This window comes from Streptomyces thermocarboxydovorans, assembly GCF_039524635.1.
Classification (GTDB): domain Bacteria; phylum Actinomycetota; class Actinomycetes; order Streptomycetales; family Streptomycetaceae; genus Streptomyces; species Streptomyces thermocarboxydovorans.
This window is the reverse complement of record NZ_BAAAGU010000041.1, coordinates 1-57,671: the sequence shown is the minus strand read 5'-3', so window position 1 is coordinate 57,671 and position 57,671 is coordinate 1. Positions and strand designations below refer to the sequence as shown.

Annotated in this window: 44 protein-coding genes, 2 tRNA genes and 2 pseudogenes (1 of these 48 running past the window's edge); 10 read left to right on the top strand and 38 right to left on the bottom strand. The window is 71.6% G+C overall.

Going from position 1 to position 57,671, the window contains the following annotated elements; all coding sequences use genetic code 11:
* Both dnaJ and hrcA read right to left on the bottom strand, forming a co-directional pair.
* Positions 1-605, bottom strand: partial view of a molecular chaperone DnaJ gene (gene dnaJ / locus ABD198_RS19840; RefSeq protein ID WP_344003512.1) — the 5' portion only. 532 nt of this gene lie to the left of the window's left edge; only the first 605 of its 1,137 coding nucleotides appear in the window; its start codon is at positions 603-605; the stop codon falls past the left edge of the window.
* The gene (gene hrcA, locus ABD198_RS19835) at positions 605-1,621 is read right to left on the bottom strand and encodes a heat-inducible transcriptional repressor HrcA (RefSeq protein ID WP_344003510.1); all 1,017 of its coding nucleotides are present in this window, start codon (positions 1,619-1,621) and stop codon (positions 605-607) included. The genes dnaJ and hrcA overlap by 1 nt, the downstream gene beginning before the upstream one ends.
* A gap of 137 nt (positions 1,622-1,758) precedes the next feature.
* Here hrcA and ABD198_RS19830 point away from each other — a divergent pair, with 137 nt between their 5' ends.
* Together ABD198_RS19830 and ABD198_RS19825 are read left to right on the top strand one after the other, a co-directional pair.
* Positions 1,759-2,481, top strand: coding sequence for an MBL fold metallo-hydrolase (locus tag ABD198_RS19830; RefSeq protein WP_344003506.1), 723 nt, complete (start codon positions 1,759-1,761; stop codon positions 2,479-2,481).
* Between the two features lie 37 nt (positions 2,482-2,518).
* Positions 2,519-3,322: a DUF3097 domain-containing protein gene (locus tag ABD198_RS19825; protein ID WP_344003502.1), complete on the top strand. Its 804-nt coding sequence runs from the start codon at positions 2,519-2,521 to the stop codon at positions 3,320-3,322.
* A 34-nt stretch (positions 3,323-3,356) separates the two neighbouring features.
* Here ABD198_RS19825 and hemW read toward each other — a convergent pair whose 3' ends face one another.
* From hemW to lepA, 4 genes are all read right to left on the bottom strand, one after another.
* On the bottom strand, positions 3,357-4,589 hold the full coding sequence (gene hemW, locus ABD198_RS19820) for a radical SAM family heme chaperone HemW (RefSeq protein WP_344003500.1): 1,233 nt from the start codon (positions 4,587-4,589) through the stop codon (positions 3,357-3,359).
* 116 nt (positions 4,590-4,705) lie between these two features.
* Positions 4,706-6,784 carry a SpoIIE family protein phosphatase gene (locus tag ABD198_RS19815; RefSeq protein WP_344003553.1) on the bottom strand — a complete coding sequence of 693 codons (2,079 nt, stop codon included), beginning with the start codon at positions 6,782-6,784 and terminating at the stop codon, positions 4,706-4,708.
* A 299-nt stretch (positions 6,785-7,083) separates the two neighbouring features.
* Positions 7,084-8,958 carry an AMP-dependent synthetase/ligase gene (locus ABD198_RS19810; protein ID WP_344003498.1) on the bottom strand — a complete coding sequence of 625 codons (1,875 nt, stop codon included), beginning with the start codon at positions 8,956-8,958 and terminating at the stop codon, positions 7,084-7,086.
* Positions 8,959-9,213: 255 nt separating this feature from the next.
* Positions 9,214-11,082 (bottom strand): translation elongation factor 4, encoded by a 1,869-nt coding sequence (gene lepA / locus ABD198_RS19805; RefSeq protein ID WP_344003496.1) that lies wholly within the window; start codon positions 11,080-11,082, stop codon positions 9,214-9,216.
* A gap of 213 nt (positions 11,083-11,295) precedes the next feature.
* On the opposite strand from lepA, the gene rpsT reads away from it, so the two are divergent.
* Entirely contained in the window at positions 11,296-11,562 is a 267-nt protein-coding gene (rpsT, locus tag ABD198_RS19800) for a 30S ribosomal protein S20 (protein ID WP_167996440.1), read from the top strand.
* Positions 11,563-11,814: 252 nt separating this feature from the next.
* Here rpsT and ABD198_RS19795 read toward each other — a convergent pair whose 3' ends face one another.
* The 4 genes and pseudogenes from ABD198_RS19795 to ABD198_RS19780 all read right to left on the bottom strand — a co-directional run.
* The gene (locus ABD198_RS19795; RefSeq protein WP_344003492.1) at positions 11,815-12,210 is read right to left on the bottom strand and encodes a nuclear transport factor 2 family protein; all 396 of its coding nucleotides are present in this window, start codon (positions 12,208-12,210) and stop codon (positions 11,815-11,817) included.
* 128 nt (positions 12,211-12,338) lie between these two features.
* Positions 12,339-13,328 carry a DNA polymerase III subunit delta gene (holA, locus tag ABD198_RS19790; protein ID WP_344003490.1) on the bottom strand — a complete coding sequence of 330 codons (990 nt, stop codon included), beginning with the start codon at positions 13,326-13,328 and terminating at the stop codon, positions 12,339-12,341.
* 209 nt (positions 13,329-13,537) lie between these two features.
* The gene (locus tag ABD198_RS19785; RefSeq protein ID WP_344003488.1) at positions 13,538-13,792 is read right to left on the bottom strand and encodes a hypothetical protein; all 255 of its coding nucleotides are present in this window, start codon (positions 13,790-13,792) and stop codon (positions 13,538-13,540) included.
* Between the two features lie 57 nt (positions 13,793-13,849).
* Positions 13,850-14,380: pseudogene (locus tag ABD198_RS19780) on the bottom strand (arylamine N-acetyltransferase); the annotation flags it as partial.
* On the opposite strand from ABD198_RS19780, the pseudogene ABD198_RS19775 reads away from it, so the two are divergent.
* A pseudogene (locus tag ABD198_RS19775) lies at positions 14,362-14,790 on the top strand (flavoprotein); the annotation flags it as partial. The pseudogenes ABD198_RS19780 and ABD198_RS19775 overlap by 19 nt on opposite strands.
* Positions 14,791-15,001: 211 nt before the next feature.
* Here ABD198_RS19775 and ABD198_RS19770 read toward each other — a convergent pair.
* The 5 genes from ABD198_RS19770 to leuS form a co-directional block, all read right to left on the bottom strand.
* Complete coding sequence (locus ABD198_RS19770) at positions 15,002-17,566, bottom strand: ComEC/Rec2 family competence protein (protein ID WP_344003486.1); 2,565 nt, start codon at positions 17,564-17,566, stop codon at positions 15,002-15,004.
* The gene (locus ABD198_RS19765; protein WP_425580513.1) at positions 17,563-18,354 is read right to left on the bottom strand and encodes a ComEA family DNA-binding protein; all 792 of its coding nucleotides are present in this window, start codon (positions 18,352-18,354) and stop codon (positions 17,563-17,565) included. Before ABD198_RS19765 ends, ABD198_RS19770 begins: the two co-directional genes overlap by 4 nt.
* Before the next feature lie 460 nt (positions 18,355-18,814).
* Positions 18,815-19,660 carry a DegV family protein gene (locus ABD198_RS19760; protein WP_344003482.1) on the bottom strand — a complete coding sequence of 282 codons (846 nt, stop codon included), beginning with the start codon at positions 19,658-19,660 and terminating at the stop codon, positions 18,815-18,817.
* Between the two features lie 72 nt (positions 19,661-19,732).
* Positions 19,733-20,563: a hypothetical protein gene (locus ABD198_RS19755; protein WP_344003479.1), complete on the bottom strand. Its 831-nt coding sequence runs from the start codon at positions 20,561-20,563 to the stop codon at positions 19,733-19,735.
* A 235-nt stretch (positions 20,564-20,798) separates the two neighbouring features.
* Positions 20,799-23,678, bottom strand: a complete 2,880-nt coding sequence (gene leuS, locus ABD198_RS19750) for a leucine--tRNA ligase (protein WP_344003476.1) — start codon at positions 23,676-23,678, stop codon at positions 20,799-20,801.
* 500 nt (positions 23,679-24,178) lie between these two features.
* Between leuS and ABD198_RS19745 the strand changes: the two genes are divergently transcribed.
* Both ABD198_RS19745 and ABD198_RS19740 read left to right on the top strand, forming a co-directional pair.
* Positions 24,179-25,516 (top strand): ferric reductase-like transmembrane domain-containing protein, encoded by a 1,338-nt coding sequence (locus ABD198_RS19745; protein ID WP_344003473.1) that lies wholly within the window; start codon positions 24,179-24,181, stop codon positions 25,514-25,516.
* On the top strand, positions 25,513-27,126 hold the full coding sequence (locus ABD198_RS19740; protein WP_344003470.1) for an NADH-ubiquinone oxidoreductase-F iron-sulfur binding region domain-containing protein: 1,614 nt from the start codon (positions 25,513-25,515) through the stop codon (positions 27,124-27,126). The genes ABD198_RS19745 and ABD198_RS19740 overlap by 4 nt, the downstream gene beginning before the upstream one ends.
* Positions 27,127-27,271: 145 nt before the next feature.
* On the opposite strand, the gene ABD198_RS19735 is transcribed toward ABD198_RS19740, so the two are convergent.
* The 10 genes from ABD198_RS19735 to ABD198_RS19690 form a co-directional block, all read right to left on the bottom strand.
* Positions 27,272-27,344, bottom strand: a tRNA-Ala gene (locus ABD198_RS19735).
* Between the two features lie 166 nt (positions 27,345-27,510).
* Positions 27,511-27,744 (bottom strand): hypothetical protein, encoded by a 234-nt coding sequence (locus ABD198_RS19730; protein ID WP_006136074.1) that lies wholly within the window; start codon positions 27,742-27,744, stop codon positions 27,511-27,513.
* A gap of 3 nt (positions 27,745-27,747) precedes the next feature.
* On the bottom strand, positions 27,748-27,921 hold the full coding sequence (locus tag ABD198_RS19725; RefSeq protein WP_344003467.1) for a hypothetical protein: 174 nt from the start codon (positions 27,919-27,921) through the stop codon (positions 27,748-27,750).
* A gap of 206 nt (positions 27,922-28,127) precedes the next feature.
* Positions 28,128-28,200: transfer RNA gene (locus ABD198_RS19720), tRNA-Ala, on the bottom strand.
* Positions 28,201-28,329: 129 nt separating this feature from the next.
* Positions 28,330-28,998: a histidine phosphatase family protein gene (locus ABD198_RS19715; RefSeq protein ID WP_344003464.1), complete on the bottom strand. Its 669-nt coding sequence runs from the start codon at positions 28,996-28,998 to the stop codon at positions 28,330-28,332.
* Positions 28,995-29,441 carry a ribosome silencing factor gene (rsfS, locus tag ABD198_RS19710; protein ID WP_167996428.1) on the bottom strand — a complete coding sequence of 149 codons (447 nt, stop codon included), beginning with the start codon at positions 29,439-29,441 and terminating at the stop codon, positions 28,995-28,997. The genes ABD198_RS19715 and rsfS overlap by 4 nt, the downstream gene beginning before the upstream one ends.
* 178 nt (positions 29,442-29,619) lie before the next feature.
* On the bottom strand, positions 29,620-31,407 hold the full coding sequence (locus ABD198_RS19705) for an LCP family protein (protein WP_344003461.1): 1,788 nt from the start codon (positions 31,405-31,407) through the stop codon (positions 29,620-29,622).
* A gap of 16 nt (positions 31,408-31,423) precedes the next feature.
* Positions 31,424-32,062, bottom strand: coding sequence for a nicotinate-nucleotide adenylyltransferase (nadD, locus tag ABD198_RS19700; RefSeq protein WP_167996426.1), 639 nt, complete (start codon positions 32,060-32,062; stop codon positions 31,424-31,426).
* Between the two features lie 68 nt (positions 32,063-32,130).
* Positions 32,131-32,292: a hypothetical protein gene (locus ABD198_RS19695; protein ID WP_344003456.1), complete on the bottom strand. Its 162-nt coding sequence runs from the start codon at positions 32,290-32,292 to the stop codon at positions 32,131-32,133.
* A gap of 111 nt (positions 32,293-32,403) precedes the next feature.
* Positions 32,404-32,535: a hypothetical protein gene (locus ABD198_RS19690; protein WP_277350730.1), complete on the bottom strand. Its 132-nt coding sequence runs from the start codon at positions 32,533-32,535 to the stop codon at positions 32,404-32,406.
* Between the two features lie 88 nt (positions 32,536-32,623).
* On the opposite strand from ABD198_RS19690, the gene ABD198_RS19685 reads away from it, so the two are divergent.
* Positions 32,624-33,712 carry a M48 family metallopeptidase gene (locus ABD198_RS19685; RefSeq protein ID WP_344003440.1) on the top strand — a complete coding sequence of 363 codons (1,089 nt, stop codon included), beginning with the start codon at positions 32,624-32,626 and terminating at the stop codon, positions 33,710-33,712.
* A gap of 27 nt (positions 33,713-33,739) precedes the next feature.
* Here ABD198_RS19685 and ABD198_RS19680 read toward each other — a convergent pair whose 3' ends face one another.
* The 5 genes from ABD198_RS19680 to proB all read right to left on the bottom strand — a co-directional run bounded on the left by ABD198_RS19680 (position 33,740) and on the right by proB (position 38,807).
* Positions 33,740-34,813: an SCO2583 family membrane protein gene (locus ABD198_RS19680; RefSeq protein ID WP_344003437.1), complete on the bottom strand. Its 1,074-nt coding sequence runs from the start codon at positions 34,811-34,813 to the stop codon at positions 33,740-33,742.
* A 122-nt stretch (positions 34,814-34,935) separates the two neighbouring features.
* Complete coding sequence (locus ABD198_RS19675) at positions 34,936-35,499, bottom strand: SCO2584 family spore wall biosynthesis protein (RefSeq protein ID WP_486388893.1); 564 nt, start codon at positions 35,497-35,499, stop codon at positions 34,936-34,938.
* Positions 35,500-35,581: 82 nt separating this feature from the next.
* Positions 35,582-36,868 carry a glutamate-5-semialdehyde dehydrogenase gene (locus tag ABD198_RS19670; RefSeq protein ID WP_344003431.1) on the bottom strand — a complete coding sequence of 429 codons (1,287 nt, stop codon included), beginning with the start codon at positions 36,866-36,868 and terminating at the stop codon, positions 35,582-35,584.
* Between the two features lie 137 nt (positions 36,869-37,005).
* Entirely contained in the window at positions 37,006-37,470 is a 465-nt protein-coding gene (locus tag ABD198_RS19665) for a hypothetical protein (RefSeq protein ID WP_344003428.1), read from the bottom strand.
* 143 nt (positions 37,471-37,613) lie between these two features.
* Positions 37,614-38,807 carry a glutamate 5-kinase gene (gene proB / locus ABD198_RS19660; protein ID WP_344003425.1) on the bottom strand — a complete coding sequence of 398 codons (1,194 nt, stop codon included), beginning with the start codon at positions 38,805-38,807 and terminating at the stop codon, positions 37,614-37,616.
* A gap of 300 nt (positions 38,808-39,107) precedes the next feature.
* Here proB and ABD198_RS19655 point away from each other — a divergent pair, with 300 nt between their 5' ends.
* Positions 39,108-41,120: a hypothetical protein gene (locus ABD198_RS19655; RefSeq protein ID WP_344003551.1), complete on the top strand. Its 2,013-nt coding sequence runs from the start codon at positions 39,108-39,110 to the stop codon at positions 41,118-41,120.
* A 168-nt stretch (positions 41,121-41,288) separates the two neighbouring features.
* Here ABD198_RS19655 and ABD198_RS19650 read toward each other — a convergent pair whose 3' ends face one another.
* The 3 genes from ABD198_RS19650 to galE form a co-directional block, all read right to left on the bottom strand.
* Entirely contained in the window at positions 41,289-43,391 is a 2,103-nt protein-coding gene (locus tag ABD198_RS19650) for a hypothetical protein (protein WP_344003422.1), read from the bottom strand.
* A 52-nt stretch (positions 43,392-43,443) separates the two neighbouring features.
* On the bottom strand, positions 43,444-44,937 hold the full coding sequence (locus ABD198_RS19645; RefSeq protein ID WP_344003419.1) for a D-ribitol-5-phosphate cytidylyltransferase: 1,494 nt from the start codon (positions 44,935-44,937) through the stop codon (positions 43,444-43,446).
* A gap of 675 nt (positions 44,938-45,612) precedes the next feature.
* A complete protein-coding gene (gene galE, locus ABD198_RS19640; protein WP_344003548.1) occupies positions 45,613-46,584 on the bottom strand; it encodes a UDP-glucose 4-epimerase GalE in 972 nt (323 codons plus the stop codon).
* A gap of 331 nt (positions 46,585-46,915) precedes the next feature.
* On the opposite strand from galE, the gene ABD198_RS19635 reads away from it, so the two are divergent.
* Together ABD198_RS19635 and ABD198_RS19630 are read left to right on the top strand one after the other, a co-directional pair.
* A complete protein-coding gene (locus ABD198_RS19635; RefSeq protein WP_344003416.1) occupies positions 46,916-49,147 on the top strand; it encodes a bifunctional glycosyltransferase/CDP-glycerol:glycerophosphate glycerophosphotransferase in 2,232 nt (743 codons plus the stop codon).
* 25 nt (positions 49,148-49,172) lie between these two features.
* A complete protein-coding gene (locus ABD198_RS19630; RefSeq protein ID WP_344003413.1) occupies positions 49,173-52,736 on the top strand; it encodes a bifunctional glycosyltransferase/CDP-glycerol:glycerophosphate glycerophosphotransferase in 3,564 nt (1,187 codons plus the stop codon).
* Between the two features lie 85 nt (positions 52,737-52,821).
* Here the strand turns inward: ABD198_RS19630 and ABD198_RS19625 are convergent, their stop codons facing one another.
* From ABD198_RS19625 to ABD198_RS19605, 5 genes are all read right to left on the bottom strand, one after another.
* A complete protein-coding gene (locus ABD198_RS19625; RefSeq protein ID WP_344003410.1) occupies positions 52,822-54,009 on the bottom strand; it encodes a glycosyltransferase family 2 protein in 1,188 nt (395 codons plus the stop codon).
* 360 nt (positions 54,010-54,369) lie between these two features.
* On the bottom strand, positions 54,370-55,806 hold the full coding sequence (gene obgE, locus ABD198_RS19620) for a GTPase ObgE (RefSeq protein WP_344003407.1): 1,437 nt from the start codon (positions 55,804-55,806) through the stop codon (positions 54,370-54,372).
* Between the two features lie 184 nt (positions 55,807-55,990).
* Positions 55,991-56,245, bottom strand: coding sequence for a 50S ribosomal protein L27 (gene rpmA, locus ABD198_RS19615; RefSeq protein ID WP_073938528.1), 255 nt, complete (start codon positions 56,243-56,245; stop codon positions 55,991-55,993).
* Positions 56,246-56,259: 14 nt separating this feature from the next.
* Entirely contained in the window at positions 56,260-56,580 is a 321-nt protein-coding gene (gene rplU, locus ABD198_RS19610) for a 50S ribosomal protein L21 (RefSeq protein ID WP_167996413.1), read from the bottom strand.
* A gap of 170 nt (positions 56,581-56,750) precedes the next feature.
* The coding region (locus tag ABD198_RS19605) for an iron-containing alcohol dehydrogenase family protein (protein WP_344003402.1) at positions 56,751-57,671 on the bottom strand (921 nt) is incomplete at its 5' end.

Genomic DNA, 57,671 nt, shown 5'->3' with positions numbered 1-57,671 from the left:
TCCGGGCACGGCGTCGGGACGATCGTGCCGAAGCCCTGGCACTGCGGGCAGGGGCGCGAGGTCATGACCTGGCCGAGGAAGGACCGGGTGACCTGGGAGACCTCACCGCGGCCGCGGCACATGTCGCAGGTCTGCGCGCTGGTGCCCGGCGCGGCGCCCTCGCCGTTGCACGTGGTGCACACGACGGCCGTGTCCACCTGGATGTCCTTGGTCGTGCCGAACGCGGCCTCGTCCAGCTCGACGTCGATGCGGATCATCGCGTCCTGGCCCCGGCGGGTGCGCGAGCGCGGCCCGCGCTGCGACGCCGTGCCGAAGAACGCGTCCATGATGTCGGAGAAGTTCCCGAAGCCACCGGCGCCGAAGCCGCCCGCGCCGCCGCCGGCGGACTGCGAGAGCGGGTCGCCGCCGAGGTCGTAGACCTGCTTCTTCTGCGGGTCCGACAGCACCTCGTAGGCGGCGTTGATCTCCTTGAACCGCTCCTGGGTCTTCGGGTCGGGGTTGACGTCCGGGTGCAGCTCGCGTGCGAGCCGCCGGAAGGCCTTCTTGATCTCTTCCTGCGACGCGTCGCGGCGCACGCCGAGTACGGCGTAGTAGTCCGTGGCCACTACGACTCCGCCAGGATCTGTCCGACGTACCGTGCCACTGCGCGTACCGCTCCCATCGTTCCGGGGTAGTCCATGCGGGTCGGTCCGACCACGCCGAGCTTGGCAACCGCCTCGCCGCCCGAACCGTAGCCCACCGACACGACGGACGTGGAGTTGAGTCCTTCATGGGCGTTCTCATGACCGATGCGGACGGTCACGCCCGGATCCTTGGCCTCGCCGAGCAGCTTCAGGAGCACCACCTGCTCCTCCAGCGCCTCCAGGACGGGCCGGATCGTGAGGGGGAAGTCGTGGGCGAAGCGGGTGAGATTGGCGGTGCCGCCGATCATCAGCCGCTCCTCGTTCTCCTCGACGAGCGTCTCCAGCAGGGTGGACAGCACCGTGGAGACGGTGCCGCGGTCCTCGACCTCGAACGCCTCGGGGAGGTCCTCGACGAGGCTCGGCACATCGGTGAAGCGGCGGCCGGCGACCCGGCTGTTGAGCCGGGCGCGCAGGTCCGCCAGCGACGTCTCGCCGAAGGGCGCCGGGCAGTCGATCACGCGCTGCTCCACCCGTCCGGTGTCCGTGATCAGGACGAGCATCACCCGGGCCGGCGCGAGCGACAGCAGCTCCACGTGACGCACGGTGGACCGGGTCAGCGACGGGTACTGCACGATGGCGACCTGCCGGGTGAGCTGGGCCAGCAGCCGGACGGTGCGCGCCACCACGTCGTCGAGGTCGACGGCGCCCTCGAGGAAGTTCTGGATGGCCCGCCGCTCGGGCGGGCTCATCGGCTTGACGCCGGCGAGCTTGTCGACGAACAGCCGGTAGCCCTTGTCGGTCGGGATGCGCCCCGCGCTGGTGTGCGGCTGGGCGATGTATCCCTCTTCCTCCAGAGCCGCCATGTCGTTGCGCACGGTGGCCGGGGAGACGCCGAGATTGTGTCGCTCGGTGAGCGCCTTGGAGCCGACGGGCTCCTCGGTACCGACGTAGTCCTGGACGATGGCGCGCAACACCTGGAGCCTGCGTTCACTGAGCACGGCGCACCTCCAGAAGCCTTCCGCCCGGTCATGTCTCTGGCACTCTTCGCACGCGAGTGCCAGACTTCCCCGGCCCAGTGTACGGCCGGGAGGTATACCCCGGGCAAGGCCGGGCGCGCCCCGCTAGCGTCGCCGATATGACCGTGACTTGGGAAGAGTCGGGCTGGGAGCGGGTGGCGGCCGGGGTGGGGCGGTGCCGGCTGCCGGTGTGGGACTGCACGGCGGGCCTCGTGGTCGGCGCGGACGGGGTGCTGCTGATCGACGCGGGCTCGCGTCTGGCCGAGGGCGTGCGGTTGCGCACCGAGGCACAGGCGCTCGCCGGTCACCGTGTGACGCATCTCGCGCTCACCCACCCCCACTTCGACCACGTCCTCGGCGCAGCCGCCTTCGCGGGCGCGGAGGTCTACGGCGCGGTCGGCCTGGACGCGGCCCTGGAGCACGGCCGCGGCGAGCTGCGCGCGGACGCGGTGCGCCACGGGCTGGACCCGCGGGCGGCGGAGGAGGCCGTGGACGCGCTGATCCGCCCCCGGCACCTGGTGAGCGGCGAGTGGACCCTGGACCTGGGCGGCGGCCGGCAGGTGCTGCTGGCGAACGTGGGCCCCGGCCACACCGCCCACGATCTGGTGGTCCTGGTGCCCGGCGAGCCCGAAGTGGTCTTCTGCGGCGACCTGGTGGAGGAGTCGGGCGAGCCCCAGGCCGGGCCCGACGCCGCGCCGTCCCACTGGCCGGCCGCGCTGGACCGCCTGCTTCAGCTGGGCGGCGAGGACGCGGCGTACGTCCCCGGTCACGGGGCGGTGGTGGACGCGGCCTTCGTACGGGCCCAACGCGAGGCGCTGGCGGCGAGGTTCGGCGTGTCGTGATGATCACGGCGCCCCGGCTCCTCGTATCGTCATCAGAATGCGCCAGTACTCCGCCGATCTGACCCCTCCGTGGAAGAAGCCGCAGCCGGTCCCCGAGGTGCCCGCCGACCCCGGCCTGGTGGTCGAGGAGCCCGCCACCGGCTTCTGCGGCGCGGTGATCCGCTGCGAGGCCGGCACCGTGACCCTGGAGGACCGCTTCGGCAGGCACCGGGTCTTCCCGCTCCAGCCGCGCGGCTTCCTCCTGGAGGGCCGCGTGGTCACGCTGGTCAAGCCCTCCGCCGCCGCGGCGCCGGTGCGCCCCACCCGCACCGCCTCCGGCTCGGTGGCCGTCCCCGGCGCGCGGGCGCGCGTGGCCCGCGCCGGGCGCATCTATGTCGAGGGCCGTCACGACGCCGAACTGGTCGAGCAGGTCTGGGGCGACGACCTGCGCATCGAGGGCGTGGTCGTGGAGTACCTGGAGGGCGTGGACGACCTCCCCTCGGTCGTCGCGGAGTTCTCCCCCGGCCCGGACGCCAAGCTGGGCGTCCTGGTGGACCACCTGGTGCCGGGCTCGAAGGAGTGGCGCATCGCGGAGTCGGTGACCAGTGAGCACGCCCTGGTGGTCGGCCACCCGTACATCGACATCTGGGAGGCGGTGAAGCCGTCGGCCCTGGGCATCGAGGCGTGGCCGCGCGTCGCGCGGGGCGAGGACTGGAAGACGGGCGTGTGCCGTGCACTGGGCTGGCCGGAGAACACCGGGGCGGCCTGGCAGCACATCCTGTCCCGGGTGCGCTCCTACAAGGACCTGGAGCCGGCGCTGCTGGGCAGGGTCGAGGAGCTGATCGACTTCGTGACGACGTAGGCGTCGGCGGGGCCGGTCCCCTTGAGCCGCCCGCTCAGTCCACCAGGTCCCGCACCACCGCGTCGGCCAGCAGCCGCCCCCGCAGGGTGAGCACGGCCCGCCCCTCCTGGTACGGCTGCTCCTGCAGCAGCCCCTCGGACAGGGCCCTGCGGGCCGCCGCGAGGCCCTGCTCGCGCAGCAGGGACAGCGGCGCGCCCTCCCGGAGCCTCAGCTCCAGCAGGATGCGCTCCACCCGCCGGTCCTCCTCCGTGAGCACCTCGCGCCCCGCTCCCGGCGACCGGCCCTCGGCCAGCGCCGCCGCGTAGGCCCCCGGATGCTTCACGTTCCACCACCGCACGCCCCCCACGTGCGAGTGCGCTCCCGGCCCGGCGCCCCACCAGTCGGCGCCCCGCCAGTACAGCTCGTTGTGCAGGCACCGGCCCGCTTCCGACGTGGCCCAGTTCGACACCTCGTACCACTCGAACCCGGCCCCCGAGAGCACCTCCTCGGCGATCAGGTACCGGTCCGCGTGCACGTCGTCGTCCGTCATCGGCACCTCGCCCCGCCGGATGCGCCGCGCCAGCCGGGTGCCCTCCTCCACGATCAGGGCGTACGCGGAGACATGGTCGGGTCCGGCGCCGAGTGCCGCGTCCAGCGAGGCCCGCCAGTCGTCGTCGCTCTCCCCCGGCGTGCCGTAGATCAGGTCCAGGTTGACGTGCTCGAAGCCGGCCGCCCGGGCCTCGGCGACGCACGCCTCGGGCCGCCCCGGCGTGTGCGTGCGGTCCAGCACCTTCAGCACATGCTGCCGGGCGCTCTGCATGCCGAAGGAGATCCGGTTGAAGCCGCCCTCGCGGAGCGTGGCGAGATACGCCGGGTCCACCGACTCGGGGTTGGCCTCCGTGGTGACCTCGGCGTCCTCGGCCAGCCCGAACTCGTCCCGGATCACACCGAGCATCCGTACGAGATCACCGGCGGCCAGCAGAGTGGGGGTGCCTCCGCCGACGAACACCGTGCACACCGGCCGCGGGTCGTCCCCGAGCACCTTGCGGGCCAGCCGGATCTCCTCGGCGAGCGTGTCGGCGTAGTTGTCCCGGGAGGCCAGGACGCCGCCGCTGCCGCGCAGCTCGGTCGCGGTGTAGGTGTTGAAGTCGCAGTAGCCGCAGCGGGTCGCGCAGTACGGGACGTGCAGATAGAAGCCGAGGGGGCGGTCGGCGGCGCCGGCGAGCGCGGAGGCGGGGAGCGCACCGTCGGCGGGGACGGGCTCGCCATCGGGGAGTGCGGAAGGCATGTGCTCCATTGTCCCGCACCGGGCCCGCACTCCCCTGTCCCGCGCCCCCTGTCCCGTCTGTCCCGCGCCGGGCCGGCACTCCGCCTCGCCTCACCCTCGTCTCATTCCCTCTCGTCTCACTCCGCCTGGAGGACCAGCAGGGCGAGGTCGTCCGTGGGCGGCCTGGCCCCGAACTCGTGCACCAGCCGGGTGATCCGTTCCGCTATCAGCTCGGCGTCCAGGCCCGCGCAGCTCGCCAGCGCGGTGGCGAGTCCGTCGCCGTCGTCGAACTGGCGGGAGCCGGAGCGCCGCTCGGTGACGCCGTCGGTGACGCAGAGCAGGCTGTCGCCGGGGCGCAGCTCGAAGCTGTCGCTGGTGTAGGCGGCGTCCTCGACGACCCCGAGCAGGGTCTGCGGCTGGGCGACGGTGTGCACGGTGCCGTCGGGGGCGAGCAGCAGCGGCAGGGGGTGCCCGGCGGAGGCGAGGGTGCAGCGGACGCCGCCCTCGAAGGGCACCAGCTCGCCGTACAGCAGGGACAGGAAGCGGGTCTGGGGCCCGTCGCCGGGGGCGGTGGGCCGGGCCCCGGCCGCCACCAGCGCGCGGGCGGCCGCGTCGGCCGCCTCGGTGGCGTCGTCGAGGAGGAGCTGGTTGAGGCGGTCGAGGACGTCGGCGACCCGGTAGCCCTCGCGGGCGAGCAGCCGCAGCCAGGGCCGGGCCAGCCCGATCACCACGGCCGCCTCCGGGCCCTTGCCCTGGACGTCCCCGAGGGCGAAGCACCAGCGGCCCTGCCCGGCCGGGAACAGGTCGTAGAAGTCCCCGCTGGGCCCGCCCTTGTCGCAGGGCTCGTAGACGAGGGCGGAGCGGACTCCGGGGATCTCGGCGACGGCGCCGGGCAGCAGCCCGCGCTGGAGCACGGCGCTGATGGTGGCCTGCCGGGCGTACTGCCGTGCGGCCCCGATGGCGAGCGCCACCCGGCGGCTGAGGTCCTCCACCAGCCCGGTGATCTCGTCCGGGAACCGCGCGATCCCGGCCCGCCCGATCACCAGGGTGCCCAGCGGCCGCCCTCCCGCCACCAGCCGGTAGGCCAGGGCGACTCCGGGCGCGCCGGAGCCGTCGCCCGCGTCCGGTGCGTCCGGCGCGTCCGCCGCCTCGAGCGCCTTCTCGGGCCACGGGTACGGACGCGGACCGGTGTCCGGGGGGTCCGAGGGCTCCGGGGGGTTCTGCTGGAGGGCGTCGCGCAGTTCCTCGATGCGGTGCTCGCTGGCGTGCCAGACGCGGGCGAGGCGGGCGCCGCCGCTCCAGGCGGTGCTGCTCCAGCCGCCGTGTCCGCCGGCCTCGTCCTCCAGCCAGACCGCGCACCAGTCCGCAAGGCGCGGCACGATCAGCTGCCCGGTGAGCGCGGCGACCAGGTCCTCGTCGAGCTGCCCGGCGAGCAGATCGGAGGCCTCGGCGAGGAAGGACAGCGCGCCCCGCCCGAGCCAGGCCCCGTCCCGCCGGGCCCTCCCCTCCAGCCAGTCGTCCCCGAAGAGCACACCCTTGGAGGCCCCGGCCCAGTCCTCCGCCCCTTCCGCGTCCGGCGCCTCCAGCCGCTCCCCCGTGCCTCCCGCACCCTCCTGCACCGCACCGGAGTCCCACTCGGGCCCGACGGCGGGCAGCCCGCCCCCGCCCGGCGCGGACGCGAGGAGATGGGCCGCCTCTCCGGTGTACGTCCCGCTCTCCTCGGCCGGGGTGCGTCCCCCGGCGGGGAGGCGGGCCCAGACCGTCTTGACGACCGGACGGTAGGTGATCCCCCAGGCGTCGGAGAGCACGGCCACCAGGCGCAGCCCGCGGCCGACCTCGCCCGGCTCCTGCGCCGCCGCGAGCGCCGGTGCGCCCTCGCGCGGGGCGCGGGCGGGGTGCCGGTCGGTGACCTCGACCACCAGTGCGCCGGTGTCGCCCTCCAGCCGGCAGGTCAGCTCGACATCCGTGCCGGCGTGCACCACGGCGTTGGTGACGAGCTCGCTGGCGACCAGGGTGGCGTCCTCGGCGGCCCGCGCCGTCAGGTGTTCGGTCCCGGGCAGGCGCCGCTCGGTCCACTCGGCGAGCGCGGCCCGTACAAGTGCGCGCGCGGAGCCCGGCGCGAGGGAGCTTCCGGACAGGGTGGCGTGCGCCCGCGCGCACTCCGGTACCTCGGCAGCACGCGAGGCGGTCTCCCGTTGCGTCGGAATGGCCCCCATGGGCAGCTCCCCGGGCAGGTCGTACGAATGCACCTCGATCACTGCCGACAGGGTGACAGACCGGCCCCGCCCATAAGCACCGAGTTACCGAAGTGGCCCGCCAACCGTGGGAACCCCACCCCTCAAGCGCTCAAGAACCGCCCCACAACCGGTCGAATTCGTGCACCCGTGCACATGCGGAAACCGCCCCCGCCACGGGCACCCCCCAGCGCCCACGCGCGCCCGGTCGGGCCGCGGAAACACCACGGCCCCGGAGGGACGTCACCAGGACGTCGGTCTCCGGGGCCGGACGGGCGGGGTCAGGCCTCGCGGGTGCCCTCGTACATCTCCTCGATGAGGTGCTTGTACTCGCGCTCCACCACCGGGCGCTTGAGCTTCAGGCTCGGGGTGATCTCGCCGTGCTCGACGTCCAGGTCGCGCGGCAGGAGGCGGAACTTCTTGATGGTCTGCCAGCGCTGCAGGTTCTGGTTGAGCTTGTCGACGTAGCCCTGGACCATCTCGACGGTGGCCGGGGCGGCCACGATCTCCGCGTAGGACTTGCCGCCCAGGCCGTTCTCCGCGGCCCAGCCCTGGAGGGCGACCTCGTCGAGGGCGATCAGGGCGGTGCAGTAGTTCCGGTCGGCGCCGTGCACCAGGATGTTGGAGACGTAGGGGCAGACCGCCTTGAACTGGCCCTCGACCTCGGCCGGGGCGACGTACTTGCCGCCGGAGGTCTTGATGAGGTCCTTCTTGCGGTCGGTGATGCGCAGATAGCCGTCGGGCGACAGCTCACCGATGTCGCCGGTGTGCAGCCAGCCGTCGGGCTCCAGCACCTCGGCGGTCTTGTCGGGCAGGTTGTGGTAGCCCTCCATGATGCCGGGGCCGCGCAGGAGGATCTCGCCGTCGTCCGCGATGCGCACCTCGGTGCCGGGCAGCGGCTTGCCGACCGTGCCGGTGCGGTAGGCCTCGCCGGGGTTGACGAAGGAGGCGGCGGAGGACTCGGTGAGGCCGTAGCCCTCCAGGATGTGGATGCCGGCGCCGGAGAAGAAGTAGCCGATCTCCGGGGCGAGGGCCGCCGAGCCGGAGACGCAGGCGCGCAGCCGGCCGCCGAAGGCCTCGCGGATCTTGGCGTAGACGAGCTTGTCGGCGAGGGCGTGCTTGATCTTCAGCCCGGTGGGCGCGGAGGCCGTGCCGGTGCGGCGGAAGTTGTCCTGCGTGATCTGCGCGTACTCGCGGGCCACCCCGGCGGCCCACTGGAAGATCTTGTACTTGGCGGGGCCGCCGGCCTTCGCCTTGGCGGCGACGCCGTTGTAGACCTTCTCGAAGATGCGCGGCACGGCCGCCATGTAGGTCGGCTGGACCACCGGGAGGTTCTCGACGATCTTGTCGACCCGGCCGTCGACGGCGGTGACGTGGCCGACCTCGATCTGGCCCGAGGTGAGCACCTTGCCGAAGACGTGCGCGAGCGGCAGCCACAGGTACTGGACGTCGTCGCTGTGGACCAGGCCGGTCGCGGCGATCGCCTTGGCCATGTAGGCCCAGTTGTCGTGCGGCAGGCGCACGCCCTTGGGGCGGCCGGTGGTGCCGGAGGTGTAGATCAGGGTGGCGAGCTGGTCCTTGGTGATCGCGGAGACCCGCTCCTTGATCAGCTCGGCGCCCTTCTCCAGCCGGGCCGCGCCGCGGGTCTCCAGATCGGCGAGGGTGATCACCCAGTCGTCGGTCTGCACGCCGGCCGGGTCGATGACCACGACCCGGGTCAGCTCGGGCAGCTCGGCCCGCTTCTCGACCGCCTTGGCGACCTGCTCGGCGTTCTCCGCGATGAGCACCTTGCTGCCGGAGTCGGCCAGGATGTACGCGGACTCGTCGGCGTTGGTCTGCGGGTAGATCGTGGTGGTGGCGGCGCCCGCACAGAGGATGCCGAGGTCGGCGAGGATCCATTCGACCCGGGTGGCCGAGGCCAGCGCGACGCGCTCCTCGGGACGCACACCGAGCTCGATCAGACCCGCCGCGATGGCGTTCACCCGCTGGGCGGCCTGGGCCCAGGTCAGGGACTTCCACTCGTCCGGCCCCTGGCCGGAGGCCGGCGGGACGGGGTAGCGGTATGCCTCGGCGTCCGGTGTGGCCGCCACGCGCTCCAGGAAGAGGGCCGCCACGGACGGCGGACGGTTCTCGATCAAAGTCTGTACGTCGCTCACGACATCCTCCGGGGCCCGCGACAGTGCGGCTGGCTCATTGCGGCTATTGCGGCTGATTACACTCGCGATTCGTTGTTTAACTCGCGAGTAACTACGAGCAGGGACAGAGTAAAGGCCGACCGGCCCCCGCGTAAGGGTTTGCGGCCTGTCGCTTCGCACAGAGAGCTACCCCGCGGACGCGAAGGGGTCCGCCCCACTTTCGTGCGGCGGACCCCTTTTCGCCCGCTTCGTACGTGACCCTCGGTTCGCTTCCGGTTACTTCTTGCCCTTGCCTGTGCCCGCGCTGTCGTCGCTGGACAGAACAGCGATGAAGGCCTCCTGCGGAACCTCCACGGAACCCACCATCTTCATCCGCTTCTTGCCTTCCTTCTGCTTCTCCAGCAGCTTCCGCTTACGGGAGATGTCACCGCCGTAGCACTTGGCGAGAACGTCCTTGCGGATGGCGCGAATGGTCTCCCGGGCGATGACCCGCGAGCCGATGGCGGCCTGCACCGGCACCTCGAAGTTCTGCCGCGGGATCAGCTCCTTGAGCTTGGCGACCAGCCGCACGCCGTACGCGTATGCCTGGTCCTTGTGGGTGATCGCCGAGAAGGCGTCCACCTTGTCGCCGTGCAGCAGGATGTCGACCTTGACCAGGGAGCTGCTCTGCTCGCCGGTGGGCTCGTAGTCGAGGGAGGCGTAGCCGCGCGTCTTGGACTTCAGCTGGTCGAAGAAGTCGAAGACGATCTCCGCCAGCGGCAGGGTGTAGCGGATCTCGACCCGGTCCTCGGAGAGGTAGTCCATGCCGAGCAGCGTGCCGCGGCGGGCCTGGCACAGCTCCATGATCGCGCCGATGAACTCCGAGGGCGCCAGGATGGTGGCGCGCACCACCGGCTCGTACACCTCGTGGATCTTGCCCTCGGGGAACTCGCTCGGGTTGGTGACGGTGTGCTCGGTGCCGTCCTCCATGATCACGCGGTAGACCACGTTGGGCGCGGTGGCGATCAGCTCCAGGCCGAACTCGCGCTCCAGCCGCTCCCGGATCACGTCCAGGTGCAGCAGGCCGAGGAAGCCGACGCGGAAGCCGAAGCCGAGCGCGGCGGAGGTCTCCGGCTCGTAGACCAGGGCGGCGTCGTTGAGCTGGAGCTTGTCCAGCGCCTCGCGCAGCTCCGGGTAGTCCGAGCCGTCCAGCGGATACAGACCGGAGAACACCATCGGCTTGGGGTCCTTGTAGCCGCCCAGCGGCTCCTCGGCACCCTTCTGCTGGGTGGTGACGGTGTCGCCGACCTTGGACTGGCGGACGTCCTTCACACCGGTGATCAGATAGCCCACCTCGCCGACGCCGAGGCCGTCGGCCGGCAGCATCTCGGGGGAGTTGGTGCCGATCTCCAGCAGCTCGTGGGTGGCGCCGGTGGACATCATCCGGATCCGCTCGCGCTTGTTGAGCTGGCCGTCGACGACCCGGACGTACGTCACCACACCGCGGTAGGAGTCGTACACCGAGTCGAAGATCATCGCGCGGGCCGGGGCGTCCTTGACGCCCACCGGGGCGGGGATCTCCTCGACCACCTTGTCCAGCAGTGCCTCGACGCCGAAGCCGGTCTTCGCGGAGACCTTCAGCACGTCGTCGGGCTCGCAGCCGACCAGGTTGGCGAGCTCCTCGGCGAACTTCTCGGGCTGCGCGGCCGGCAGGTCGATCTTGTTCAGCACCGGGATGATCGTGAGGTCGTTCTCCATCGCCAGGTACAGGTTGGCGAGGGTCTGCGCCTCGATGCCCTGGGCGGCGTCGACGAGGAGGATGGTCCCCTCGCACGCGGCGAGCGACCTGGACACCTCATAGGTGAAGTCGACGTGCCCCGGGGTGTCGATCATGTTGAGGATGTGCGTGTTGCCCTTGTCGTGGGTCGGTGCCCACGGCAACCGCACGGCCTGGGACTTGATCGTGATGCCGCGCTCGCGCTCGATGTCCATGCGGTCGAGGTACTGAGCGCGCATCTGCCGCTGCTCGACCACCCCGGTCAGCTGGAGCATCCGGTCGGCGAGCGTGGACTTGCCGTGGTCGATGTGCGCGATGATGCAGAAGTTGCGGATCAGAGCCGGGTCGGTACGGCTCGGTTCGGGCACATGGTTAGGGGTCGCGGGCACGCAGGGTCCTGTCTCTTGAGGCGCCTTATGCCTCGGGTCGGATCGATACGTAGTCTCCATGGTCCCACGGGTGGGGAGCGGCGACCGGTTTGGGCCGGGCAAAGAGCCGCTGGTAGTCTAGGGCGCTGTGTCTCATGCCCTCTCGCGCGAGACACTCCCGAAGGCTCAGGTACCACCTGAGGCAACTCAGAACAACTCTGAAAAGGCTCATTCGTGGCGAACATCAAGTCCCAGATCAAGCGGAACAAGACCAACGAGAAGGCCCGGCTGCGCAACAAGGCCGTCAAGTCCTCTCTGAAGACCGCGATCCGCAAGACTCGCGAGGCCGTTGCCGCGGGTGACGTCGAGAAGGCCGTCGAGTACCAGCGCGCTGCCGCGCGTCAGCTCGACAAGGCTGCCTCCAAGGGCGTCATTCACAAGAACCAGGCCGCCAACAAGAAGTCGGCCCTGGCTCAGAAGGTCGCGGCCCTCAAGGGCTGACCGGCTCCCGAAGCCGGTCGATCTGCTGATCTGATCGCCGGAAGGACCCGGGCGGGCCCTCTCTCATCCGCCCCCGACCGGCACACCGAGTTCGTACGCGGCCTGCGTTCGCCACGCGGGTACGAGCTCATCAGCTGTGAACGAGGACCCCGTCCGCTCACCCCTCCCCAGGGTGACGGACGGGGTCCTCGGTGTTCCGGGGGTCTGGTGTTTGGGGGGTCATACAGGCCAGAGGCCCGTAGGTGCGGCCTCTCAGGCCCAGAAGTCGTTCGCCGCGTCGAGGTCGGCGACGCACTCGTCGAGGTCGGTGATCTTGTCGCCGACGATCCGGAAGACGATGCCGCCGTCCTCGTCCAGGTGCTTGCCCTGCCGGTCGCCCATCGCGTGGTGCACGGACATCACGTGCCCCCGGCCGTCCACGAAGATCTGGCCCAGCTCGACACGGAAGGTCCCTCCGGTCTCCTCGCCGAGCCGGCGGTACATGTCGAGGATCGCGTCCCGTCCCTTGTAGTCACCCGAGATGATCCCGGTGCCGGGAACATGGTGGGTGGCGTCCGACGACAACAGGTCGCGCAAGGCGTCCAGGTCCCCCTCGATAAACGCTCCGTATCCCTTGCGTACGAGCATTGCGTGCGGATGTTCAGCCATGGCGCTCGCCACCTTCCCGTATACCGGCGACCCGAGGCTGACACTCTCGATTCTCCTCCTCCGGGGAGGGGAGGCGACTCGATCACCCGGTGCGGACGGCTCCCGCCGGTGCGCCCGTTGACGCGCCCTTACGCCCGGCCCCTCGACCGCGCCGCGCGGGCGATCGTGACGACCGCCTTCTCCAGCGCGTACTCCGGGTCGTCGCTGCCGCCCTTCACCCCCGCGTCCGCCTCGGCGACCGCGCGCAGCGCCACGGCCACCCCGTCCGGCGTCCAGCCCCGCATCTGCTGCCGCACCCGGTCGATCTTCCACGGCGGCATGCCCAGCTCGCGGGCCAGATCGCCGGGCCTGCCGCCGCGCGCCGACTGCAGCTTCCCGATGGCCCGCACGCCCTGCGCCAGCGCGCTGGTGATCAGCACCGGCGCGACCCCGGTCGCCAGCGACCAGCGCAACGCCTCCAGCGCCTCGGCGGCCCGCCCCTCGACCGCCCGGTCGGCGACCGTGAAGCTCGACGCCTCGGCGCGGCCGGTGTAGTACCGGCCGACGATCGCCTCGTCGATGGTGCCCTCGACGTCCGCGACAAGCTGGGACACCGCCGAGGCCAGCTCCCGCAGATCACTGCCCACGGCGTCGACCAGCGCCTGGCACGCCTCCGGTGTGGCCGACCGGCCCGCGGCACGGAACTCGCCGCGCACGAACGCCAGCCGGTCCGCCGGCTTGGTCATCTTGGGGCAGGCCACCTCGCGGGCGCCCGCCTTGCGCGCGGCGTCCAGCAGGCCCTTGCCCTTGGCCCCGCCCGCGTGCAGCAGCACCAGCGTGATCTCCTCGGCGGGCGAGGCGAGATACGCCTTGACGTCCTTCACGGTGTCCGCGGACAGGTCCTGCGCGTTGCGCACCACCACGACCTTGCGCTCCGCGAAGAGCGAGGGACTGGTCAGCTCGGCGAGGGTGCCCGGCTGGAGCTGGTCCGGGGTCAGGTCACGGACGTCCGTGTCGGCGTCGGAGGCCTTCGCCGCGGCGACGACCTCCTGCACGGCACGGTCGAGCAGCAGCTCCTCCTGACCGACGGCGAGCGTCACCGGAGCGAGGGGATCGTCTTGAGCAGCTTTCCTGGCCATCGCGACAAGGATGACACGGGGCACTGACAGGGCGGGGCGGCACGGGTTGCCGTCGCGGCGGACGCGGGCCGTCGTCCCGGCGGACGCAAGCCGCCGTCCCGGCGGACGCAAGCCGCCGTCCCGGCGGACGCGGGCCGTCGTCCCGGCGGACACGGGGTGTGCGTCTCCGGGGAGGGCGGGTTGGAGACCGACCGGCGGCCGGCCGGTGGCTACGGCTCCTCGCGCCAGCCGTCCCACTCCGCCGCGAAGCGGTCCAGCTCCCCGGGGTCGAGGCGTTCGTCCTCGTCCCGCAGGGGCACCAGCCACTGGGCGTCCTCCGCGTCGTCCTCGCCGGCCAGGGCGTCGCGGACGATCCGCACCTTCTCGTTCACTGCGAACCTCTCGGCCAGCGCCTCGACGGCCTCCTCCGCGGCGTCCCGGTCCGGCAGCACCAGTACATGTCGCACCTCACTCACGACACCCATTCTCGGGTCCGCCGCGAGGGGCCCGGTCCGCACGTCCCGGTCACCCGGGATGCCGCCTCACGGCTCGCGCACCTCCCGCACCTCGCGCACCTCCCGCACCGCGGGCACCCGGTCGAGCCGGATGCCGAAACGGTCCCGGTAGGCGGTCAGCACCTCCTCGTCCGTGTCCAGTTGCCGCTCCTCGCGCTCGCCGTCACCCGCGCCGGTCAGGACGAGCTTGCGGCCGCTGAGGGTGACCCGGCCGCCGTCCTCGGTGACCCGTGAGCAGACCAGGGACTGCCGGAAGTGGGAGCGGGGCGAGGTGCTGTGCCACCAGGCCCCGGTCACGAAGTCACCGAGCACCCTCGGGCGGCGCTCCAGCCGGTACGCCGGCTTGCCGTTGCGCAGCACGTCCAGGTCCCCCGTCCGGTCGGGGTCGGTTCCGCCCCGCACCCCGGCCGCGTCGGGCCCGGCCTCGGCGATCCGGAACGTGCCGCCGGGGTCCTCCTGATCGCCCCGCTCCGCCAGGGCCAGCGGGTAGTGGCTGTGGGCGCCGAAGCCCACGTCGGTCAGCCAGTCGCCGCCGTCCACCGACCGCCGCCCGATGGCTCGCCCCGCAGCAGACCGAGCTTGAACTGCTCACCGGTCACCCAGTCCGCTCCGACTACAAGATGCCGGGCGAGCCCGACGTCTGGCCGAAGGCAGACGTCATCGCCGTCGCGCCCGCCACCTTCAACACAATGAACGCCTGGGCCCTGGGCATCACCCGCGACTTCATCGTCGGGGTGGTGGCCGAGGGCATCGGCAAGGGCATCCCGCTCGTGACGATGCCGTGTGTCAATGCGGCCTACGCGCAGCACCGGCAGTTCGAGCGGAGCGTGACAGAGTTGCGCGACATGGGCGTGCACGTCCTCTACGGCGAGAGCGGATTCGTGCCGAACCAGCCGGGCCAGGGCCGACCGAAGGAGTACCCGTGGCACGCGGTGCTCGATGCCGTGGAGGATGCCGTCGCCAAGTAGTAGTCAGGCGCGCACCCGGACGGAGCGCCGCGAGAAGTGCACCTCAGCAGCGGGCGGTAGCCACTGTGAAGGGTCCTGGTCCGCCTTGCTCCTGTTCGAGGGCCCGGCGCTGTGGCCGGGCCCGGGGATGCTGTGGTGGTGGCAGGGTGGGGCGTTGAGACCTACCCCGACAGTCCAGTGCGTGCAGCTTGGTGCGTTCAGTTCGGTGCCTTCAGTCCTCGGCGACTCGCAGCGCGCCGGGTGTGCCGGTGACCGCCAGTGCTCCGTGCCGGTCGGTGCGGAGCACCATCGCTCCATGGGCGCGCAGGGCAGCGACCGTGGTGGGTGCGGGGTGGCCGTAGGAGTTGTCCGCGCCGACGCTGATCAGGGCCAGCCGGGGGGCGGCTCGGCGCAGCAGGCCGGGGTCCTGGTAGGCCGAGCCGTGGTGGGCGACTTTCAGGACGTCCACGTTGGCGAGTGCCGCGCCCGCCGGTGAGCGGGCCAGGGCCCGCTGGGCCGGGGGTTCCAGGTCGCCGAGCAGGAGGAGGCGCAGGCCGGCCGTGCGGACGAGTATGGCCACGCTGGCGTCGTTCGGGCCCAGGGGTTCAGGGGGAGCGGTTCCGGGCGGGGGCGGCCACACCACCTCCCAGGTCAGCTCTCCCGTGCGCCGCTGCTCCCCGGCGGCCGCACGGGTCAGCGGGACGCCCCGGGCGGCCGCCAGTCTGCGGACCGATGCCGCCTGCTCTTCGGGCTCTTGGAGTCCCGTGGTCTCGATGGCGCCCACGGAACGTCCGCGCAGCACTCCGCTCAGGCCTGTCACATGGTCGGCGTGGAAGTGGGTGAGGACGACGAGCGGGATGGTGGTGATGCCGAGGGAGTGCAGACAGCGGTCGATCGGCTCGGGGTCGGGGCCGGTGTCCACGACCACGCCGGTGCCCTCGCCCGCCGCCAGCACCAGCGCGTCGCCCTGGCCCACGTCGCACATCACCATCCGCCAGCCCGGCGGGGGCCAGCCGGTGACGGCGCGGGTCAGCGGGGGCGGGCGCAGCACCACGAGCACCAGCAGCAGGGCGCACGCCCCGCACCACCAGGGGTGCCGCAGCAGCCGCCGTCCGGCGAGCAGCGCGGCCAGGGTGAGCGCGCCGAGCAGGGCCGCGCCGGTCCAGCTGCCGGGCCAGTCCACGCCCGCGCCGGGCAGGGCGGCGCCGGTGCGGGCGATCTGCGCGATCCACTCCGTGGGCCAACTCGCGCACCAGGCGAGCGCCTTGGCGACCGGCATCGCCCACGGGGCGGTGGCCAGCGCGCCGAAGCCCAGCACGGTGGCCGGTGCGAGGGCGAACTCCGCGAGGAGATTGCACGGCACCGCGACCAGGCTCACCCGGGCGGAGAGCACGACGACCACCGGAGCGCACAGGGCCTGTGCCGCACCGGCCGCGGCCAGGGCCTCCGCGAGCCGGGGCGGGACCCCGTGCCGTTGCAGCGCCGTGCTCCAGCGGGGTGCGAGCGTGAGCAGCGCGCCGGTGGCCAGCACGGACAGCAGGAAGCCGTAACTGCGGGCCAGCCAGGGGTCGTAGAGCACCAGCAGCAGGACGGCCGTCGCCAGCGCCGGGATCAGGGATCTGCGGCGGCCGGTGGCGAGCGCGAGCAGGGCGACGGATCCGCAGGCCGCCGCCCGCAGCACGCTGGGGTCGGGCCGGCACACCACGACGAAGGCGAGGGAGAGCACGGCTCCCATGAGTGCGGTCGCCCGGAGCGGGATGCCGAGCCGGGGTGCCAGGCCGCGGCGCTCCGCGCGCTGGGCCATGCCGGGAGGGCCGAGGAGCAGGGCGAGCAGGATGGTGAAGTTGGCGCCGGAGACGGCGAGCGTGTGCGTCAGGTCGGTCTCCCGGAACGCCTCGTCCAGCTCGGGCGTGATCCGTGAGGTGTCGCCGACGACCAGCCCCGGCAGCAGTGCCCGCGCGTCGGCGGAGAGCCCGTCGGTCGCCTCGCGCAGACCGGCGCGGAGCCGTTCCGCGAAGCGCTGCACTGCCGACGGTTCGCCCACGATGCCCGGTCCGCCCAGGCCCTTGACGCGCAGGACGGCGGCGAACCGGTCCCCGCCCACGAGCGCGGGAGCGAGCCGCCCCTCAACGGCCACACGGGTGGAGGGGAGCAGTCCCAGCCAGGCCGAACGGGCGTCACGTGACCGGGGAGCCGTGGGGGTTGGTGTCGTCGGGGGGCTGGTCCGGGTCGTGCCGGTCTTTCCCGAGCGGGGGTCGACGATCAGCAGGACCGGGGTCCGGGTCAGCTGCTCGGGTCCGCCGTCCGCTCGCCGGACCCGGCGCACCTCGCCCTCGATCAGCACCACCGGCGGAGCCAGGTGGGCGCCGCTGACGCGGGGGCGGCTGAGCCGGGGGTCGGAGGTGACCTCGACCTCGGCCGTGACGGTCACGAACTCCCGTGCCAGCGCCGGTACCGGGCCCCGGCGCAGATCCGCCCCGTGGAGGCCGGCCGATGCCGCCGCCGCGGCGATGCACACCAGCAGGGCCGAGGCGGAGACGCGTGTCCGTGCGCGGCGGCTGCTCCTCCGGAGGGCGAGCAGCACGCCTGCCGCGAGCAGGGCGACGACCACCATCCCCGCGCCCACACCCGAGGGGGCGGGCAGGATCACGGCCGCCGTCGCCCAGGCCGCCAGTGCCGGTGGCACCAGCCGGAGATCCGCCGGCCCCTCCTGGCGTGGCCGGGCGGCTCCCAGCGGATGCCCGGAGCGGGCGTGCACCAGTGACCGAGTGCCGGGGGTGTCCCGTACGCCGCTCATGGCCGTACGAGATCCCGCAGCTCCGCGAAGCGGCGGTCGCCGATGCCGTTCACCTCGCGCAGTTCGTCCACCGAGCGGAAACCGCCGTTGCGGGTGCGGTACTCGATGATGTGCTGGGCCAGCACCGGGCCGACGCCCGGCAGGGTGTCGAGCTGCTCCGGTGTGGCGGTGTTCAGGGAGATCGGAGCGGTGGGGCCGGCAGCTCCTGCCGCGCCTGCGGTCCCGGTCCCGCCTCCGGCCGTCGTGCCGGCCCCGCCTGCCGCGGGCCCCGGTGCAGGGCCTCCGACGACGACCTGCTCCCCGTCCACCAGGAAGCGGGCCCGGTTGAGTCCGTCGGTCTTCGTTCCGGGGCGCACTCCGCCCGCCGCTCGCAGGGCGTCCTCGACGCGGGAGCCGGCCGGCAGACGATGGACGCCCGGGTCACGCACCTTGCCGCTGACGTCCACGACGATCTCCGCGGCGGCGGAGGCCGGGACCTTCGTCGCAGCAGTCGGGGTCGGCTCGGGAACGCTCGGTGCCGCGGCCGCCCGTACCACCTCCGGGGGCTCCACGGGCTGGGTCCGTCCCGTCCAGAAGTGCTGGACGGCGAAGCCCACCGCGACCACCAGCACCACCGACAGGGCGATCAGGCTCCGGCGCTCCATCCCGCACCGCGACTGGATCCAGAGCGGTAACCGCTCCCGGAGGGCGAGACCCCAGCGCTCCCGGCGGCTGGGCAGATCAGGCGTGGGGCCGGGGGCCTCCTCCGAGTTCGTCTGCTCGTCGTCCGTCGCGGCAGGCGGCGTCACTGGCGCCACTGGCACGTCCGGCGCATCCGGCCCGCCCGGCGCCACCGAGGATTCCGGCGGATCCTCGCGCCAAGCCCAGCTCGGCACCCGCCGCCCGCCCCGCGACCCGAACAACGCCTCCGCGCGGCGCCGGAGTTCGTCCGCCGAGGCGTCACGGTCCCGGTGCCGGTGCCCGCGACCGTGACGGGGCCGCCGGTGACGGACACGGCCGTCGGAGGCGGGGCCGCGGCCCGGTCCGCTGCTTGCAGTGGCTGTGCGTGAACGTGATCGAAGTGCCATGCGACGAGGATCGGGGGCCTCGCCGTAACCGCGATGATCTTGCTCGATTTCCGTGGACTACCCGCAGGTTGTGGACAACTCCGTCACCCGTACGTGTCAGCCACGGGCGTCATCCGCCCGCTCGCCGAGCCCACCCGCCCCGGCGCAACCGAACCCACCCGCCACCGAGCCCGCCCGCCGGCTACCGCGCCGAGACCACAACCCCCAGCAACCCGGGCCCGGTGTGCGCCCCGATCACCGCCCCCACCTCGCTGACATGCAGATCCGCCAGCCCCGGGATCCGCTCCCGCAGCCGCTCCGCGAGCGCCGAGGCCCGCTCCGGCGCCGCCAGATGGTGCACGGCGATGTCGACCTCCGCGCCGCCCGCCCGCTCGGCCGCGATCTCCTCCAGCCGGGCGATCGCCTTCGACGCCGTGCGCACCTTCTCCAGCGGCTCGATCCGCCCGTCCGCCAGCTGCAGCAGCGGTTTCACGGCGAGGGCGGAGCCCAGCAGGGCCTGCGCCGCCCCGATCCGGCCGCCGCGGCGCAGATAGTCCAGGGTGTCGACGTAGAAGTAGGCGGAGGTGCCCGCCGCGCGCTTCTCGGCGGCCGTGACGGCCTCGTCCACCGTGCCGCCCGCCTCCGCGGTCTGCGCCGCGGCCAGCGCGCAGAAGCCGAGCGCCATGGCGATCATGCCGGTGTCCACGACCCGCACCGGCACCGGTGCCTGCCTGGCGGCGACAACCGCCGCGTCGTGGGTGCCGGAGAGCTCGGCGGACAGGTGCAGGGAGACGATGCCGGTGGCGCCGGCCTCGGCGACCCTGCGGTACGTCTCGGCGAAGACCTCGGGGCCGGGCCGTGAGGTGGTGACCGGGCGCCGCTTCTGCAGCGCCTGGGCCAGGGACCGGGTGGAGATCTCGGTGCCCTCCTCCAGCGCGCGGTCGCCGAGGACCACGGTCAGGGGTACCGAGGTGATGCCGTGCCGCTCCATCGTCCGGGCCGGGAGGTAGGCCGTTGAATCCGTGACGATCGCGACATGGCGGGACATGAGCTGGAGGTTACCTGGCGCGCCGCCCGCACGGCAGCCCGGCCCCGTGGGCGGGGTGCTGCGGTGTCCGGATCATGTGGTGCTCTCGGGGCGGCGCTTCTTCTCCCAGGGGTAGGTGGGGCGCGGTGCGGAGGGTGCGATGGCGGGCCGCTGCCGCTCGGGCTCCGGCTCCTGCGCCTTGGCCGGTTCCTCGGGCCAGGTCTGACCGGCTGTCGGGGACTGTGCGGGCGCCTCGGGCCACGGCGCGGCGGCGGGCCGCGAGCCGGCGGCCGACCGGCCCGTCCCGCTCCCGGAAGCCACCTGCCCGCTCCCGGAGGCGGTCTGCCCTCCCGCCGGCTGCCCGCCCGCGGGCGGCTCCTCGGTGGTCCAGTGCCGCAGGGCCCCGGCCTCCATGCCGATCTGCGTGCTCAGCGATTCCAGGTCGTCCTCGGCGAAGCGGCGGGCGCGGTCGCGGGCGGCCCAGCGCAGGGAATCCGCCGACTGTGTGATGCGCTCGGTGCGCTCGCGCAGGCCGGGCAGCCGCTCGGCGAGGGTGGCCCGGTCCGGCTCGCCCTCGAGCCGGCGCAGCTCCGCGTCCAGCTCGTGGCCGTGGGCGCTGAGGCGCTCGAAGAGGGCCAGGGACTCCTTGATCGACTCGTCCTCGGCGGCGGCCGCCTGGAGCGTGTCCTGGGTGGCCCGCATGGAGGTGCGCAGCTTGAGCCGGAGTTGGGCGACCTCACCCGCGGCACCGGGCGCGACCAGGGACTTGACCTTCAGGGTGTGGTCCTCGACCGTGCGGCGGGCCTGGGTGATGTGGCGGTCGGCACTGCGCTTGGCGGCGCCGACGACCTTCACCGTGGCGTAGGCGCCGAGCACCATCAGGAGCACGAAAAGCAGGACGACGACTGCGAACACTGCCTCCACGGGGCTCCTCCTGAGGGCCGTAGCACCTGTACCGGCACACTCCGCGCCGCTCTTCCACGGTAAACGCAACGAGCAGGCCCGGAGTTCCGGCGGAACCCCGAACCTGCCCGCAGACGACGCCCCGGCTACCCGTAGGGGACGCCCGGATCGCCACAAGGGAGATCAGGCTCCCCGCAGGAGATGCCCCGGCTCCCCACAAGGGGGACCAGTCCCCCGCAGGACCCCGGGGCAATGATCAAGCCGGAACGATGTTCACCAGCTTCGGCGCCCGCACGATCACCTTGCGGATGCCCGCCCCGCCCAGCGCCGCGACGACCTTCTCGTCGGCCAGGGCGGCCTGCTCCAGCTCCTGCTCGGAGATGTCCGGCGACACCTCCAGGCGGGCCTTGACCTTGCCCTTGACCTGCACGACGCAGGTGACGGTCTCGTCGACGACGTACGCCGGGTCGGCCACCGGGAAGTCCTGGTAGACCACGGACTCCTTGTGGCCCAGCCGGTGCCACAGCTCCTCGGCGATGTGCGGGGCCAGCGGCGCGATCATCTTCACCAGCGGCTCGGCGACCGAGCGCGGCACCGGCCGGCCCGCCTTGGTCAGGTGGTTGTTCAGCTCGGTGATCTTGGCGATGGCGGTGTTGAAGCGCAGGTTCTCCAGGTCCTGGCGCACCCCGTCGATCGCCTTGTGCAGGGCGCGCAGCGTGTCCTCGTCGGGCTCGGCGTCGACCACGGTGACCTCGCCGGTGGCCTCGTCGACGATGTTGCGCCACAGGCGCTGCAGCAGCCGGAACTGGCCGACCACCGCACGCGTGTCCCAGGGCCGGGAGACGTCCAGCGGGCCCATCGCCATCTCGTACAGGCGCAGGGTGTCGGCGCCGTACTCGGCGCAGATCTCGTCCGGGGTGACGGCGTTCTTCAGGGACTTGCCCATCTTGCCCAGCAGGCGGGTGACCTTCTCGCCCTGGTAGTAGTAGGCGCCGTCGCGCTCCTCCACCTCGGCGGCCGGCACCGCGATGCCGCGGCTGTCGCGGTAGACGTAGGCCTGGATCATGCCCTGGTTGAACAGCTTGTGGAACGGCTCGGCCGAGGAGATGTGCCCCAGGTCGTACAGCACCTTGGACCAGAAGCGCGCGTACAGCAGGTGCAGCACGGCGTGCTCGGCGCCGCCCACGTACAGGTCGACACCGCCGTGCGGCATGCCCTCGCGCGGGCCCATCCAGTAGCGCTCGATCTCCGGGTCGACCAGCTTCTCGCTGTTGTGCGGGTCCAGGTAGCGCAGCTCGTACCAGCAGGAACCGGCCCAGTTGGGCATGGTGTTGGTCTCCCGCCGGAAGCGGCGGGGCCCCTTGCCGTCGCCCAGGTCCAGGGTGACGTTGACCCACTCCTCGTTGCGCGACAGCGGCGTCTCGGGCTGGGTGTCGGCGTCGTCCGGGTCGAAGGTGCGCGGCGAGTAGTCGTCGACCTCGGGCAGCTCCAGCGGCAGCATCGACTCGGGCAGGGCGTGGGCGATGCCGTCCTCGTCGTAGACGATCGGGAAGGGCTCGCCCCAGTAGCGCTGGCGGCTGAACAGCCAGTCGCGCAGCCGGTAGTTGACGGTGCCCTCGCCGTAGCCCCTGCTCTCCAGCCACTCGGTGATGCGGGCCTTGGCCTCGGTGACGTTCAGGCCGTCCAGGGAGATGTCCTCGCCGGAGGAGTTCACGATCTTGGCGTCGTGGGAGACGAAGGCGTCGTCCCAGGTGGCCGGGTCGGTGCCGCGGCCGTCGGTGGGCTCGACCACGCAGCGGACGGGCAGCTCGAAGGCGCGGGCGAACTCGAAGTCGCGGGAGTCGTGGCCGGGGACGGCCATGATGGCGCCGGTGCCGTAGCCCATCAGGACGTAGTCGGCGATGAAGACGGGCACCTGCTCGCCGTTGACCGGGTTGGTGGCGTAGGCGCCGATGAAGACGCCGGTCTTGTCCTTGGCCTCGGCCTGCCGCTCGACGTCGGACTTGGCGGCGGCCTGGGCGCGGTAGGCGGCGACGGCCTCGGCGGGGCTGGCGTGGCCGCCGGTCCACACCTCGTGGGTGCCCTCGGGCCACTCCTGCGGGGTGAACTTCTCCACCAGCGGGTGCTCGGGCGCCAGCACCATGTAGGTGGCGCCGAACAGGGTGTCGGGGCGGGTGGTGAAGACGGTGATGCGCTCGCCGTCGATCGGGAAGTCGACGCGGGCGCCCTCGGAGCGGCCGATCCAGTTGCGCTGCTGCAGCTTGATGGCCTCGGGCCAGTCCAGCGCCTCCAGGTCCTCCAGCAGGCGGTCCGCGTAGGCGGTGATCCGCATGTTCCACTGGCGCAGGTTGGCCTTGAAGACGGGGAAGTTGCCGCGCTCGGAGCGGCCCTCGGCGGTGACCTCCTCGTTGGCCAGCACGGTGCCCAGGCCGGGGCACCAGTTGACCGGCGCGTCGGAGGCGTAGGCCAGGCGGAACTCGCCCAGCACGTCGGCGCGCTCGGCCTCGCTCAGCTCGCTCCAGGGGCGGGTGTGCCCCGGTACCTCGCGCTCACCGGACTCGAACTGGGCGATCAGCTCGGCGATCGGGCGGGCCTTCCGGGCCTTCTCGTCGTACCAGGAGTTGAAGATCTGCAGGAAGATCCACTGGGTCCACTTGTAGTAGTCCGGGTCGATCGTGGCGAACGACCGGCGCTTGTCGTGGCCCAGGCCCAGCCGGCGCAGCTGGGTCTTCATGTTCTCGATGTTGGCCTCGGTGGACACGCGCGGGTGCGTGCCGGTCTGCACCGCGTACTGCTCGGCGGGCAGGCCGAAGGCGTCGAAGCCCAGGGTGTGCAGCACGTTGTGGCCGGTCATGCGCTGGAACCGGGCGTAGACATCGGTGGCGATGTAGCCCAGGGGGTGGCCGACGTGCAGGCCCGCACCGGAGGGGTACGGGAACATGTCCATGATGTACTTCTTGGGCTTGGCGACCGTCTCGGGGTCGCCCGCCAGGTCGCCGGTGGGGTTGGGCGCGGCGTAGGTGCCCTCGGCGTCCCAGAAGTCCTGCCAGCGTGCCTCGATCTCGGCGGCCAGGGCGGCCGTGTAGCGGTGCGGCGCGGCCTCCGCGGCGGCGGCAGCGGGGTTCGTCTCGCTCATGTCCTCAAAGCTCCATCGATCGTCTCTGCCTGCGACCTGCGACTTCCGGGAAATGAAAAATCCCCTCGCACAGGAGGGGACGCCGCGCCGACTCCGGCCACCCGATGCGAACGGGTCTCGGGCGGTGGCCGGGACTGATCAGCGCGGCCCGCTAAGCAGAAGGCGTACGGCACGCATGGCGCAAGGGTACCGCAGCGCCGGAGCCGGTCGCGACGCGCTTCCCGGCGCGTATCGCCTGAACGCCGCGCAAAAGTTACTTCGCGTAACAGTCACTAAGGGGCATTACAACGACCAGATGCTCTTTTGATAACAGCGCAATAACTCAAACCTCGTACCCACCGGTATCACTGGGCTTAGAGTGCGGCAGCGGGACCGCTTTACCGAACCGTTCGGAGTTGCCCCATGAACCTGCCTCCACACAGCAGCCCGCCGCCCGTGAAGGGCCGGCCGGCTGCCGATACGCCGTACCCGTCCGCCGCCGAGACGCGGGGAGGTAGGCAGTGAGGCCGGACGACAGCACGGCGGACGACTGGATCCTCGAGTTCCTCAACTTCGGCGTGGGCGTCCTGTCGCTGGTGTGCCTGAGCTGCTCGGTGATCTGGGGCCTGGTCGCCCAGGACCGCGTCCTGCTCGGGGTGCGTCAGCGGATCATGGCGCAGGCGGTGCACCGCAGCACGGCGGTCGCCTCGATCGCCTTCCTGCTGGTGCACATAGCCATCAAGCTGATCCTCGAGCACACCTCGTGGATCGCGGCAGTGATCCCCTTCGGCCTGGCCCTCACCGACGACGAGGTGGTCATGGGCCGGACCTTCCTGATCGGCCTCGGCACGATCGCCGCGATGCTGATGATCTTCGTGGGCATCACGGGCATACTGCGCAACCGCTTCGCCACCCCGGCGCCCGTCGCCGCCCGCTGGCGGGCCATGCACATGCTGGCCTACCCGGCCTGGTGCGCGGCGCTCGTCCACGGGCTCTACGCGGGTCGAGCGGCCAAGCCGATCTTCATGATCCTCTACGGCCTGTCGGTGCTCGGCGTCACCGCGGCTCTGGTGCTGCGCGCCTCCCCGCGCTCGGTCAAGCGCAAGGTCGCGGACGGGATCCGCAACTTCCTCGGCATCACCGAGGAGCAGCCGCGGCGCGAGGAGCTGCTGGAGGAGAGCAGGTCGCGGGCCGCGGAGGCCACGCTGCCCGGCTACGAGGGCCGGGGCGGCGGCGGGTCGAAGCGCGGCGACGGCCCGCGCTTCGAGAAGGCCGAGCGGCCGGCCGCCGCGGAGCCCGCGAACGGCTTCGCCGCCGCCTACCGGGCGGTCTCGGCGCCGGCCCAGACCCAGCAGATGCCGCAGTTCACGGACCGGACCGCCACGCAGTCCCCGCTCGACCTGCAGTCCACCGGCGGCATGCCGCGCGTGGACTCCACGGGGAGCCTGCCGCGGATGGACTCCACGGGCGGCATTCCGCAGGTGGACTCGACGGGCAGCCTGCCCCGGATGGACTCGACCGGGAGCATGCCGCGGGTGGACTCCCCCTCCAGCGCCTCGGGCAGCTGGCCGATCCCGTCCCCGCCGCCGGTCGGCGAGGCCCCGCCGTCGGCCTACGACCCGCTCAACGACACGGGATACACCATCCCGGCCTACAACAATCCGGTCGGATCCGGCTACGGCTCGAGTGATGTGTACGACACCGGTGAGACGAACCCCCTCTCCGGGACGTACAACCCGAGTGACACGTACAACAGCGGTCCCGCCACTGAAACACTCCCCGGTGCGTCCTCGTCCTACGACTTCGACGCTCCGGGCTCGGGCGAACCTTGGAACATGCCTTCCGGAGGCTATAAGTGAACGAGGCCCTGCCCGACGTCCCCGAAGTCCGCGTCGTCGGCCTTCCCCAGCTCACGTCGGGCTTCGACCTTGTCGACCGGCTCGATCTGCCCATGCACCTCAAGGTGCACGGGCCGCTCGAGCCGATGGGCGGCGAGCAACTCGCGTCGCTCGCCGAGCGCATCAATCTCAGGGGACGCGGCGGCGCGGGCTTCCCCTTCCACAAGAAGCTGCGCTCGGTCGCCGAATCGGCGATCAAACGCGGTGTCCGGCCGGTCGTCGTCGTCAACGGCAGTGAGGACGAACCGGCCTGCCGCAAGGACACGGTACTGATCAACCGTGCCCCGCATCTCATCCTGGACGGCGCGCTGCTGTGCGCCGAGGCGATGGGGGCCCGCACGCTCGTGGTGGGGGTCACCCGTGAGTCGACCCAGCGCTCGATGGAGGAGGCGCTCGCCGAGCGCGGCCTGAGCAACGGCCGCCGCTCGGCGCTGCGGGCGTGGGTGCAGCGCAACCCGGTCCGCATGGTGACCGGCGCCGCCGCCTCCCTGATCCGCTCCATCGACGGCGGCCCGGCGATCCCGCCCGGCCGCAAGATCAGCGCCTCCAAGAGCGGCGTCGGCGGCGCGCCCACCCTGCTGTCCAACGCCGAGACGTTCGCGCAGCTCGCCATCGCCGCCCGCATCGGCCCGGAGCGCTACTGCAACACGGGCCTGTACGACGAGCCGGGCACCGTGATGCTCACGGTGTCCGGGGCGGTGGCCCGTCCCATGGTGATCGAGGTGCCGACGGGCGTGCCGCTGCGCTATGTGCTGCAGCTGGCCGGGGCGCCGCCGGTGCCGCAGGGCGTGCTGACCGGCGGCTACCACGGCAAGTGGATCGACGCGGCGACCGTCAACGAGGCGATCGTCTCGCGCAACTCGCTGGACGCGGTGGGCGGTTCGCTCGGCGCCGGCGCGATCCTGCCGATCAGTCAGGAGACCTGCCCGCTGGGCGAGTCGCTGCGGGTGGCGCAGTGGCTGGCCGAGGAGAGCGCGGGCCAGTGCGGCCCCTGCTACCTCGGTCTGCCTGCCGCCGCGCGCGGCATGGAGGACATCCTCAACGGCGGCGGCCCGGCCGCCCTGGAGGCGCTCAAGCAGGTCGCCAAGAACGTCAAGCGGCGCGGCGCCTGCTCGCATCCGGACGGCTCCGCGATGTTCCTGGAGTCGACGGTCAAGGCGTTCACCGACGACCTGGCCGCCCATGTCCTCGGCAACGGCTGCGGACGGCCCGTGCACGGCGTTCTGCCGCTGTTCGAGGGGGGCAGGGCCCCGACGGGCATCCCGGGCGGCGGGCAGTCGGAGGAGAACGGCCCCAGCCGCCAGAAGATCTTCGTCGACTGGACGCTGTGCCGGGGCCACGGCCTGTGCGCGGACATCCTGCCGGAGGTCTTCCAGCTGGGCGCGGACGGCTTCCCGACGGTGGCTCAGGCCCCGGTGCCGCGCTATGCGGAGGCCAAGGCGATGCGGGCGGTGCGCCGCTGCCCGGCGCTGGCCCTGCGCATCGAGCAGGAGGGGCCGCAGGCGAAGGCCCCGACCCGGAATCTGCCGGTGCTCTCCCAGGGCCGCGGACGGCGCGCCCTGGGGCGCTGAGGACGCGCCCGCGGCGCGCGGGCCCCGGTACACCACCGGGGCTCGCGCCCGGGGCGCGTAGCGGGCCGTACACGGCGGGTACAGGCTCGTACGCAGCCGCACAAACGACGATCCCCCGGTCCGTCAGGACCGGGGGATCTTTCTGTGGAGCTAAGGAGAATTGAACTCCTGACCTCCTGCATGCCATGCAGGCGCTCTACCAACTGAGCTATAGCCCCTTGTTGTCCGCCTTCCGGGTTTCCCCGGCGGCGACGCCAACATTACACGGTCCACCGGGTCCAACACCAAATCGTTTCCGGTGTGCCCGATTTGGCACCTTTGTTCTTTCGATCAAGGAGCCTCTCGGGCGGCGGGCCGTCGGACCGGGCCGTCACGGCCGTCGCCTCAAGCGGTCACGAAGGAATAGAACCGCTTGAGTGTGCAGTGCTCCTCCAGGAGCCGGCCGTAGATCGGCTCCCCCTCGAGTTCCCGGTAGGTCTCGATGGGGTCGCCCTTTATGATCAGCGCCCGCGCGCATTCCTCGCACCAGTACTGGTAGTCGGGGTTGATCGGCTCCATGTCGCGGACGATCGGCGTCCCGCTGCCGCACCAGTCGCACTTCCGCCTGTGTGCACCCATCGATCAGCTCCAGCTGTGGCCGCAGGCCGTGCACACGTACGAGATGCCGCCGTTGTCGCCGAGCACCTGGGCGACATGGGCGGAACCGCAGGAAGGGCAGTGGATGCGGGTCGAGGTCCGTAGCGTCAATACCGCTGTGAGGAGGTGTCCGACCTCCTCGCGGATGCTCGCAGGCATCGCAACTCCCTCCCGTCGGGCCGCGCCCCCTTCCGGCCGTTTGATTCTGCCACGACCGGGCCAATACGGTCAGCGACGCCGTGGTACCGGTCGGGACACGAATGGGCGCCTCGTAGAGGTATACGCCTGTCGGACGTGGTCTGCTCAACCCGGAGAACGAAAAAATCCCGCCCCCTGAGGGGGACGGGATCTTCTCCGTCGAGCTGTGGAGCTAAGGAGAATTGAACTCCTGACCTCCTGCATGCCATGCAGGCGCTCTACCAACTGAGCTATAGCCCCTTGGTCACGCGGCCAAGCCGCATGTTGTTCGGGCCCCGCTCGGCGGGCGAACAAGAAGAACTTTAGCCTGTGACCTGCCGGAAAGTGAAATCCCGGTCCCGGCCCGGCGCGACCTGCCCGGTCGCCGTCTCAGTCGTCGTCGCCCAGCACCGGTTCCGGCAGCGTGCCGGCGTTGTGCTCCAGCAGCCGCCAGCCGCGGGCGCCCTGGCCGAGGACGGACCAGCAGCAGTTGGTGAGACCGCCGAGGCTCTCCCAGTCGTGCGGGGCGAGACCCAGCAGCCGGCCGATGGTCGTACGAATGGTGCCGCCGTGGCTGGCGACGACCAGCGTGCCGTCCTCCGGCAGCTTCTCCACGTGCCGGAGCACCACCGGGGCGGCCCGGTCGGCGACCTCGGTCTCCAGCTCGCCGCCGCCCCGGCGCACCGGCTCGCCGCGCTTCCAGGCGGCGTACTCGTCGCCGTACCGGGCGATGATCTCGTCGTGCGTCAGGCCCTGCCAGACGCCCGCGTAGGTCTCCCGCAGGGCCTCCTCGAGGGTCACCTCCAGGCCGGTGAGCGCGGCCAGCTCCGCGGCGGTGTCCGCGGCGCGCCTGAGGTCCGAGGCGATGATGGCGTCCGGGCGCAGGCCGGCCAGCAACCGGGCGGCGCGGCGGGCCTGGGCGCGGCCGGTCTCGGTGAGCTCCACGTCCGTGGTGCCCTGGAAGCGGCGCTCCACGTTCCAGAGGGTCTGGCCGTGGCGCCACAGGATGATGCGGCGGCCCCTGGTCAGGGAGCCGCCCACCTCACCGGTGGTGCTCACCGCCACTCACCGCCCGTCTCCGCGGCGGCCTCGGCCTCCTGCTGCCGGGCGTGCTCCGCGGCCTTGCCGCGGGTCGCCTTGGCGTCCTCGGGCAGCTCCAGCTCGGGGCAGTCCTTCCACAGCCGTTCCAGGGCGTAGAAGACGCGCTCCTCGCTGTGCTGGACGTGGACGACGATGTCGACGTAGTCGAGCAGGACCCAGCGGGCCTCGCGGTCGCCCTCGCGGCGCACCGGCTTGGCGCCCAGCTCCTTCTGCAACCGCTCCTCGATCTCGTCCACGATGGACTTGACCTGGCGGTCGTTGGGCGCGGAGGCGAGCAGGAAGGCGTCGGTGATGGACAGCACGTCACTGACGTCGTAGGCGACGATGTCGTGCGCGAGCTTGTCGGCGGCCGCCTGGGCGGCGGTGGTGACGAGCTCGAGGGAACGGTCGGTTGCGGTCACTACAAGGCTTTCGGTCGGCGGATACTACGCCCTCCAGGGTCTCACGGACCGGCCAGGGCACCTGACGCATTACTGCTCACCGCCGGCGGGACCACCCCGCGTCACCCGTCACCGCCGGCCGGAGCACCCCGAGGCGCGCCGCCCCGGAGCACCACGCGGCGCGCCGCCGCCCGGAGGCCTACGAACCGGGGTCGTAGTCCTGGCCGAGGACGACCGACACCCTGGCGCCCGCCGAGACCTCGCCCTTGGTGACGGAGCCCGCGGGCAGGCCCAGTGTCTTGGCGACCTCGGTGGCGTGCTCCTTGTCGGCGGCCTGGGCGTAGACGACCTTGGACGTCGCCGCGGCGCCGGTGGTGCCGCCCTCCAGGAAGGTGAAGCCGCCGTTGAGGAGCGTCACCCGGGCCTTCTCGGTGTTGTCCTTCACCCCTGTGGCGTTGCGCACGCTGACGCTGACGGCGGCGTCCTTGTCGGGGCTCTTGGCGGTGCCGCCGAGGATCTTCTTGACCACGCCGTCGCTCGCCCGTGCGCTGATGGTGCCGTCCTGCTGCACCGGCAGCATGGTGGTTCTGTGGTCGCCGCCCTTGGCGAGGTCGGAGAGCCGGGCGAGGAAGGAGCCGAGGTCCGCGTCGGTCAGAGGCGGCTCGATGATCTGCCCCAGGGTCTGCACGGTGGTGGTGGCGGCGTCCGGGTCGGAGGTCATCTTGCGCAGCACCCCGTGCATGACCTGCCCGAAGCGCTTGAGCTGGGCGTCGGAGGACTCGCCGGGTGCGCGGTAGGTGGCGTAGGCGACGGCCATCTTGCCGCTGAGGGTCTGCTTCTCCCCCTTGCGGACCAGCGGGGTCTGGCCCTTCTTCTTGGCGTCCGGGTCGGGCACGTCGGTGTCGGTGTCGATCTCGATGTTGCCGACCAGGTCGACGAGGGTGAGCAGGAACGGCGTGTCCAGCCGCCAGGTGCCCTCGATCTCGGTGCCGAGGACCGTGTCCAGGGCGGTCCGGGTGGCCTCGGAGCCGTCGTCCTCGACGGACTTGGCGAGCGTGGTGGTGGTGCCGTCCTCGTCCGTCAGCGCCAGCGAGTTGGGCACCAGCACGGTGGTGCCCTGCTTGGTGGTGGTGTTGTCCACCAGCAGTGCGGTGCTGGTGCCGCCCTTCTTGGTGTCGTGCAGATGCACGACGATCACGTCGCGCTTCTGCGCCCCGGCGGCGGTCGTGGTGCCCGTGCCGCTGCCGGAGCCGGACAGGCCGGGCAGCTTCCCGGCGTACCAGAGGTAGCCGACGCCGCCGGTGGCGACCAGGGCGAACACCACGGCCAGGGCGATGAGCCGGCTGCGGGCGCGGCGGCGGGCCTCCTCGCGGCGCTCGGTGCGGTTCTCGGTGAACTTCAGCCAGTCGATGACGTCCTCGGAGGCGTCGTCCGGGTCCTCGACGAAGGCGAACTGCTCCGTGCGGTACTCGCGCTCCGGCTCCGCGGACCGGTCCGGCTCGCCGGGGGCGGAGGGCTCGCCGGGGGCGGAGGGCTCCCCGTCGACGGGCCCGGGCTGGTGCGGGATGTGCGCGGTCCGGGCGCCGCCGCCGTAGGGGTCGTACGGGCCCTGCGGGGGCTGGGCGGCGTGCGGCGGGGTCTGGGCGGGGATGTGCGGCTGCCGGGGCTGCTGCTGCGGCTGCTGCGGCTGCTGAGCGGTGCCGTAGGGGTCGTAGCCTCCGTAGCCGCCTTGGGACTGGCCCGACGCGTCCGGCGGGTACGACGACGGGTCGTAGCCGCCCTGGGGGGCGTACCCGGTCCCGGGCTGACCGGCTCCGGTGGCGTACGGGTCGTAGCCGTACCCCTGCTGTCCGTGCTGCTGGTAGGGGTCGTGGACCTGCTGAGGCGGAGCCTGCCGGTACACAGGCCGGCCGTACTCGTCGTAGCCGACGAGCTCGTACGGGGCGGACCCGTCGGTCCCGTAGCCCGCGTCGTATCGGTCGTTCACCGGTGCCCCTCTCGGCTCACTCGCCGCGGTACAGCGCTCGCTTGGCGATGTAGCGCACGACTCCGTCCGGCACCAGATACCAGACGGGTGCTCCCTTGGCGACTCTCGCACGGCAGTCCGTGGAGGAGATGGCGAGGGCCGGAACCTCGACCAGGGTGACCCCGCCCTCCGGCAGCCCGGGATCGCTGAGGTGGTGACCAGGCCGGGTGACGCCGATGAAGTGCGCCAGGGAGAACAGCTCCTCGCTGTCCCGCCAGGTCAGGATCTGGGCGAGGGCGTCGGCACCGGTGATGAAGAACAGGTCGGTGTCCGGGTTGAGCGCGCGCAGGTCGCGCAGCGTGTCCACGGTGTAGGTGGGGCCGCCGCGGTCGATGTCGATGCGGCTCACCGAGAACTGCGGGTTCTCGGCGGTGGCGATGACCGTCATCAGGTAGCGGTCCTCGGCCGGGGACACCGAGCGGTGGCTCTTCTGCCACGGCTGGCCGGTGGGGACGAAGACCACCTCGTCCAGGTGGAACTGGGCGGCGACCTCGCTGGCCGCCACCAGGTGCCCGTGGTGGATCGGGTCGAAGGTGCCGCCCATGACACCGAGGCGGCGCTTGCCCGACCTCACGGGGCCGCAGCCGGGGCCGGTAGGCATGTCCTGCTGTCCCATGCGTGCAGACCCTACCGGCCCGGACTGCGGGCCTCGGTCACCAGTTCCCCTGGCCGCCCGCGACGGGCTCAGCGGTCGCGGTTGAAGCGGGTGGTGATCCACAGCAGGAGCAGCAGGGCGAACAGGGCGCCGCCACCGGTGAGGTAGGGGCTGAGGCTCTCGTGGCTGCCGTGCTCTCCGCCCTCGGAGGCAAGGGTGACCAACTGGGCAGCGGTGCTGTGGAAGCTCATCTTCGGCAGGACCTATCGCGTGTGGGCGGGATAAAGACGTCGGCTCATCGTAAGCGGGCGCCTTTGCGACGATCACGCCGACTCCGCGCTTGCGGCAACCTTCGCGCGCTCTCAGTCGTCCTTCTGCCTGTAACCGCGGAGCAGGAACCACGCGGTGAGCGCACAGCCCACCACCATCACGACGAGGGCGATCCTGATCACCTGGGTCTCCTTGGCAGGTCCGGCGCCGTACTGCCCGTCCACGGTAAACCCGCCTAGGCTGGGCCTCGGGCCCGGGGAGCACGGCAGAGCACGCAGGGACCCGGGGCCACCCGACGCACTTGGGGGAAACATGTCCGACGGCCACCAGCACAACGGGCACGAGCACGTGCCGGGCAGGCAGCGCAGGCGCTTCCCCGGGATCTCCTCGCGTGCGTACGAGCATCCGGCCGACCGCTCCGCCCTGGTGGCGCTGCGCAAGCTGAGCGGCTTCGACACGGTCTTCAAGGCGCTGAGCGGCCTGCTGCCGGAGCGCAGTCTGCGGCTGCTGTTCCTGTCGGACTCGGTGCGCGTCTCGGACCGCCAGTTCGCCCATCTGAACGACATGCTGCGGGACGCCTGCTACATCCTGGACCTGGAGAAGGTCCCGCCGATGTACGTCAAGCAGGACCCGAACCCGAACGCGATGTGCATCGGCATGGACGAGCCGATCATCGTGGTCACCACGGGTCTGGTGGAGCTGCTCGACGAGGAGGAGATGCGGGCGGTCGTCGGCCACGAGGTCGGGCACGCGCTGTCCGGGCACGCCGTCTACCGCACGATCCTGCTGTTTCTGACCTCGCTCGCGGTCCGGGTGGCGTGGATCCCGCTGGGCAACTTCGCGATCATGGCGATCGTGACGGCGCTGCGGGAGTGGTTCCGCAAGTCGGAGCTGTCCGCGGACCGCGCCGGGCTGCTGGTCGGCCAGGACGTGCAGGCCTCCATGCGCGGCCTGATGAAGATCGCCGGCGGTAACCATCTGCACGAGATGAACGTGGACGCCTTCCTGGAGCAGGCCGAGGAGTACGAGGCCGGCGGCGATCTGCGCGACTCCGTGCTGAAGATCCTCAATGTGCTGCCCCGCTCCCACCCGTTCACCACCGTGCGGGCGGCGGAGCTGAAGAAGTGGGCGGCCTCCCGCGACTACCAGCGGCTCATGGACGGTCACTACCCGCGCCGCGACGAGGACAAGGACGCCTCGGTGCGGGACTCCTGGCGGGAGTCGGCCGGCTCCTACGCGGACGAGGTGAAGACCTCCAAGGACCCGCTGATGAAGCTGGTCAACGACATCGCGGGCGGCGCCGGCGACCTGGGCGAACGGGTCCGGCGCGGCTTCAGCGGGTTCGCCTCGCCCAAGCCGCCCCGGCCCAAGGACGAGCAGCCGCCCCGCGACGACGACTGAGCCCGCCGTCCCTCACCGCTCGGCTGGTCAGGGCTTCGGCTGGGCCGCCGGTGCCAGTGCGCCGCACAGGGCAGGGGTGCTGCCGGTGACGTACGGGTCGGTGCCGGCCGGACCGCCCTGGTCGGCCGTATGGCCGGCGAGCAGCGGGCGCAGCCGGGCGGCGGAGTCCTCGGCGCAGGACAGCGGGCCGGCCTGGACGTGCGAGGCGACCAGCTGGGCCTGGCGCAGCCGCAGGTCCTCGCGGTCGAAGCGGAAGTGCAGCTCGCGCCGGACGGTGAACAGCGACGCCCGCGCGTCACGGTCGGCGCCGGCCGGGCGCAGCGCGTAGACGAAGGTGTGGTCAGCGAGGACCTCCAGGGTGGAGGAGTCGGCCTCGGTGGCCTGGAGGGTGCCCTGGACGCGCACCTTGCGGTCGGCCAGCTGCGCCTGGGCGGGGTCGAAGCGGACCAGCCACCCGGTGAGCGCGTGCCGGCCGTCGGCGGCGGGCCGGGTGCTGCTCCGGTCGAACTGGTCCAGCTGGTCGGGGTCGAGCAGCACCCGCACCGAGCGGGTCGCGCGGCCGGTGAGCACCTCGGGGTCGAGCGAGGAGCGGACGATGTAGTCCTTCGCCGTGGTCAGCGCGGAGACCACCTGGCTCTCGGAGAAGTGCGCGGTGCGCCGCGAGGCGGGCAGCGGGACGCCCTCGGCGCCGATGCGGAACTGGGCCGCGGGACTGCTGGTGTACAGGTGTTCGACGTCGGTGTGGCCGGGCACCTTGCCCTCGGGGGCGAGCGGCACCACCGTTATCCGCAGCGGCTCGGCGGGCTCCCGTGCGGTGGGGCTCTCGTAGGGGTGGCGTATGCCCATGTAGAGGGCGGTGCCGAAGGCGAGGGCGATCAGCACGACGAGGACCAGCGCCTGCCGGGAGAGCCCGGCCCGGCGCAGTGGCGGGCGGCGCCGGACTGCGGGAGCGTGGTCGGTGATGCGTTCCTGGGCGGAGTACTCCTGGAGGCGGGCAGCACGGACGAAGGACTCGTCGAAGACGACGGACCGGTACTCGTCCTCGCCACCTCTCGGGGTGCCCTCGGGGGTCCCCTCGGGTGGGTCCGCAGGCCCTTCCATATCTTCAGGGTAGGTCTGCGGGACGCCGGGTAAACGCCCCGCCGGGCGACAAGTTCTGACAGGTTCTCACCAAGAACAGCACTCCCGGCCCGGCCCCTGTCCGGGCGCGCGTGCGGCGTGCGTCAGGGGCTGGGCGGGATCACCGGCACGGTCGGCGGGGAGTGGTCGGCGGACGCCGACGGCACCGCCGTGCCGCCCTGGGCCGGCTCGGTGGTGGCGGGCGGCGGCACCTGCTCCTCACGGCCGGAGGAGGCGCCGCGGTAGACCGCCGAGAAGGCGAGCGCCACCATGCCGATGCCCATCACCAGGGCGAGCACCCAGGCGACCGGCCGGTGCCAGCGCACCTGTCTGCCGTACGGGCCCGGGTGGCCGTAGCCGTCGTCCAGGACGTCGAGGTCCTCGTCCTCGTCGTCGGGGTCGGGTCCGGCCCGGTAGCGGCCGTAGCCGTCGTCGTAGCGCTCGCCTCCGGCGCGGGCGCGGTGGGCCTCCGCCTCGGAGGCCTCGGCTCTGGCCTGCGCCGCGGCCAGGAGGCGCTCGACGGCGGTCGGCTCGTGCACCGTGGCCGCACGTACGAAGGCCTCGTCGAAGACCACGGAGGCGAACTCTTCGTCCGACACCCCGCGGTCGTGGTCGTCGTCGGGCTCCCAGCCGTCAGGGAACGGCGTGCCCCCCACGTCCTCCGGCACGGATCCAGAGTAGACCTGGGGGGTCAATTTGGGCAGACGGTATGGAAATTCGTCCGGCGCTCCTCGGGGGTGCCGGGGGTGGTCAGCGCCGGGTGTGCCCGTCGCCGGTCACGATGTACTTGGTGCTGGTCAGCTCGGGCAGGCCCATGGGGCCGCGGGCGTGCAGCTTCTGGGTGGAGATGCCGATCTCCGCGCCGAAGCCGAACTGGCCGCCGTCGGTGAAGCGGGTGGAGGCGTTCACCGCGACGGTGGTGGAATCCACCAACTGGGTGAACCGGCGGGCGGCGGCCTGGGAGCTGGTGACGATGGCCTCGGTGTGCCCGGAGGTCCACAGCCGGATGTGCTCCACGGCCTTGTCGAGCGAGTCGACCACGGCGGCGGCGATGTCGTAGGAGAGGTACTCGGTCTCCCAGTCCTCGGCCGTCGCCTCGACGACGGTGGCCTTGGAGCCCTTGGCGTACGCCATGACCCGCTCGTCGGCGTGCACGGTGACCCCGGCCTCGGCCAGGGCGTCCAGGGCGCGCGGCAGGAACGCGGCCGCGATGTCCTGGTGGACCAGGAGGGTCTCGGCGGCGTTGCAGACGCCGACCCGCTGGGCCTTGGAGTTGACCAGGATCTCCACGGCCATGTCGATGTCGGCCTGGGCGTCGACGTAGACGTGGCAGTTGCCGGTGCCGGTCTCGATCACCGGGACGGTGGACTCCTGCACCACGGTGTTGATCAGCGAGGCGCCGCCGCGCGGGATGAGCACGTCGACCAGGCCGCGGGCGCGCATCAGCTCGCGCACGCTGTCGCGGCTCTCGCCGGGCACCATCTTCACGGCGTCGGCGGGCAGCCCGGCCCCGCCCACGGCGTCCCGCAGCACCCTCACCAGCGCGGTGTTGGACCGGTACGCGGAGGAGGAGCCGCGCAGCAGGACTGCGTTGCCGGACTTCAGGCACAGGGCGGCGGCGTCCACGGTGACGTTGGGCCGGCCCTCGTAGATGATCCCGACGACGCCGAGCGGGACGCGGACCTGCCGCAGGTCGATGCCGTTGGGCAGGGTGGAGCCGCGGACGACCTCGCCGACCGGGTCGGGCAGCGCGGCCACGTCGCGCACGTCGGAGGCGATGGCGCGGACCCGCTCGGGGGTGAGCGTGAGCCGGTCGATCATGCCCTCGCTGGTGCCGGCCTCGCGCGCCTTGGCCACGTCCTGGGCGTTGGCCTCGACGATCTCGGCGGTACGGACCTCCAGCGCGTCGGCGATGGCGAGCAGCGCGTCGTCCTTGACGGCGCGCGGCAGCGGCGCGAGGGTCGCGGCGGCGGCCTTGGCCCGGTAGGCGGCCTGGTTGACCGGGGACATCGAGTCGAACGGCGAGAGCGTGGTCATGAGGGAAGAGTAGTGCGGCCGGCGCCGGTGATGGCGTCCGTCCCGCACACCGAGACATTCCGGGAATCGTCCGGCACCGCCTTCCGCGCGGCCGCCGCGGGCGCCGAGGACGCTCGGAACGCGAACGCCGAGAACGCTCAGAAGGGGTGCACGCCGACCGGGCTGGCCGGCGGCGGCCCGTACCCCTCGGCGATGCGCTGGTGGTAGGTGGCCCGGTCGATGACCTCCAGGCCGACGATCTCCCAGGGCGGCAGGCCCGCCGACTGCCGGTGCTCGCCCCACAGGCGCAGCGCCACCGCCGCCGCGTCGTGCAGGTCGCGGGCCTCCTCCCAGTAGCGGATCTCCGCGTGGTCGTCGGCGTAGCGGCTGGTCAGCAAGAAGGGGTGGTCGTGGGCGAGCTGCTCAAGGGCCCGCCGGACCTCCTTCAGCGGTGCCTGCTCGCCGGAGACGCTGAGGGTGATGTGCCACAGGCGGGGCAGGTCCACGCTCTCGCCCCCGGCGACGCCGTCGCCGGTCGCGACGCTGGTGAGCCCTCGTTCCTCGCCGGCCGCCCGGGAGCCGGCACCACCGCGGGACGTCGTCCCCGGGCGCACTCGCCTCACGTCGGCCTCCTTCTCACGCTGCCCGTGCCGTACCGGACATGCCCGGCGGGGGCGCGTCCTCGGGTCAAAGTGCAGCAGGCCGCACGGGGATCGTGGGCCGATTTTGCGGAACGTCCACCACCGGGGTCGGACGTTTCCCCTCATTACGGATGCAGGACCACCAGATCGTCCCTGTGTACGACCTCCCGTTCGTACGCAGGTCCGAGATCGCGGGCCAGCTCGCGGGTGGAGCGGCCTATCAGAAGGGGGATCTCCTTGGCGTCGAAGTTGACGAGCCCGCGGGCCACCGCGCGTCCCTCGCCGTCCCGCAGCTCCACCGGGTCGCCGGCGCTGAAGTCGCCCTCCACTCCGGCGATGCCGGCCGGCAGCAGCGACTTGCGGCCGTGCACCACCGCGCGCACCGCCCCGTCGTCGAGGGTGAGCGCGCCCTGCGGGGTGGAGGCGTGCTGGAGCCACAGCAGCCGGTCGGCGGAGCGGCGGCCGGTGGGGTGGAAGTAGGTGCCGGTGTCCTGGCCGCCGAGGGCGTCGGCCGCGTGGATCGCGCTGGTCAGCACCACCGGGATGCCGGCCGCGGCGGCGATCCGGGCGGCCTCGACCTTGGTGACCATGCCGCCGGTGCCGACCCCGGCCTTCCCGGCGCTGCCGATCTCGACATGGGCGAGGTCGGCGGGGCCGCGCACCTCCGCTATCCGGGAGGTGCCGGGCTTGCCCGGGTCGCCGTCGTAGACGCCGTCGACGTCGGAGAGCAGTACCAGCAGGTCGGCGCGGACCAGGTGGGCGACCAGGGCGGCGAGCCGGTCGTTGTCGCCGAAGCGGATCTCGTCGGTGGCGACCGTGTCGTTCTCGTTGACGATCGGGAACGCGCCCATCGCCAGCAGCTTGTCGAGGGTGCGGGAGGCGTTGCGGTGGTGGGCGCGGCGGCTCATGTCGTCGGAGGTGAGCAGCACCTGGCCGACCCGCACCCCGTAGCGGGCGAAGGAGGCGGTGTAGCGGGCGACCAGCAGCCCCTGGCCGACGCTGGCGGCGGCCTGCTGGCGGGCCAGGTCCCGGGGGCGCCGGCGCAGGCCCAGCGGGGCGAGGCCGGCGGCGATGGCGCCGGAGGAGACCAGCACGATCTCCCGCTCCGACGCGCCGTTGCGTCCGCCGTTGCGCCCCGTGTCGCCGCCCTCGGCGGAGCCGGCGCGGGGCACACCCTGGCCGCGCACCTTGGCGAGCACGTCGACGAGCGCGTCGACGCGGTCGGCGTCCAGGCCGCCGCTGGCGGTGGTCAGCGAGGAGGAGCCGACCTTGACGACGATCCTGCGCGCCTCTCGCACGGCCTGCCTTGCCCCTGCCACCTTGCCGTCCGTCCCCTCGGGTCACGTCATTGTCGATGCGTCGCTCGCCTGGCAATCTACGCGAAGCGGGTGGCGTGCGGCGCACCGGTCCAGTCCCCGGACGACTGAGCCCCGCTTCGAACGCCTGACCGCTCTGCTTGCGTAATGCGTCACAGATGGGCGGGACGGCCGGGGCTCCGACGGTCGTGCGGGGGGTCCGAGGCACCCGCGTGTCGTACGGTGGCCGCCGCACGTTATAACCGGTCGCACGAATTCCCCCCCGACCCTGGAGTCACCGCAGTGCCCACGTCCCTGTCCCGGATGCCGGCGCGAGCGCTCGTCACAGCGCTACTGGCCGCCGCCTTCGTCGTCCAGGCGCTAGCCGCCCTCGCTCCCAACGTCCCGCTGCTGATCGCGGCGACGGCCGTGTCGCTGGTGGTCGAAGGGGTGCTGTACCGGTGGCAGCCCGGGCTGCTGTCGGTCTTCGCCAAGTCGCAGGCCGACCTCACGGTCCGGCATGTGCTGCGGGACCTGCTGCTGGTGGCGGCCGTGCTGCGGATGGTCGAGGAGGACAAGGAGGCGCAGTACGCCCCGGTCCTGGTCGGCCTGCTCGGCTTCTACGCGCTGCACTTCGCGATCCAGGCGGTGTCGGTGCTGGTCCGCCGCACCCGGACGCTGCCGGTGGTGACCCGGAACATCGACGCCTCGGCGCTGCGGCTCTCCCCTGCCCCGCACACGCTGCTGCGCCGCCCCGGCCACCGGCTGCTGGTCTTCGGTCTGCCCGCGACGGCCGGGCTCACGGCGACGGCCGCGACCGGCGCTGCCGTCCCGGCGGCGGCGGGTGTGGCGCTGTCGGCGCTGGTCGCCCTGGTGGGCCTCGGCATGCTGATGTCGCGGCTGCTGCCCGGCCGGCGGCCCGCCGACGAGCAGACGGTCCTCGAGTGGTTCGACGCCTGGCTGGCCGAGTACCGTCCCACGGTCGGCCTGTACTTCTCCGGCGGCACCTCCTCCGCCTACCAGGCGAACATGTGGCTGGAGCCGCTCGCCAAGCTCGACGGCCGGCCGATCATCATCCTGCGTGAGCGCTTCATGGTGTCGAAGATCGCGGCGACCGACGTCCCGATCGTGTGCCTGCCGAAGGTCGCCACGCTGATGCGCCTGGAGCACTCCACGCTGCGGGTCCTCATCCACCCCTCGAACTCCGGCAAGACCTCCCAGGTCCTGCGCATCCCCACGATCAAGCACACGTTCGTCAACCACGGCGAGAGCGACAAGCTGTCCTCCTGCAACCCGTACGCCAAGGCCTACGACGAGGTGTGGGTGGCCGGTCCGGCCGCGCGGGAGCGGTACGCGCTCGCCGACGTGGGCGTCGAGGACAAGGACGTGGTGGAGATCGGACGTCCGCAGCTGGACGCCGTGCGCCCCTACGCCGGCCCGCCGGCCGGTGACTACACCACCGTGCTGTACGCCCCGACCTGGGAGGGCTGGGACGGCAACCCGGGCAACACCTCGGTGATCGAGGCCGGCGAGAACGTGGTGCGCGCGCTGCTCGCCGACCCGGGCGTGCGTCTGCTGTACAAGCCGCACCCGCTGACCGGTTCGGTGGACCCGCGGGCGGGGGCTGCGGACCGCCGCATCCGGGAGCTGATCCGCGCCGCGAACCGTGAGCGCTCCGGGGCGCGTCCGGCGCCCTCGGCGGACCTGGACCGGCTCACCGCCGAGCTGGACCGGCTCACCACGTCCGTGTTCCGTCCGAGCGCCGACCAGGTGGAGCGGATGCTGGTGCAGTCCGCCCCCGAGCCGGGCCGCGCCGAGGCGGTGGAGCGGACCACGGCCGCCTGGGAGGAGCTGTACTGGGCGTCGCTGCCGGAGTGGGAGCACCAGATCGTCACCGACGTCCGGCCCGCCCTCTACTCCTGCTTCAACGTGGCCGACCTGCTGATCAGCGACGTGTCCAGCGTGGTCAGCGACTTCCTGGCCAGCGAGAAGCCGTACGCGGTGGTCAACACCAGCGGGCTGTCCGAGCCGGAGTTCCGGGCCACGTTCCCGACGGTGATGGCGGCGACGGTGCTCACCCCGGACGCGTCCGGTGTGCCGGGTCTGCTGGCCGCGGTCCGCGACCCCGGGAAGGACGAACTGGTCGAGGCCCGCAAGGAGCTGAAGCTGCGCCTGCTGGGCCCGGCCGAGCCGTCCTCCCAGGAGCGCTTCAACGCGGCCGTGCAGGACCTGTACGAGGCCGCGGAGGCGCACCGCACCCGCATGGCCCGGCGGCTCAACGCGGTTCCGAGCCAGCGCCGCGAGACGGTGAGCGAGGTGACCGGGGCGACCCCGTGACCGAGGTGACCGCCGCGGCCGGCCGCCGCTGACCGGCGGCCACCCGGCCCGACCGACAACGACCGACTGCCCGCCCCCGACGAGGGGGCGGGCAGTGTCGTTCCCGGGCTGTTGCGGACCGCTGCAGTCCGTCTCAGGCGGCGTCTCAGCGACGTCTCGAACGGCGTCTCAGCCGCCGTCCGTGCCGGAGTCGCCCGCCGCCGGCACGCGCTGCACCGGCACCGCCTCCGCCAGCTCGCTCTCCGGTGCGGCGGGGGCCAGTTGGGCGCGCTGGCGGATGTTGCGCGACTCGGCCCGCAGCGCGAGCTGCTTCACGGCGTGGTTGAACTGCTCGATGGGCGGCGGCTCGTCGGGGCCGAGCAGATACCGCTTGAGCTCGCGCCGGTCGCCGGCCAGCGGGTCGGTCTCCGGGGAGCGGACCGCGTCCAGCAGCTCGTCCAGCCCGGCCGCGCTGTTGGTGAGGATCACCGCCGCGCGCACCGCGGTGTTCTGCCGCTTGAACTCCTCCGCGCCCAGCTCCGCGGAGTCGGTCACCGCGTACGGCTTGCCGCTCGCGATGAAGTCGGAGACCACGCTGGAGATGTCGGAGACCAGCGCGTCGGAGGCGTTGAAGCAGTCGTACAGCGGCGGTTCGGGGCCCGTGATCACCCGGTGCTCCCAGTCGGGGAAGGAACGCCAGTAGGCGGTGTTCCACTCGGCGCGCAGCCGGGCGATCTCCTCGTGCCGGGCCACGTCGACCAGCCCGTCGCGGGTCGCCTCGGCCTCGTCGCCCTTCTCGGCGTCGCCGGTCAGCTCCGCGAGCCGCGCCTCGATCCGGGCCAGCTCCGCCCTGGCCCGTGCCTGGGCCTCCTCGTCGGCGGTGAAGCGCGGGTCGGCGGCGCGCTCGGCGGCGGCCTGCTCGACCAGCGCGGCGATCCGCTCGTGGGCGGCCTTGGCCTCGGGGCTGCGGGTGCCGGTGAAGGGGTGCGGCTTGTACAGCAGGCGCACCGCGGGTTCGGCGGTGATCAGCCGCCGCACGATGTTCTCGCCGGCCCGCAGGATCGAGGTGTTGCCCGGGTTGTCGTCCCAGCCCTCCCAGGTGGGCGCGTAGAGGACGGTGGGCATGCGGCCCTCCGGCACGCCCTCCCAGGGCCGGATGGGGGCCAGCTGGGGGCGGCCCACCTCGACGATGTCCTCGTCGCGGACGCCGACGTCGGCGACGGCGTAGCGGTCACGGCCGGCCCGGCCGGCGGTCCACACCTCGTCGTAGACCTTGCTGAACGGGTTGACGCTGGCCAGCTTGTCGCTGTCGCCGTGGCCGATGAAGACGTGCTTCATGGTGGGCACGCGCAGCAGGTGGATGTTCTTGCCGACGTTCGCGGGGTAGAGCGCGACCCGCACCGTGGAGAGGTCCAGGTTCATCAGGTGCACCCCGCCGGGCACGCAGAGGACGGGGACCGTGGTGGGCGCCAGGCTCTGCAGGATGACCCGCTCGCGCAGGATGATCAGCGGGCGGGTGTCCAGCTGCTCCATGGTCTCCAGCCACATGTTGACCTGGTAGGCGGACTCCTTGGAGCCGGAGAAGTACAGCACCGTCTCGGGCCGGTACTCGCGCAGCCAGTCGTCGACGGCCTCCAGGACCGTCTCGGCCCCCGGCGGGATGTTCCTCGGGCGCAGGGAGGGCACCAGGGCGGCGACGTAGAGGGTGCCCAGCAGTATCGTGACGGCCATGCCGACGAAGCCGGTCAGGGGCTCGTCGGTGGCCGCGGCCAGCAGTATCCCGGCGACCGCCGGGACGTCCAGGTGCAGCATCTTCTCGGCCGCGCGGTGCATCAGGAAGCGCGGCGGGGCGTCCGGGATGCGGATGCGCGAGGCCAGATCCACGTTGCGGGCGACGACCGGCATGCGGCGGCGGTTGCGGATCAGCACGGTGAGCGCGCCGTGCGGGGCCTGGAGGCCGTAGAAGGCGATGAAGCAGGCGATGGCGCCGAAGTAGAGCAGGTCGTCCGCGAGGGAGAGCCGCGCCAGCAGCAGGATCAGCAGCAGCTGCCGGATCAGGAAGCGGATCGACAGGCCGGCCCGGACCTTGCTGAGCCGGCTGATCAGATAGCTGCCCTTGCGGTGCAGATAGTGGTCCGCGAGGTAGGTGACGGCGGCCGCCGCGGCGAAGGCGGGGACGCTCGGCAGCAGCGCGGCCAGCATCAGGCAGGGGAAGCCCAGCATCATGAGGACCGCGGCGGCGAGTTCGGCGGCGGTGCCCACCCGGGCGACACGAATTGCGGTGGTCAGCACGGATAAACCTGCTCTGGGATGGATGGTTGCCGGAGCTTGTTCAAGACAAGAATCACACTCCGTCCTGCCGGTCCAGTACCGAGGCCAGCGCCTGTTCGAAGCCGGAGGCGCGGGCGGCGCCCGCCGTCGGGTCCTGCTGGCGCACGTCGATGACGTGGCCGGTGAGTTCCGACAGCAGCACGTCCAGCGAGGTGCGGGCCACCGCCTCGGAGGACAGCAGGGTGCCCGCGGGCTCCCGCCCGAAGGCCTTGGTACGCATCGGCGTGGCCGTGCGTTCGGGGTTGATGCAGTTGACGCGGACGCCGTCGGCGGCCCACTCGTCGGACAGGGCCTGGGTGAGGTTGACGATGGCCGCCTTGGTCGAGGAGTACAGGCTGTACTCGGCGCGGCCGCGGGTGTAGCTGCTGGAGGTGTACAGCAGCAGCTGCCCCTTGGTCCTGGCCAGGTAGCGGTGGGCGGAGCGGGCGATCTGCACGGGGGCCAGGTAGTTGACCTTCAGGGTCTCCTCGATGGTGGCGTTGTCGGTCTCGGCGAGCTTTCCGATGCGCAGCACTCCGGCGGTGTTGACGACGTAGTCGATGCGCCCGGTGTCCGCGTAGGCCTTGGCGAGGGCCTCGTCGACGTCCTGGGGGTTCTCCACGTGGGTGCCGGTGGTGGAGCGGCCCAGCGCGTACACCGCGGCGCCGTAGGAGCGGGCGAGGTCGGCGATGTCCCGGCCGATGCCGTAGGAGCCGCCGAAGACGACCAGGGTGCGGCCGGTGAGCAGTTCCCGGTAGACGTGCTCGTCGTTCTGCTCCGGTGCGGCGGTGGAGGCGAGCTGGAAGAGCTTGTCGGCGATGAAGACGTCGACGGGCTGGGTGACCTTCATGTTGTACTCGTCGCCCGCGACGACGTGGATGGGCACGTTCGGCAGGTACTTCAGCACCACGGTGCAGTCGTCCGTGGCCTGGAAGTTGGGGTCCTCGGCGGCGATCTCGTAGGCGCGGCGGATGGTGGACAGCTTGAAGGCCTGGGGGGTCTGGCCGCGGCGCAGCCGGGAGCGGTCCGGGATCTCGGTGATGAACTCGCCGTCGTCGCCGTGCGTGCGGGTGACGATGATGGTGTCCGCGGAGGGGATGGCCACGTCGACGGCCTGGTAGCGCTCCAGGGCGGCCACGCAGTCGTCGATGACCCGCTGCGACAGCAGGGGGCGTACGGCGTCGTGGAAGAGGACGTTGAGGTCCTCGCCGTCGGCGAGTGAGGCGCTCAGCTCCGCGATGGCCCGTTCGGTGGTCTCGTTGCGGGTGGCGCCGCCCTCGATGACCTTGGTGACCTTGGTGAAGCCGGCCTTGGCGACGATCTTCTCGACCTCGGGGACGTAGCCCGGCGCCATCAGCACGAGGATGTCGTCGACCGAGCCGGCTTTCTCGAAGGTGTTCAGGGTGTGCTCGATGACCGCCTTCCCGGCGATCTTCAGCAGCTGTTTGGGAATCGACAGCCCCACCCGCTGTCCGGTACCGCCGGCCAGGATCACTGCGGTGGTACGGGGCTTGTCCGTGCGGGACACAGGCGACCTCCCTCAGGGCTGCCATGAAGAACGACAATGGGTGGAGAAATTCCGAACTTGACGGAGCGCGAGCGGATGGCAGCGTTTGTGCCTTTCAGGGTGTATCAGCCGGGGGAGATCTTCAACTACCACTTCGCCATTCACAGGTGTCGCGCGGTCCGGGCCGTCCGCCGCTGAGGTCTCCCCGCTCGCCGGCCGCAGCCCGCCGCTCCCGCCGGGGCCCGGCGCCCGGCGCCCGGCGCTCCCACGCACCGCCGGCCGCTCCTGAGGAAGCCCGGCTGCGCACCCGGTTGGCCGCACGGCGGCCGGCTCGGCGACGGCAACATACCGGGTCCAACGAGAGGCCGAGCCCCAGGTCACCCGCATCCCGAGGGCATGTGCCGGGCGGGGCCGCCGCACACCGGGAACATTTATACGGACCACATAATCTGCGTGAAGTCAGGGCGGTTTTCGTGAACTCACCCGACGGGACGATTCGACAAAGCCGCCGAGGAGATCGGGCGGGCAATCCCCGCGCAATACCGGGATCCGATTCCCGCCCGGCCGGGAAAGCCGTCGCCAAAGGGTGAGGGCCCGCCCCGTGGTCCGGGGCGGGCCCTCACCCGTTTCGCTTCTCTCACCGGTTCTTCATGTTCTTCATGACTGCGGCCTGCTGCTCTTACCGACTTCTCACCGTCACTGATGCCGGTGGCGCCATCCGCGCCAGGCCGACTCGATCATCTCGTCCAGGCCGTGCCGGGCGGTCCAGTTCAGTTCCTGGCGGATCCGGTCCGCCGAGGCCACCACGCGGGCCGGGTCGCCGGGGCGCCGGTCGGTGATCTCGGGCTGCATCTGCTCGTGGCCGGTGACCTTCAGGATGCGGTCCACCATCTCCCGGACCGAACTTCCCTCGCCGCGTCCGATGTTGAGGGTGAGCGCCGTGCCCTCGGGAACGTCCGCCAGGCGACGCGCGGCGGCCAGGTGGGCGGAGGCGATGTCCTCGACGTGGATGTAGTCGCGCACACAAGTGCCGTCGGGCGTCGGGTAGTCGGCGCCGAAGATGCGCGGCGCCCTGCCCTCCTCGAGCCGCTCGAAGACCATGGGGATCAGATTGAACACGCCGGTGTCGGCCAGCTCCGGCGAGGCGGCACCGGCCACGTTGAAGTAGCGCAGGCTGGCCGCGCGCAGCCCGTGGGCATTGGCCGCCGCCTTGATCAGCCACTCCCCGACGAGCTTGGTCTCCCCGTACGGGCTGACCGGGGCGCACGGGGTGTCCTCCGTGACGAGATCCACATCGGGCATGCCGTACACGGCCGCGGACGAGGAGAAGACGAGCTTGCCGGCTCCGGCCGCGGTCATCGCCTCCAGCAGGGTCTGCAATCCGGTGACGTTCTCGCGGTAGTAGTGCAGCGGCCGCTCGACGGACTCGCCGACCTGTTTCTTGGCCGCGATATGCACCACGCCTGTCACAGCCTTGTCACGAATCGACTGCTCCAGCAGTTCCCGGTCCAGGACGCTGCCCCGAATGAAAGGCACCCCCTGAGGCACCCGGTCGGCACTTCCGGTGGACAGGTCGTCGTAGACGACCACGGACTCGCCGCCGGCGGTCAGAGCACGCACCACATGCGCACCGATGTAGCCCGCCCCACCCGTGACCAGCCAGCTCATTGTCATGCCTCCAGGGTCGTCTTGACTGCGTGCAGCCTCTTGTGCGGGCCATGGAAAATCGAGTCCGGCAGATGGTACACACCCCAGGAAATGTCACCAGATCAACCACTCATGAGGGGACCGTGACGCCACCCGGAAGGCACCCCAATTCGGGCAAGTCAGGAACCGGCCGACCCGTCGCAGGTCGGCCACCTCACCCACAGAATGTTCACGCGAATCCTTTACGCTGATGGACTGACGTGGCCGATTCCTCCAGGCAGTTGGACGCCGGGAGCCCGGTCGGCCCTCACAGCCCGTGCGCACGTGGTCGTTCTCGGAACAGGTTGTAAGGATGCCCAGACTCTCTCTCGTCGTCCCCGTGTACAAGGTGCAGGGCTACCTGTCCGAGTGCCTGGACTCCATCCTCGGGCAGAGCTACACGGACTTCGAGGTCATAGCGGTCGACGACTGCTCACCGGACGACTCCGGTTCCATACTCGACCGGTACGCGGAGCACGACGCCCGAATACATGTGATTCACCTCACGGAGAATGTGGGTCTGGGGCGCGCGCGCAATGCGGGTCTGGAGAAGACTCGAGGGGATTACGTCCTGTTCCTGGACAGCGACGACACGTTGTCCGAGGGCGCTCTCGAGGCGGTGGCCGAACGCCTGGAGGCCACCGGGGATCCCGACATCCTCATCTACGACTATGCGCGCACCTACTGGGACAACCGGATTCTGGCCAATCAGCGCGCGCATCTGCTGAAGCAGCAGGGCCCCGACGTCTTCCGCCTCGCCGACCGTCCGGAGCTGCTGGAGCTGCTCCAGATCGTCTGGAACAAGGCCTACCGCCGCGACTTCATCACCCGCACCGGCCTCACCTTCCCGCCCGGGTACTACGAGGACGCCCCCTGGACGTACTGCTCGCTGATCAGCGCCGAGCGCATCGCCGTGCTGGACCGGGTCTGCGTGCACTACCGGCAGCGCCGGCAGGGCGGCAACATCCTCAAGACGGTCAGCCGCAAGCACTTCGACGTCTTCGACCAGTACCGCCGCGTGTTCGACTTCATCGCCGAGCGCGAGCAGCTCGACGCGTGGCGGGAGCCGCTGTTCCGCAAGATGGTCGACCACTACCTGACCGTGCTGGAGCGGCCGGGCAGGCTGCCGCAGGACGCGCGGGCGGAGTTCTTCCACCGCGCCGCCGCCGACTACCGCACCTACCTGCCCGCCGGTTTCCGGCGCCCGGAGGGCGGCCGCGGCCGCAAGTACGCGCTGCTGGAGCGGGACGCCTACGCGGCCTGGGTGGGCGCCACCGCGGCGATCAAGGTGCGGCGCGCGGTGAAGCAGCGGGCCCGCACCGCGGTCACCCGGTCCCGGCGCAGCGCGATGGCCGCCTTCTACCAGTCGCAGCTGCGGCTGCCGCTCGACGAGAACCTCGCCGTGTTCTCCGCCTACTGGAGCCGCAGCGTCTCCTGCAACCCCGCGGCCATCGCCGCCGAGCTCGGCCGTCTCGCCCCGCACATCCGCCGGGTGTGGGCCATCCGGCCGGACGCCGTGGACCAGGTGCCCGAGGGCGTGGAGTTCGTACGGGTCGGCTCGCGCGAGTACTGGGCGGCGCTGGCCCGCGCCAAGTACCTGGTCAACAACGTCAACTTCGCGGACGCCGTGGTCAAGCGCGAGGGCCAGATCCATGTGCAGACCCACCACGGCACACCACTGAAGACCATGGGCCTGGACCAGCAGAAGTACCCGGCCTCCACCCACATGGACTTCGCCAAGCTCCTCGAGCGGTGCGACCGCTGGGACTACAGCCTCAGCTCCAACCGCTTCTCCACCGCGATATGGGAGCGGGTGTACCCGTGCCCCTACACCTCCCTGGAGACCGGCTACCCCCGCAACGACGTGCTGGTGAACGCCGGCGCCGCCGACGTCCGCCGGGCGCGTGCCGCGCTGGGGCTCGGCGCGGGCACCCGGGCGTTCCTGTACATGCCCACCCACCGCGAGTACCAGCCCGGCTTCGTGCCGAGCCTCGACCTCGCCCGCCTCGCCGACGAACTCGGCCCGGACGTCACGCTCATGGTGCGCGGCCACTACTTCTACGGCAGCTCGCCGCACGTGGCCGAGCTGCGCCGCAGCGGCCGCATCGTCGACGTCTCCGGCCACCACCCCGTGGAGGAGCTGTACCTGGCCGCGGACGCCCTGATCACGGACTACTCCTCGGCGATGTTCGACTACGCGGTCCTGGACCGGCCGATCATCACCTACGCACCCGACTGGGACATCTACTCCGCGGTCCGCGGAACGTACTTCGATCTGCTGCAGGAGCCGCCCGGCGTGGTGGCGACCTCGCAGGCGGAACTGATCAGGCTGCTCGGCTCCCACGAGTACGACGGGCCGGACGCCGCCGAGCGCCGCTCGGCGTTCCGGCGTCGGTTCTGTGAGTTCGACGACGGTCATGCATCCGAGAGGGTGGTCCGGCGCGTCTTCCTGGGTGAGAAGGACATGCTGCCGTTCGTCCCGTTCGCCGAACGATCCCACGCACCGACTCCCGCCCAGGCGCTCGAACTGGTCGAGCGGGCCTGAACCCCCGAAAGGAGACTGCACACACATGGCCCCTCGGCTCAGTGTCGTCGTCCCCATCTACAACGTCGAGCGCTACCTGCCCGCGTGCCTCGACTCGCTCGCCGCGCAGACGTTCCAGGACATCGAGGTCCTGATGGTCGACGACGGCTCACCGGACGACTCCGCCTCCATAGCCGCCGAGTACGAACGCCGCGACGCGCGCTTCAAGCTCATACGCAAGGAGAACGCGGGGCTCGGAGCCGCCCGCAACACCGGCATCGCGCACATGTCCCCGGACTCCGAGTACCTGACCTTCGTCGACAGCGACGACGTCATCCCGCCGGACGCCTACCGGCAGATGATCGCCAGCCTGGACGAGTCCGGCTCGGACTTCTGCACCGGCAACGTGCACCACCTCAAGGGCGAGAAGTCCTGGCAGGTGCCGCTGCTGAAGATGCTCGCCGGCGAGGCCCGCAAGCGCACCCACATCTCGAAGAACCCGAAGCTGATCGCCGACCGCATCGCCTGCAACAAGGTGTTCCGGCGCACCTTCTGGGAGCGCGAGGGCTTCTCCTTCCCCGAGGGGATCCTGCACGAGGACATCCCCGTGGTCGTGCCCGCGCACTACCGCGCCCGGGCCGTCGACATCATCGGCGAGCCCACCTACTACTGGCGGCTGCGCGAGGGCGAGTCGGCCCCCTCGATCACCCAGCGCCGCAAGGAGCCGCAGGCCATCCGCGACCGGGTCACCGCGGTGAGCATGGTCAGCGACTTCCTCGCCCAGCAGCCCGGCGAGGAGTTCGCCGAGTACAAGCGCCAGTACGACGACCGGGTGCTCCGCGACGACCTGCGGCTGTTCCTGAGAGTGGTGCCGGACGCCACGGCCGAGTTCCACGAGGCGTTCCTTGAGGCCACCAACCGCTACCTCGACATGGTGGACCCGAAGATCGTCATGGCGCTGCCGGCCGATCTGCGCGTCCAGTGGCTGCTCGTGCGCAAGCACGCCATGCCCGAGCTGATCGCCCTGCTGGCCTCGCAGCGCCGCAGGGAGCCGATCGAGGTCTCCGGCACGTTCCGCAAGTACGCCAGCTTCCGCACGCTCGAGGAGAGCGGCTTCGAACTGCCCAAGCAGGCACTGCGCATCGACAACGACCTGGACCTGCGCGCCCCGCTGCGCTCGGTGGAGTGGCGCGACGGCAAGCTGCACCTGTCCGGCGACGCCTGGATCGACAAGATCGACATGTCGACGAAGCGGAGCAGCGTCAAGATCGTCCAGCTGAAGCGGGACGGCTCCCGCCGCCGCATGTTCCTGCCGGCGAAGAACGTCCACCGGCCGGAGTGCACCACCGACTCGGGCCAGCAGCGCTACAACTACGACTGGGCCGGCTGGGAGCTGACGCTGGACCCCGCCAAGCTGCGCAAGGGCGGCAGCTGGCAGGAGGGTCTGTGGCACGTCGGCATCAACGTCTACGCCTCGGGCCTGGTGCGGCGCAGCGGCATCTGGGCCCGCGGCGGCTCGGCCGCGAACTTCCCGCCCTACCAGTGGCTCGACGAGGACTTCCGGCTGCTGCCCTCCGTGGAGCGCGGCGCGCTGAAGCTGCGCGTCGAGAAGGTCCGCGCCCTGATCACCGACCGCCGGCTGGACGGTGACGCGCTGGAGATCAGCGGCGAGATGCGGGTGCCGCTCAAGCCCGGTGAGACGCTGACCTTCCGCCTGCACAACGCCAAGAGCGGCGAGGTGCGCAAGTACCCCGTGGAACTGGCGCAGCAGGGCGGCCGGACGACCTTCCGCGCCCGGGTGCCGATCGCGGACGTGGCGCTCCTCGGCACCACCGCCGTGGACGACCAGGCGCAGCCCGACCGCCGCCGCTGGAGCACGGCGCTGCTGGCCACCGCCGCGGACGGCAGCGAGCGCCAGTTCAGCAGCGTGGTCCGGGAGGGCCTGGAGGACCTCTCCTTCGACCTGCCCGACTCCTTCGGCGAGGCGGGCGCCCACCGCGAGATCGCGGTGATGTCCGGCCACAACGGCTACTTGAAGATCATCGGCCGGGTGCGCCACGCCGTGCTCACCGGGACCGCGCTGGAGAACGGCAAGATCGTCGTGCGGGGCCGCGCCGCCCAGGCGCTCAAGGGCGCCGACCTGATCCTGAAGGCGACCAACCGCTTCGACGAGCGCAAGGCGAAGGTCGACTGGTCCGAGGACGGCACCTTCACCGCGGCCTTCGACCCCTCGGTCATGGGCGGCAACGGGCAGGTGCCGCTGCGCGCCGGACGCTGGAACCTGGTGCTGCGCTCCGCCGACCCCGAGGTGCCCGACGCCAAGTTCGTCATCGACCGGCTCGCGCTGCCCCAGTTCCCGCTCCACGCCGAACTGGGCGGCCGCCGCTACTGGTTCGAGAACCGCTGGAGCGACTTCCCGCAGCTCAACTGCCGCTCCGAGCTGAGCGACCTGGAGCGCGGCCCGTACCGCCAGCTGCAGCTGCGCCGCGAGGTGTACTACCCCGGCCGCCGGGAGCCGCTGCGCGACCAGGTGTTCTTCCTCAGCTACAACGGCAAGCAGTACTCCGACAGCCCCCGCGCCATGCACGAGGAGCTGCTGCGCCGGGGCAGCGACCTGAAGTTCCTGTGGGCGGTGCGCGACGGCCAGGTGGTCCTGCCGCCCACCGCCGAGAAGGTGCGCATGTGGGGCCGTGAGTGGTTCGAGGCGCTGGCCACCTCCCGGTACATCGTCACCAACGGCCATCTGCCCGAGTGGGTGGAGCGCCGGCCAGGGCAGGTGATCGTGCAGACCTGGCACGGCACCATGCTGAAGAAGATCGGCCACGACATCGAGACGCTCCACTTCGACCGCGAGTACCAGAACCGTCTGGAGCTCGAGGCGAAGAACTGGAGCCTGCTGGTGTCCTCCAACCGGTTCTCCACGCCGATCCTCAAGCGGGCCTTCTCCTACGACGGGGAGATCCTCGAGGCGGGTTACCCGCGCAACGACTACCTCTACTCGCCGGACCGCGACAAGATCGCGGAGAAGGTGCGCGAGACGCTCGGCATCCCCAAGGGCAAGAAGGTCGTGCTGTACGCGCCGACCTGGCGCGACGACCAGTCGCACAGCGCCGGCCAGTACCTGTTCGACCTGCGCATCGACCTCGAGGACGCCCGCAGGCGCCTGGGCGAGGACCATGTGCTGCTGATCCGCCGCCACTCCAACGTGGTGGACGCCGTGCCGGGTGCCGGCGACGGCTTCGTGTGGGACGTCTCGGAGTACCCGGACATCGCCGAGCTCTATCTGGTGGCGGACATGATGATCACGGACTACTCGTCCGTGATGTTCGACTACGCCCACCTGCGGCGGCCGATGCTCTTCTTCACCTACGACCTGGAGCACTACCGGGACACGCTGCGCGGCTTCTACTTCGACTTCGAGGCCGACTCCCCCGGACCGCTGATCTCCACCTCCGAGGAGCTGATCACCGCGATCCGGAACATCGACGAGGTGTCCGAGCAGTACAAGGAGCGCTTCGAGCGCTTCCAGAACCTGTTCTGCGACCTCGACGACGGTCACGCCTCCAAGCGGGTCGTGGACCGGATGCTGGAGCAGGCCAAGGAGGTCTGAGCTTCAGGCACGTGAGTGACAGGGGCCGGCCGGGTTCACCCGGCCGGCCCCTCCTCGTTGTCGTGGGTCCTCGTCCGCCGTTGCTTCAGCGGCGCAGCCACCTGCGCATCCGGCGCAGGGTGGCCGCCGTCGTCCTGCGGCGGGGCGCGGGACGCGACGAGCCGTGCGCCTGCGGCGCGGGCGCGGCCTTGGTCTGGTGCTCGGGCTTGGGCTGCGGCTTCGGCTTGGGCTTGGGCTTGGGCTTGGGCCGGGGCGCGAGCGTGGTGAGGGCGGCGAGTTCCTCCACCAGCCCCTGACGGATGAGCAGGCAGCGCAGCCGGGCCAGCGGCGGCAGCCGGGCGATGAGTTCGTCGGAGGCGTAGTCGTCCAGCAGCCGCCCGGCGAGCCGCACATGCAGGGCCTGGGTGTCCCCGGGCAGGCCGGCGAAGGGCTCGTTGAAGCGGCCGAGGATCTCCAGGACGACCCAGCGGTAGATCAGGTCGTCGCGCTTGCGGCCGGGCGGGACATGCTCCGCCACCAGGTCCAGCACGGCGCGGACGTTGGCGTAGAAGGGTCCGGGGTCGGGCTCCTGCTGCGTCAGATGCGCGGCGCCCTCGCGGCGGACCAGGTAGTAGCAGTCGTAGTCGGCCACCACGGAGATCGACCGGGCGAGCAGATAGGCCGCCACCACGAACACCTGCTCCTCCGCCAGCCGCAGCCCCTCGGCGAAGCGCAGGCCGTGCTCCATGACGAGCGAGCGCCTGAAGAGCTTGTGCGCGGTGAGGCTCCACACCGCGCGGGTGGTGTGGACGTCACCGCCCTGCACGTTCTTCCGGAACGGGGTGACGGGCGCCTTGCGGCCCACTCCCTTGATCCTGCCGAGCACCACATCGGCCCCGTCGCGGCGGGCGGCGGCCACCAGCCGCTCCAGGGCCTGCGCCCCGAGGTAGTCGTCGGGGTCGGCGAAGAACAGGTACTCCCCGGTGGCCATCTCGATGGCCCGGTTGCGGGGGCCGCCCGGCGCGCCGGAGTTCTCCTGGTGCACGACCCGGACGCGTCCGGGGTGCCGGCGGGCCCACACGTCGAGCAGGGCCCCGCTGCCGTCCGTGGACCCGTCGTCCACCGCGATGATCTCGACATGGCCGAACCCGATCGACTGACCGGCGATCGACTGCAGGCATTCCGTCAGGTGATCCCCGGCGTTGTAGACCGGGATGATCACCGACACGATCGGATCCGATGCGGGCTCAGCGCCCATGCGTTCCCCCACGGTGCAGAAGACGGCGTTCGACACGGCACACGGGCTGGTCGGTTCCCGTGTGCGGGGGCGGTCGGGTCACCGTTCCGGGCGAGGCATTCGATCGGATTCCGGTGATTCGTCAGTGGATGACGCCCCTGTAACAGTTGACGGGCGTTCACACCGATGGGTTGCTCCGGCCCGCCGAATGTGATCAGCAGGGCGCCTTACGGGAAAGGCCCGGCCGGGGCGACGACGCTCCCTCGGCCACCGGCCCGCAGATGCCTGCACCTGCTTTGACCGGTTCCGGTGGTCAAAGGTTGCACAGGCCAAAGACCACGATCAGGCCTCAGTTCCCGCCGGGCAGTTGTTCCCGCCGGGCAGTGGCGGAGGGAGCGGTGTGGGGGCCGTTCGTCCCTAGAACGGGTCGAAGTCGTCGAACTCCCGCTCGGCTTCGTCGCGTTCGGCCTGGCGGTCGCGGCGGCGCTGGGCGGCCGGGCGGGGCGCCTCGAAGCGGTGGTCCTCGCCGCGCCGGCCGAGCATCTCGGCGCCCGCGGACATGGACGGCTCCCAGTCGAAGACGACCGCGTTCTCCTCCGGTCCGATGGCCACGCCGTCACCGGCGCGGGCGCCCGCCTTCACCAGCTCCTCCTCGACACCGAGGCGGTTGAGCCGGTCGGCGAGGTAGCCGACGGCCTCGTCGTTGTTGAAGTCGGTCTGGCGCACCCAGCGTTCGGGCTTCTCGCCGCGCACCCGGAATAGGCCGTCGGCCTCGCGGGTGACGGTGAAGCCGGCGTCGTCCACGGCCTTGGGCCGGATGACGATGCGGGTCGACTCCTCCTTCGGCTTGGCGGCACGCGCCTGCGCGACCAGCTCGGCGAGCGCGTACGACAGCTCCTTCAGCCCGATGTGGGCGACGGCGGACACCTCGAAGACGCGGTAGCCGCGCGCCTCCAGGTCCGGCCGCACCATCTCGGCCAGGTCCTTGCCGTCCGGGACGTCGATCTTGTTGAGGACGACCACGCGGGGACGGTCGTCGAGGCCGCCGTACGCGCGGAGCTCGTCCTCGATGACGTCGAGGTCGGAGACGGGGTCGCGGTCGGACTCGAGGGTGGCGGTGTCCAGCACGTGCACCAGCACGCTGCACCGCTCGACGTGCCGCAGGAACTCAAGCCCGAGGCCGCGGCCCTGGCTGGCGCCCGGGATCAGACCGGGGACGTCCGCGATGGTGTAGACGGTCGACCCGGCGGTGACCACGCCCAGGTTCGGCACCAGCGTGGTGAAGGGGTAGTCCGCGATCTTCGGCTTGGCGGCGGAGAGCACGGAGATCAGCGAGGACTTCCCGGCGCTCGGGTAGCCGACCAGCGCCACGTCGGCGACGGTCTTCAGCTCCAGGACGATGTCCCGCACGTCCCCCGGCTCGCCGAGCAGGGCGAAGCCGGGCGCCTTGCGCCGCGCGGAGGCGAGGGCGGCGTTGCCGAGCCCGCCGCGTCCGCCCTGGGCGGCGACGTAGGAGGTGCCGTGCCCGACGAGGTCGGCGAGCACATTGCCGGCCTTGTCGAGCACCACGGTGCCGTCCGGCACGGGCAGGACCAGGTCCTGCCCGTCCTTGCCGCTGCGGTTGCCGCCCTCGCCGGGCTTGCCGTTGGTGGCCTTGCGGTGCGGCGAGTGGTGGTAGTCGAGCAGGGTGGTCACGGACTGGTCGACGGTGAGGATCACATCGCCGCCGCGCCCGCCGTTGCCGCCGTCGGGTCCGCCGAGCGGCTTGAACTTCTCGCGGTGGACGGAGGCACAGCCGTGACCTCCGTTACCCGCGGCGACATGCAGTTCGACGCGGTCCACGAAGGTGGTCATGGTGGGGTGCCTCCAGAGACGTTCAGGAAAATGCTTGTCTTGCCACGCGTTCCGCACGTGGCTCTTGCCACGCGTTCCGCACGCAGCAGGTCATACGCGTCTTAACACGCGAAAGGCGGACCCGCCTTCCCGCCCGGGAAGTGAGGTCCGCCTCGCGAAGGTGTCCGGCGCTGAATCAGGCGATTCAGGCAACCGGGACGATGTTCACGACCTTGCGGCCACGGCTGGTGCCGAACTGCACCGCACCGGCCTGAAGCGCGAACAGAGTGTCGTCGCCGCCACGGCCGACACCGGCACCCGGGTGGAAGTGGGTGCCGCGCTGACGGACCAGGATCTCACCCGCGTTGACGACCTGACCGCCGAAGCGCTTCACGCCGAGCCGCTGGGCGTTCGAGTCGCGACCGTTACGGGTGGACGATGCGCCCTTCTTGTGTGCCATCTCTCCTCAGTCCCTTACTTCGCAGCCGTGGGGATCTCAGTGACCTTGATCGCCGTGTACTGCTGGCGGTGGCCCTGCCGGCGGCGGTAGCCGGTCTTGTTCTTGTAGCGCAGAATGTCGATCTTCTGGCCCTTGTGGTGGTCCACGACCTCGGCCCGGACCTTGATGCCGGCCAGCACCCACGGGTCACTGGTCACGGAGTCGCCGTCGACGACGAGCAGGGTCGAGAGCTCGACCGTGTCGCCCACCTTGGCGGTGGAAATCTTGTCAACCTCGACGATGTCGCCCACTGCAACCTTGTGCTGGCGACCACCGCTGCGCACGATGGCGTACACGCGATCTCTCTTTCGCTCGAAGAACGGCACCCCCGCAGGCCAGCCGCTCGGCATGAACGCGAACGGCCTCTTCCGGACACCTCGGTGCCCGGAAGGAAGAGGTTTACGGGGATGTGGCGGTCCCGATGGACACGTCGACGGTCAAGGGTACGGGGCCCGCACCCGAGGGGTCAAACCGGGCCCGCGCCGTCCGCGACGGACGTCCGGTAGTCGGCGTAGGCGCCCTTGATCTGCTCCGGTGACAGCTCCAGGTGCTCCAGGATCGTGTAACGGCCCGGCCGGGTCTCCGGCGCGAACTCCACCGCCCGGACGAACTCCTCGTCGCTGAACCCGATCTCCTCCGCCAGCACCGGAAGCCCGTGCCGGCGCAGGGTCTCGGCCATCAGCCGCGAGCCCTGCTGGTCGCCGCGCAGATGCATGGCGAAGGCCGCGCCCAGCCCCACCTGCTCGCCGTGGCTCGCCGCACGCCTGGGGTACAGCAGGTCGAGCGCGTGGCTGATCTCGTGGCAGGCGCCGGAGGACGGCCGGGTGTGCCCCGCGATGGACATGGCGATGCCGGACATCACCAGCCCCTCGGAGAGCACGGTGAGGAAGCCGTCGTCGCCCGCGGCGCCGGGGTGCCGGAGCACCGCCTCGCCGGCCTGGCGGGCCATGGCGGCGGCCAGGCCGTCGACCTTCTCGCCGTTGACCCGGTGGGACAGCTCCCAGTCGGCGACCGCGGAGATGTTGCTGATGGCGTCGCCGATGCCGGAGCGCACGAAGCGCACGGGCGCCTCGCGGATCACGTCCAGGTCGATGAGCAGGGCGATGGGCGTCGGCACACCGTAGGAGCCCCGGCCCGCGTCGTTGTCCAGGATGGACACGGGCGAGCAGATGCCGTCGTGCGAGAGGTTGGTGGCGACCGCGACCATGGGCAGCCCGATGCGGGCCGCCGAGTACTTGGCGCAGTCGATGACCTTGCCGCCGCCGAGGCCGACGACCGCGTCGTAGCGCCCGGACTTCATCTCGTCGGCGAGCCGGACGGCGTCGTCGATGGTGCCGCCGCCGACCTCGAACCAGGTGGCGCCGGGAAGCGAGGGCGCCACCCGCTC

Bases quoted from the DNA above. Each gene is read 5' to 3' on its own strand.
- ABD198_RS19830 (WP_344003506.1), top strand. From the start codon at position 1,759: ATGACCGTGACTTGGGAAGAGTCGGGCTGGGAGCGGGTGGCGGCCGGG.
- ABD198_RS19825 (WP_344003502.1), top strand. From the start codon at position 2,519: ATGCGCCAGTACTCCGCCGATCTGACCCCTCCGTGGAAGAAGCCGCAG.
- hemW (WP_344003500.1), bottom strand. From the start codon at position 4,589: ATGCCTTCCGCACTCCCCGATGGCGAGCCCGTCCCCGCCGACGGTGCG.
- ABD198_RS19815 (WP_344003553.1), bottom strand. From the start codon at position 6,784: ATGGGGGCCATTCCGACGCAACGGGAGACCGCCTCGCGTGCTGCCGAG.
- ABD198_RS19795 (WP_344003492.1), bottom strand. From the start codon at position 12,210: ATGGCTGAACATCCGCACGCAATGCTCGTACGCAAGGGATACGGAGCG.
- holA (WP_344003490.1), bottom strand. From the start codon at position 13,328: ATGGCCAGGAAAGCTGCTCAAGACGATCCCCTCGCTCCGGTGACGCTC.
- ABD198_RS19785 (WP_344003488.1), bottom strand. From the start codon at position 13,792: ATGGGTGTCGTGAGTGAGGTGCGACATGTACTGGTGCTGCCGGACCGG.
- ABD198_RS19770 (WP_344003486.1), bottom strand. From the start codon at position 17,566: ATGAGCGGCGTACGGGACACCCCCGGCACTCGGTCACTGGTGCACGCC.
- ABD198_RS19760 (WP_344003482.1), bottom strand. From the start codon at position 19,660: ATGTCCCGCCATGTCGCGATCGTCACGGATTCAACGGCCTACCTCCCG.
- leuS (WP_344003476.1), bottom strand. From the start codon at position 23,678: ATGAGCGAGACGAACCCCGCTGCCGCCGCCGCGGAGGCCGCGCCGCAC.
- ABD198_RS19730 (WP_006136074.1), bottom strand. From the start codon at position 27,744: ATGGGTGCACACAGGCGGAAGTGCGACTGGTGCGGCAGCGGGACGCCG.
- ABD198_RS19725 (WP_344003467.1), bottom strand. From the start codon at position 27,921: ATGCCTGCGAGCATCCGCGAGGAGGTCGGACACCTCCTCACAGCGGTA.
- nadD (WP_167996426.1), bottom strand. From the start codon at position 32,062: ATGGGACAGCAGGACATGCCTACCGGCCCCGGCTGCGGCCCCGTGAGG.
- ABD198_RS19695 (WP_344003456.1), bottom strand. From the start codon at position 32,292: ATGAGCTTCCACAGCACCGCTGCCCAGTTGGTCACCCTTGCCTCCGAG.
- ABD198_RS19685 (WP_344003440.1), top strand. From the start codon at position 32,624: ATGTCCGACGGCCACCAGCACAACGGGCACGAGCACGTGCCGGGCAGG.
- ABD198_RS19680 (WP_344003437.1), bottom strand. From the start codon at position 34,813: ATGGAAGGGCCTGCGGACCCACCCGAGGGGACCCCCGAGGGCACCCCG.
- ABD198_RS19670 (WP_344003431.1), bottom strand. From the start codon at position 36,868: ATGACCACGCTCTCGCCGTTCGACTCGATGTCCCCGGTCAACCAGGCC.
- ABD198_RS19655 (WP_344003551.1), top strand. From the start codon at position 39,108: ATGCCGGCGCGAGCGCTCGTCACAGCGCTACTGGCCGCCGCCTTCGTC.
- galE (WP_344003548.1), bottom strand. From the start codon at position 46,584: ATGAGCTGGCTGGTCACGGGTGGGGCGGGCTACATCGGTGCGCATGTG.
- ABD198_RS19635 (WP_344003416.1), top strand. From the start codon at position 46,916: ATGCCCAGACTCTCTCTCGTCGTCCCCGTGTACAAGGTGCAGGGCTAC.
- ABD198_RS19630 (WP_344003413.1), top strand. From the start codon at position 49,173: ATGGCCCCTCGGCTCAGTGTCGTCGTCCCCATCTACAACGTCGAGCGC.
- obgE (WP_344003407.1), bottom strand. From the start codon at position 55,806: ATGACCACCTTCGTGGACCGCGTCGAACTGCATGTCGCCGCGGGTAAC.
- rpmA (WP_073938528.1), bottom strand. From the start codon at position 56,245: ATGGCACACAAGAAGGGCGCATCGTCCACCCGTAACGGTCGCGACTCG.